This window comes from Enterobacter cloacae complex sp. S1 (assembly GCF_014930525.1).
Taxonomy (GTDB): domain Bacteria; phylum Pseudomonadota; class Gammaproteobacteria; order Enterobacterales; family Enterobacteriaceae; genus Enterobacter; species Enterobacter hormaechei_C.
In genome coordinates this window covers 56,227-113,897 of the sequence record NZ_JADBRE010000003.1, presented here as the reverse complement: position 1 = coordinate 113,897, position 57,671 = coordinate 56,227, and the positions used below count along the sequence as shown (strand labels likewise).

Sequence of the window (57,671 nt, the reverse complement as noted above, 5' to 3'; positions counted from 1 at the left end):
GCTTTAGCCCCTGTTGGTAACCTGGAATCTTACATCCGGGCTGCTAACACCTGGCCGATGTTAACGGCTGAGGAAGAAAAGGAGCTTGCTGAAAAGCTGCATTACCAGGGCGATCTGGAAGCAGCTAAAACGCTGATCCTGTCTCACCTGCGCTTTGTTGTTCACGTTGCTCGTAATTATGCGGGCTACGGCCTGCCGCAGGCGGACCTGATTCAGGAGGGTAACATTGGCCTGATGAAGGCGGTACGTCGCTTTAACCCGGAAGTGGGTGTGCGACTCGTCTCCTTCGCCGTGCACTGGATCAAAGCGGAAATTCACGAATACGTCCTGCGTAACTGGCGTATTGTGAAAGTCGCCACGACGAAAGCGCAGCGCAAACTGTTCTTCAACCTGCGTAAAACCAAGCAGCGTCTGGGCTGGTTCAATCAGGATGAAGTGGAAATGGTGGCGCGCGAGCTGGGCGTTTCCAGCAAAGACGTCCGCGAGATGGAATCCCGTATGGCCGCGCAGGACATGACGTTTGATATGTCTGCCGACGATGACGCGTCCGACAGCCAGCCGATGGCCCCGGTTCTGTATCTACAGGATAAAACCTCTAACTTTGCTGACGGCATTGAAGAGGATAACTGGGAAGACCAGGCGGCGAACAAGCTGACCTTCGCGATGGAAGGCCTCGACGAGCGTAGCCAGGATATCATCCGTGCCCGCTGGCTGGACGAAGATAACAAGTCCACGTTGCAGGAACTGGCCGACCGCTACGGCGTCTCCGCTGAACGTGTGCGTCAGCTTGAAAAGAACGCCATGAAAAAACTTCGCGCCGCTATCGAAGCGTAATTTCCGCGAAGTACACCTTTAGCCGAAATAGTTCAGGCTGCGGGAAGGCGGCAAACGAGTGAATCCCGATGAGCTTACATCAGTAAGTGATTCGGGTGAACGAGAGCAGCCAACGCACCTGCGGCTTGAAATATGAAGGATAAAAACCCTCGAATGCAAATTCGGGGGTTCTGTTTTTTTAGCGCCCGCTCTGGCGAATTTCTTCCCCCTGGCAAACACTTACTGATGCGCTAAGCAGGCGACTTTCAGAGGGTGACAGGGTGAAAAATAACGAACTGAACGACCGGCGTTTACAGGCGACGCCGCGCGGTATCGGCGTCATGTGTAACTTCTATGCCGATGAAGCCGAAAACGCCACGGTGTGGGACGTGGAAGGTAACGAGTATATTGATTTTGCCGCCGGGATCGCCGTGCTGAATACCGGGCATCGCCATCCTAAAGTTATCGCTGCCATCGAAAAACAGCTTCACGCCTTTACCCATACCGCTTATCAAATCGTCCCCTATGAAGGTTATGTGGCGCTTGCCGAGCGCATCAACCAGCGCGTACCCATAGAGGGGCCAGCCAAAACCGCCTTCTTCTCAACGGGGGCGGAAGCGGTCGAAAACGCGGTGAAAATCGCCCGCGCGTACACCAGACGTCCCGGCCTTATCACCTTCGGCGGCGCGTTCCACGGCCGTACCTTTATGACCATGGCGATGACCGGCAAAGTGGCGCCCTATAAGCTCGGCTTCGGCCCGTTCCCCGGCTCGGTGTACCACGCGCAATTCCCCAACAGCCTGCACGGGGTTAGTACCGCCGAAGCGCTAAAAAGCCTGGAGCGCATCTTCAAAGCCGATATCGCGCCCGATCAGGTGGCGGCAATCATTATTGAACCGGTTCAGGGCGAGGGCGGGTTCAACGTCGCGCCCGCTGATTTTATGCAGGCGCTGCGTGCCCTGTGCGATACCCACGGGATTTTACTGATTGCCGACGAAGTGCAAACCGGCTTCGCTCGTACCGGCAAGCTGTTCTCCATGGAAAACCACTGCGTGAAGCCCGATCTGATCACCATGGCGAAAAGCCTGGCGGGCGGGATGCCGCTCTCTGCCGTCTCTGGCCGGGCTGAGGTGATGGATGCGCCCGCCCCGGGCGGGCTGGGCGGAACCTACGCGGGTAACCCGCTGGCGATTGCGGCTGCCCATGCGGTGCTGGACGTGATTGACGAGGACGATCTCTGCACCCGCGCGGCGCATCTCGGGCATCATCTGGTCGAGGTGCTGAATAAAGCGAAGGATGGCTGTCCGTATATCGCCGATATCCGTGGGCAGGGCTCGATGGTGGCGGTGGAATTTACCGATCCGCAAACCGGACAGCCGTCACCGGAGTTCACCCGTGAAGTACAAGCGCGTGCATTGCAGGAAGGGCTGTTGCTGCTGAGCTGCGGCGTCTATGGCAACGTCATCCGCTTCCTGTATCCGCTCACCATCCCTGAGGTTCAGTTCCGCAAGGCACTGGACATTATCTCTGCGGCGCTGACTCGTTAAAGCCAGAAGCCCGACGGAAATCTCTGTCGGGCTTAGCATATATACATTTCAAATTAGCTATTCCAAAATCATAAAAATGGGGTATGTTTTAGCAGAGTATGCTGAAAAAGCGCGAACAGCACGCCTATAACTGAAATAAAGCGCTACACAACAACATCACAACAATCGTTATAACCATAATAATGGGGAATCTCAGGATGAACATGAAGGGTAAAGCGTTACTGGCAGGATGTATCGCGTTGGCATTCAGCACTATGGCGCAGGCCGATATTAAAGTGGCCGTGGTGGGCGCGATGTCCGGTCCGGTAGCACAGTACGGCGACCAGGAATTTACCGGCGCGGAACAGGCGGTTGCAGACATTAATGCCAAGGGCGGCATCAAGGGCGAAAAGCTGCAAATCGTAAAATATGACGATGCCTGTGACCCGAAACAGGCGGTCGCGGTGGCGAACAAAGTGGTAAACGACGGGATCAAATACGTTATTGGTCACCTGTGCTCCTCTTCCACCCAGCCCGCGTCTGACATCTACGAAGACGAAGGCATTCTGATGATCACGCCAGCCGCGACGGCGCCAGAGCTGACCGCGCGCGGCTATAAGCTGATCCTGCGTACCACCGGTCTGGACTCCGATCAGGGGCCAACCGCCGCGAAATACATCGTGGAAAAAGTGAAGCCGCAGCGCATCGCGATTGTTCATGACAAACAGCAGTACGGCGAAGGCCTGGCCCGTGCGGTGCAGGATAACCTGAAAAAAGCGAACGCCAACGTGGTGTTCTTTGACGGTATTACCGCCGGTGAGAAAGACTTCTCGACCCTGGTCGCGCGTCTGAAGAAAGAAAATATCGATTTCGTTTACTACGGCGGCTACCACCCGGAAATGGGGCAGATCCTGCGCCAGGCGCGTGCGGCGGGTCTGAAGACGCAGTTCATGGGGCCAGAAGGTGTCGCGAACGTTTCCCTGTCTAATATCGCGGGTGAATCCGCTGAAGGGCTGCTGGTGACCAAGCCGAAGAACTACGACCAGGTGCCTGCGAACAAACCTGTTGTCGATGCCATCAAGGCGAAGAAACAGGATCCAAGCGGTGCGTTCGTCTGGACCACCTACGCAGCGTTGCAGTCTCTGCAAGCGGGCCTGAACCAGTCAGCCGATCCGGCGGAGATTGCCACCTGGCTGAAAGCGAACTCGGTGGAAACCGTGATGGGGCCGCTGTCCTGGGATGAGAAGGGCGATTTGAAGGGCTTCGAGTTCGGCGTGTTTGACTGGCATGCCAACGGCACGGCGACTGACGCAAAATAAACGCAAAAAGGCAACGCAAGTTGCCTTTTTTAATGTTTTCTCCCTCTCCCCGTGGGAGAGGGCCGGGGTGAGGGCATCAGCCCGCTCAGCCCTCTTTTGCCCGGTGGCGCTTCGCTTACCGGGCCTACAATGAGCACCTCGCAGCCGCCCCCGGCTCTCTTTTAGCGCTTCTCCCATCCGTTCGCCTGCGCCGTAAACCCTAACGCCTGCATAAACGCCGCCATTACGCCGCGATCCTCCACGCCCACGTCGGCCATCCACCAGGAGGTTACGCTCGGGTTTTCGTGGATCACCTCTTCAATCAAATACTGCCCGACCCCGCGACGACGGGTCACGTCGCGCACGCGCAGGGAGTCCAGCGCCCCTTCCGTGCCGCTCAGCGTTACGCGGACGGCGGCCAGCAGACGTTCATTAAAACGCGCGGCATAGATGCGGTGGTTTTCATCGACGGCCAGCGATGAAGGGGAATATTCCGGCCAGATCTTGCCCAGGTCGATACGATCCTGGTCGCTAAAGGTCACCAGACGCACGATAGTCAGTTTCATTAGCTGCTTGTCCAAATCAAAAAGAGTAGGGCCAGTGTACTCAATTTATTTGCTCAGGCGCTTTCTCTTTTTCTTCCCATTTACCAGGTGATTAGTTTTTTGGCAGCGCAATGGGCAGTTTGAAAACACATGGATCGAAAAATAAGCAGAATTTTAACCTGAAGGGCAGTGATTTATTCGGCGCTTTGTACCGTTATTTTATGCTGCAAACCGCGCTTTTATTTGTTTATCTCCGCCTGATTTCAGAATATTATCTTTGCTTAATCGCCTGAAAAATAGAGATTTTAGTCTGGTTTTTGACAAAAAACTGCGCTAAACCATTAAAGGCACTGGTAAAAATAGCGTTGTTCATAAAAAGTACAGAATGCTTTTTAACCATAATAAAACAAAATATAAACATGACATCACGAATGGGGATTCAGAGATGAAAAGGAACGCGAAGACGTTAATCGCGGGGATGGTCGCACTGTCGATCTCGCATGCCGCTATGGCAGACGACATTAAAGTTGCGGTAGTGGGGGCGATGTCCGGCCCTGTTGCCCAGTGGGGTGACATGGAGTTCAACGGCGCGCGTCAGGCCATCAAAGATATCAACGCCAAAGGCGGCATCAAAGGCGACAAGCTGGTAGGCGTGGAGTATGACGACGCCTGCGATCCTAAACAGGCCGTCGCGGTCGCCAATAAAATCGTCAACGACGGTATCCAGTACGTCATCGGGCACCTGTGTTCTTCCTCCACGCAGCCTGCGTCTGATATCTACGAAGACGAAGGCATTCTGATGATCACCCCGGGTGCCACCAACCCGGAACTGACCCAGCGCGGCTACCAGCACATCATGCGTACCGCCGGTCTGGACTCCTCTCAGGGGCCAACCGCCGCCAAATATATCCTCGAAACCGTTAAGCCGCAGCGTATCGCCATCATCCATGACAAGCAGCAGTACGGCGAAGGCCTGGCGCGTTCCGTGCAGGATGGCCTGAAAAAAGGCGGCGCAAACATCGTCTTCTTCGACGGCATTACCGCTGGTGAGAAAGACTTCTCCGCGCTGATCGCCCGTCTGCAAAAAGAGAACATCGACTTCGTTTACTACGGCGGCTACTACCCGGAAATGGGGCAGATGCTGCGCCAGGCGCGCGCCACCGGCCTGAAAACCCAGTTTATGGGGCCAGAGGGCGTCGGTAATGCCTCCCTGTCCAACATCGCGGGCGATTCTGCCGAAGGCATGCTGGTGACGATGCCAAAACGCTATGACCAGGATCCGGCGAATAAGGCTATCGTGGATGCGCTCAAGGCGCAGAAGAAAGATCCGAGCGGTCCGTACGTCTGGATCACCTACGCGGCCGTGCAGTCTCTGGCCACCGCGCTGGACCGTACCGGCAGTAAAGAGCCGCTGGATCTGGTGAAAGATTTAAAAGCACACGGGGCGAACACCGTGATTGGGCCGCTGAACTGGGATGAGAAAGGCGATCTGAAGGGATTTGAGTTTGGTGTCTTTAAGTGGCACGCCGACGGGTCTTCCTCGGTCGCCAGATAATCATCCCACCGCCCGGCTCACCGGGCGCGTATAAAAAGGTTTTCTTATGTCCGAGCAGTTTCTCTACTTCTTGCAGCAGATGTTTAACGGCGTCACGCTGGGAAGCACCTACGCGCTGATCGCCATCGGCTACACGATGGTTTACGGCATTATCGGCATGATCAACTTCGCCCACGGCGAGGTGTACATGATCGGTAGCTACGTCTCCTTTATGATTATCGCCGCGCTGATGATGATGGGCATCGACAGCAGCTGGCTGCTGGTCGCCGCCGGGTTTGTCGGCGCGATTGTGATTGCCAGCGCCTACGGCTGGAGTATTGAACGGGTGGCCTACCGGCCGGTGCGCAGCTCCAAACGCCTGATCGCGCTGATCTCCGCCATCGGTATGTCCATTTTCCTGCAAAACTACGTCAGCCTGACCGAAGGTTCACGCGACGTGGCGCTGCCAAGCCTGTTTAACGGCCAGTGGATTGTGGGGGTCAGCGAAAACTTCTCTGCCACCATCACCACCATGCAGCTGGTTATCTGGGTTGTGACCTTTATTGCCATGCTGGCCCTGACCCTGTTCATCCGCTACTCACGCATGGGACGCGCCTGCCGCGCCTGCGCGGAAGACCTGAAGATGGCGAGCCTGCTCGGCATCAACACCGACCGCGTGATTGCCCTGACCTTCGTGATCGGCGCAGCGATGGCGGCGGTGGCTGGCGTGTTGCTCGGCCAGTTCTACGGCGTAATCAACCCGTACATCGGCTTTATGGCCGGGATGAAAGCCTTCACCGCGGCGGTACTGGGCGGCATCGGCAGCATTCCGGGCGCGATGATCGGCGGCCTGATCCTGGGCGTGGCCGAAGCGCTCTCCTCGGCGTACCTGAGCACAGAATATAAAGACGTGGTGTCGTTTGCCCTGCTGATTCTGGTTCTGCTGGTCATGCCTACCGGTATTCTGGGCCGTCCGGAGGTAGAGAAAGTATGAAACCGATGCATTTTGCAATGGCGCTGCTCTCTGCGGCCATGTTCTTCGTGCTGGCGGGCGTCTTTATGGGCGTCCAGTTAGGACTGGACGGCACTAAGCTGGTGGTGGATACCGCTCCCGACATCCGCTGGCAGTGGGTGTTTATCGGCACCGCTGTGGTGTTCCTGTTCCAGCTGTTGCGTCCGCTGTTCCAGAAGACGCTGAAAAACGTCTCCGGGCCGAAATTCGTCCTGCCGGCGATCGACGGTACAACGGTGAAACAGAAGCTGTTCCTTGTGGCGCTGCTGGTGGCTGCCGTGGCGTGGCCGTTCATGGTATCGCGTGGGACGGTGGATATTGCCACCCTGACCATGATCTACGTGATTCTGGGGCTCGGTCTGAACGTGGTGGTGGGGCTGTCTGGCCTGCTGGTGCTGGGCTACGGCGGGTTCTACGCCATCGGCGCGTACACCTTCGCGCTGCTGAACCACTATTACGGCCTCGGCTTCTGGACCTGTCTGCCGCTGGCGGGGCTGGTCTCTGCCGCGGCGGGCTTCCTGCTCGGCTTCCCGGTGCTGCGCCTGCGCGGTGACTATCTGGCGATTGTGACCTTAGGCTTCGGCGAAATCGTCCGTATCCTGCTGCTCAACAATACCGAAGTGACCGGCGGCCCGAACGGCATCAGCCAGATCCCGAAACCGACCTTCTTCGGCCTGGAGTTCAGCCGTACCGCCCGCGAAGGCGGTTGGGACACCTTCAGCAATTTCTTTGGCATCAAGTACGATCCGTCCGACCGCGTGATCTGGCTCTATCTGGTGGCGCTGCTGCTGGTGGTGATTACCCTGTTTGTGATCAACCGTCTGCTGCGCATGCCCCTCGGCCGCGCGTGGGAAGCGCTGCGCGAAGATGAAATTGCCTGCCGCTCGCTGGGCCTGAACCCGACCCGCATCAAGCTGACCGCGTTTACCATCAGCGCCGCGTTTGCCGGTTTCGCCGGAACGCTGTTTGCCGCACGTCAGGGCTTCGTCAGCCCGGAATCGTTCACCTTTGCCGAATCCGCCTTTGTGCTGGCGATTGTGGTGCTCGGCGGAATGGGCTCGCAGTTCGCCGTGATCCTCGCGGCTATCCTGCTGGTGGTCTCCCGCGAGCTGATGCGCGACTTTAACGAATACAGCATGTTAATGCTGGGTGGTTTGATGGTGCTGATGATGATCTGGCGTCCGCAGGGTCTGCTGCCGATGACCCGTCCACAGCTGAAGCTGAAACGCACACAGGCGAAAGGAGAGCAGGCATGAAGCCTTTATTATCCGTTAACGGCCTGATGATGCGCTTTGGCGGCCTGCTGGCGGTCAACAATGTGAATCTGGATCTGTACAAGAAAGAGATTGTCTCCCTGATTGGCCCGAACGGCGCGGGAAAAACCACGGTCTTTAACTGTTTGACCGGCTTCTACAAGCCGACGGGCGGCACCATCATGCTGCGCGACCAGCACCTTGAAGGGCTGCCGGGCCAGCAGATTGCCCGCATGGGCGTGGTGCGTACCTTCCAGCACGTGCGTCTGTTCCGCGAGATGACGGTGATTGAGAACCTGCTGGTGGCACAGCATCAGCAGCTGAAAACCGGCCTCTTCTCCGGCCTGCTGAAAACCCCGGCCTTTCGCCGCACGCAGGAGGAGGCGCTCGACCGCGCCGCGACCTGGCTCGACCGTATCGGCCTGCTCCAGCACGCCAACCGCCAGGCGAGCAACCTCGCTTACGGGGATCAGCGTCGCCTTGAGATCGTGCGCTGCATGGTGACCCAGCCGGAGATCCTGATGCTCGACGAACCAGCGGCAGGCCTTAACCCGAAAGAGACCAAAGAGCTGGACGAGCTGATTGCCGAGCTGCGCGACCATCACGACACCACCATCCTGCTGATTGAGCATGACATGAAGCTGGTGATGGGCATTTCGGACCGTATCTACGTGGTAAACCAGGGCACGCCGCTGGCGAACGGCACGCCGGAAGAGATCCGCAACAACCCGGACGTGATCCGCGCATACCTTGGTGAGGCATAAGATGGAAAAAGCGATGTTAACGTTCGACAAGGTCAACGCGCACTACGGCAAGATCCAGGCGCTGCATGACGTCAGCCTGCACATCAATCAGGGCGAAATCGTCACCCTGATTGGCGCCAACGGCGCGGGTAAAACCACGCTGCTCGGCACCCTGTGCGGCGACCCGCGCGCCACCAGCGGGCGGATTGTGTTTGACGGCAAAGATATTACCGACTGGCAGACGGCTAAGATCATGCGTGAAGCGGTGGCGATTGTCCCGGAAGGGCGCCGTGTATTCTCCCGCATGACGGTGGAAGAGAACCTGGCGATGGGCGGTTTCTTCGCCCATCGGGATGAATTCCAGACCCGCATCAAGTGGGTATACGAACTCTTCCCGCGCCTGTGGGAGCGTCGTATTCAGCGAGCGGGCACCATGTCCGGCGGCGAGCAGCAGATGCTGGCGATTGGCCGCGCGCTGATGAGCCAGCCGCGCCTGCTGCTGCTGGACGAGCCGTCGCTCGGCCTGGCGCCGATCATCATCCAGCAGATCTTCGATACCATCGAGCAGTTGCGCAAAGAGGGGATGACCATCTTCCTCGTCGAGCAGAACGCCAACCAGGCGCTGAAGCTCGCCGACCGTGGCTACGTGCTGGAGAACGGCCGCGTGGTGCTCTCCGATACCGGTGACGCGCTGCTGGCGAACGAGGCGGTGCGGAGTGCGTATTTAGGCGGTTAATCGCATTTCCCCCTCACCCTAACCCTCTCCCTCAAGGGAGAGGGAACCGATCGCTTCTCTCCCTCTCCCTGTGGGAGAGGGCCGGGGTGAGGGCACCAGACCGCACCCAACCCCTTCACACAACCATCATCCCCCTGACGCCTGGCTGTCACTTATCTGTAAACAAACAGTTATTTTTCTGTCATTCGAGCATGTCATGTTACCTCGCGAGCATAAAACGCGTGATATCGCGCATCCGGCACAATAAGAGAGATGACAATGACATCGTTACGACACACAGCTTTGGGTCTGGCACTGGGTCTGGCTTTTGCGACAAACGCAATGGCTGTGACCACCATTCCGTTCTGGCATTCCATGGAAGGGGAGTTGGGTAAAGAGGTTGACTCCCTGGCGCAGCGTTTCAACGACACCCACCCGGATTACAAAATTGTGCCGGTGTACAAAGGCAACTACGAGCAGAGCCTGAGCGCGGGCATCGCCGCCTTCCGTACCGGCAACGCGCCTGCCCTGTTACAGGTTTATGAAGTGGGTACCGCCACCATGATGGCCTCCAAAGCCATCAAGCCGGTCTACGAGGTGTTCAAAGATGCGGGCATCAACTTCGACGAATCACAGTTCGTGCCGACCGTAGCGGGTTACTACACCGATTCCAGAACCGGCCACCTGCTGTCCCAGCCGTTTAACAGCTCCACGCCGGTGCTGTACTACAACAAAGACGCTTTCAAGAAAGCCGGTTTAGATCCGGAGCAGCCACCAAAAACCTGGCAGGATCTGGCCGAGTACACCGCGAAGCTGAAAGCGGCGGGGATGAAGTGCGGATACGCCAGCGGCTGGCAGGGCTGGATCCAGATTGAAAACTTCAGCGCCTGGCACGGCCTGCCGGTTGCCACCCAAAATAACGGCTTCGACGGTACCGACGCGGTGCTGGAGTTCAACAAGCCGGAGCAGGTGAAGCACATCGCGCTGCTGGAAGCACTCAACAAGAAGGGCGACTTCAGCTACTTCGGGCGTAAAGACGAATCCACCGAGAAGTTCTACAACGGCGACTGTGCCATTACTACCGCCTCGTCCGGCTCGCTGGCGGATATAAGTCACTATGCCAAATTCAACTACGGCGTGGGCATGATGCCGTACGACGCTGACGTGAAGGGCGCGCCGCAAAACGCCATCATCGGCGGGGCGAGCCTGTGGGTGATGCAGGGTAAAGACAACGGCACCTACAAAGGCGTGGCCGAGTTCCTCGACTTCCTGGCGAAGCCGGAAAACGCCGCCGAGTGGCACCAGAAGACCGGCTATCTGCCGATCACCAAAGCCGCGTACGACCTGACCCGCGAGCAGGGCTTCTACAGCAAGAACCCGGGCGCAGACATCGCGACGCGCCAGATGCTGAACAAGCCGCCGTTGCCGTTCACCAAAGGCCTGCGTCTGGGCAACATGCCGCAGATCCGCACCATCGTCGATGAAGAGCTGGAAAGCGTGTGGACCGGGAAGAAAACGCCACAGCAGGCGCTGGACGCTGCGGTAGAGCGCGGGAATCAGCTGCTGCGCCGCTTTGAGCAGTCGACGAAATCGTAATTAAAACCTTACCCCTCACCCTAACCCTCTCCCAAAGGGAGAGGGAACGTATACCCCCTCTCCCTTTGGGAGAGGGCGGGGGTGAGGGGAAACCAACTTGAGCTAACCTATGTCCTCATCCCGTCCGGTGTTCCGTTCCCGCTGGCTGCCGTACCTGTTGGCCGCACCGCAGCTGGTTATCACCGTTATCTTCTTTATCTGGCCTGCGGGCGAAGCGCTGTGGTACTCGGTACAAAGCGTCGATCCGTTCGGGCTTTCCAGCCAGTTTGTCGGGCTGGACAACTTTACCGCGCTGTTCCACGACAGCTACTACCTGGACTCCTTCTGGACGACGATCAAATTCAGTGCGCTGGTCACCGTGAGCGGTCTTGTCGCGTCGCTGTTTTTCGCCGCGCTGGTGGACTACGTGGTGCGCGGCAGCCGTATTTATCAAACGCTGATGCTGCTGCCCTACGCCGTGGCTCCCGCCGTGGCCGCCGTGCTGTGGATCTTCCTGTTTAACCCAGGGCGCGGGCTGATTACCCACTTCCTGGGCGAATTTGGCTACGACTGGAACCACGCCCAGAACAGCGGGCAGGCGATGTTCCTGGTGGTGTTCGCCTCGGTGTGGAAGCAGATCAGCTATAACTTCCTGTTTTTCTTTGCCGCGCTACAGTCTATCCCGCGTTCGCTGGTGGAGGCCGCCGCCATCGACGGTGCAGGGCCGGTGCGCCGCTTCTTCCGGCTGTCGCTGCCGCTGATCGCCCCGGTGAGTTTTTTCCTGCTGGTGGTGAACCTCGTGTACGCCTTCTTCGACACCTTCCCGGTGATCGACGCCGCCACCGCGGGCGGTCCGGTGCAGGCGACCACCACGCTGATTTACAAGATCTACCGCGAAGGCTTTGCCGGGCTTGATCTCTCCGCCTCTGCCGCGCAGTCCGTGGTGCTGATGTTCCTCGTCATCATCCTCACGGTGGTGCAGTTCCGCTATGTCGAAAGTAAGGTGCGCTACCAATGATTGAGAACCGTCGCGGGCTGACGATTTTCAGCCATACCATGCTGATTTTAGGGATTATCGTCATCCTGTTCCCACTGTACGTGGCCTTCGTCGCCGCCACGCTGGACACCAAAGCGGTGTTCGACACCCCGATGACGCTGATCCCGGGCGGACACCTTTTCGAAAACATGAAGACCATCTGGACCCAGGGCGTGGGCGCCAACAGCGCGCCGTTCTGGCTGATGATGCTCAACAGCTTCATCATGGCATTTGGCATCACCGTCGGCAAAATTACGGTGTCGATGCTCTCAGCGTTCGCCATCGTCTGGTTCCGCTTTCCGCTGCGTAACCTGTTTTTCTGGATGATTTTCATCACCCTGATGCTGCCGGTAGAGGTGCGTATCTTCCCGACGGTGGAAGTGATCGCCAACCTGAAGATGCTCGACAGCTACGCGGGCTTAACCCTGCCGCTGATGGCCTCGGCGACCGCCACCTTCCTGTTCCGCCAGTTCTTTATGACCCTGCCGGATGAGTTGATTGAAGCCGCGCGCATCGACGGGGCCTCGCCGATGCGCTTCTTCCGCGACATCGTGCTGCCGCTGTCGAAAACCAACCTCGCGGCGCTGTTTGTGATCACCTTTATCTACGGCTGGAACCAGTACCTGTGGCCGCTGCTGATCGTTCAGGACGTCAACCTCGGCACCGCCGTGGCAGGCATCAAAGGCATGATCGCCACCGGCGAAGGCACCACCCTCTGGAACCAGGTGATGGCGGCGATGCTGCTCACCCTTATCCCACCCGTAGTCATTGTTTTAGCCATGCAGCGCGCGTTTGTCCGCGGCCTGGTCGATAGCGAGAAATAAGATGGCAGGTTTAAAATTACAGGCAGTTACCAAAAGCTGGGACGGTAAAACCCAGGTCATTCAGCCGCTGACGCTCGACGTGGCGGACGGGGAATTTATCGTGATGGTCGGCCCGTCCGGCTGCGGAAAATCCACCCTGCTGCGTATGGTGGCCGGGCTGGAGCGCGTAACGTCCGGGGATATCTGGATTGACCGCCAGCGCGTCACCGAGATGGAGCCCAAAGATCGCGGCATCGCGATGGTGTTCCAGAACTATGCCCTCTATCCGCATATGAGCGTGGAAGAGAACATGGCCTGGGGGCTGAAAATTCGCGGTATGGGCAAAGGTCATATCGACGAGCGCGTAAAAGAAGCCGCGCGCATTCTGGAACTTGACGGCCTGCTTAAGCGCCGCCCGCGAGAGCTCTCCGGTGGCCAGCGTCAGCGCGTGGCGATGGGGCGCGCCATCGTGCGCGATCCGGCGGTATTCCTGTTCGACGAGCCGCTCTCCAACCTCGACGCCAAGCTGCGCGTGCAGATGCGCCTTGAGCTTCAGCAGCTGCATCGGCGGCTGGGAACCACGTCCCTCTATGTGACCCACGATCAGGTTGAAGCCATGACCCTCGCCCAGCGCGTGATGGTGATGAACAAAGGCATCGCCGAGCAGATTGGCACCCCGGTGGAGGTCTACGAAAAACCGGCCAGCCGTTTTGTGGCGAGCTTTATCGGCAGCCCGGCGATGAACCTGCTGGACGGGCGGATCAATACGGCGGGAACCCACTTCGAGCTGGAAAGCGGGATGGCGTTGCCGATCAACTGGTACTATCGTGGCTACGCCGGGCGTAAGATGACGCTCGGTATCCGCCCGGAGCATATTGGTTTGACGTCTCAGGCGGACGGCGGCGTGCCGCTGGTGATGGACACGCTGGAGATGCTGGGCGCAGACAACCTGGCGCACGGACGCTGGGGCGAGCAAAAGCTGGTGGTGCGCCTGCCGCATCAGGAGCGCCCGAAGGCAGGCAGCACGCTATGGCTGCATATGCCGGAAAATCACCTGCACTTATTTGACGGTGAAACAGGACAACGAGTATGAGCAACTGGCCTTACCCCCACATCGTCGCCCACCGTGGCGGCGGTAAACTGGCGCCGGAAAACACCCTGGCGGCAATTGACGTTGGCGCGCGCTACGGCCACACGATGATCGAGTTCGACGCCAAGCTGTCGAAGGACGGCGAAATTTTCCTGCTGCACGACGACAACCTCGAACGCACCAGCAACGGCTGGGGCGTGGCGGGCGAACTGCCGTGGCGTGACCTGCTGAAGGTGGACGCCGGAAGCTGGTACAGCGGCGAATTTAAAGGCGAACCGCTGCCGCTGCTGGCGGAAGTGGCGGATCGCTGTCGCCAGCACGGCATGATGGCCAATATCGAAATCAAACCGACCACCGGCACCGGGCCGTTGACGGGCAAAGTGATTGCCCTTGCCGCGCGCGAGCTGTGGGAAGGGATGTCCGCGCCGCTGTTATCGTCGTTTGACATCGACGCGCTGGAAGCCGCACAGGCGGCCGTACCGGAGTTGCCGCGCGGGCTGCTGCTGGATGAGTGGCGAGAAGACTGGCGCGCGCTGACGACCGGCTTAGGCTGCGTGTCGATCCACCTCAACCATAAGCTGCTGGATGAAGCGCGCGTGACGCTGTTGAAGGAGGCCGGTCTGCATATCCTGGTGTATACCGTCAACAAACCCCAGCGTGCAGCCGAGCTGCTGCGCTGGGGCGTGGACAGCATCTGTACCGATGCGATTGACCAGATCGGGCCGAACTTTATTTATTAAGCATACTGCCGTTCTGCTGGGTCGGCAGCATGTGCTGCTGACCGCTGCTTTGTGACACCCCGCCTCCTAACATCCCACCGTTTGCATTGGGCAGCGGCTGCTCGCGCATCTGGCCCTGCTGCACGCGCTGGGTGTTGGTATTCATCTGGTTTTGCAGGTGCTGCTGCTGCACCTGGGTCTGCGTCTTTAACTGCTGATTGAGCATCCCTTTCTGCTGCTGTTGCTGGCTCATCATCTCCGTCTGCATACGCTGCTGGCTTGGAATAACATAGCCCGGCTGGTTCGGGTTGTTCAGGGTGTTGATTGGCTGTGCGAGCGCGGCGAACGGAAGCAGCGCGGTCAGGATCAGTAATCGTTTCATGGTTATCTCCTCCTTTGAGGCTTCTCTTAAGTTTACCCTGATTCCGGCATAACGATGATTTTTTAAGAGTTGTGAACCAGGCTTAAGCGGGGAATATGGGCCCCTTCACCTGGAGAACAATAATGATGAAACCAACCTTTTTGCGCTGGGTCGCCATCGCTGCGCTGATGGCAGGCGGCACATTTACCGTGGCGGCCAACCCGCCCGCCGCTCCTCCGGTCTCTTACGGCGTGGAGGAGGATGTTTTTCACCCCGTGCGGGCGACGCACGGCATGGTGGCCTCGGTTGACGCGCTGGCAACGCAGGTGGGCGTCGATATTCTTAAACAGGGCGGTAACGCGGTGGATGCGGCGGTCGCGGTGGGATATGCGCTGGCGGTGACGCATCCACAGGCGGGGAACCTGGGCGGCGGCGGGTTTATGATGCTGCGCACCAAAGACGGTAAAACCACGGCCATCGACTTCCGTGAGATGGCGCCGAACCAGGCCTCCCGCGATATGTTCCTCGACGATCAGGGCAATCCGGACAGTAAAAAATCTCTGACCTCGCACCTTGCCTCCGGCACGCCGGGCACCGTTGCGGGGTTCTCGCTGGCGCTGGAAAAATACGGCACGCTGCCGCTGAATAAAGTGGTGCAGCCTGCCATCAAGCTGGCGCGCGACGGCTTCGTCGTCAACGACGCGCTGGCGGACGACCTCAAAACCTACGGCAGCGAAGTTATTCCCAATCATGAGAACAGCAAGGCTATCTTCTGGAAAGACGGCGAGCCGCTGAAAAAGGGCGATAAGCTGGTGCAGAAGAACCTCGCAAAAAGTCTCGAACTGATTGCCGAAAACGGTCCGGACGCCTTCTATAAGGGGCCGATTGCCGATCAGATTGCCGATGAGATGCAGAAGAACGGCGGGCTGATCACCAAAGCGGATCTGGCGGAATATAAGGCGGTGGAGCGCGAGCCGATCAGCGGCACCTATCGCGGCTACGAGGTCTTCTCCATGCCGCCGCCGTCCTCCGGGGGCATTCACATCGTGCAGATCCTCAATATTCTGGAAAACTTCGATATGCACAAGTTCGGCTTCGGTAGCGCCGATGCCATGCAGGTGATGGCGGAGGCGGAGAAGCGCGCCTACGCTGACCGCTCGGAATACCTTGGCGATCCGGACTTCGTGAAGGTGCCGTGGCAGGCGCTGACCAACAAAGCCTATGCCAAATCGATTGCCGACGAGATCGACATCAATAAGGCTAAGCCGTCGAGCGAGATCCGCCCGGGCAAGCTGGCGCCGTATGAAAGTAACCAGACCACCCACTTCTCGGTGGTAGATAAAGACGGTAACGCGGTGGCGGTGACGTACACGCTTAACACCACTTTCGGCACCGGGATTGTGGCGGGCAACAGCGGTATTTTGCTGAACAACGAGATGGATGATTTTTCTGCCAAGCCGGGCGTGCCGAACGTCTACGGCCTGGTCGGCGGCGATGCGAATGCGGTCGGGCCGAAGAAGCGCCCGCTGTCGTCCATGTCGCCCACCATCGTGGTGAAAGACGGCAAAACCTGGCTGGTGACCGGCAGCCCTGGCGGGAGCCGGATTATCACAACCGTGCTGCAAATGGTGGTGAACAGTATCGACTTTGGGATGAACGTCGCCGAAGCGACCAATGCGCCGCGTTTCCACCACCAGTGGCTGCCGGACGAGCTGCGCGTGGAGAAGGGCTTTAGCCCGGACACCCTCAAGCTGCTTGAGCAGCGCGGCCAGAAGGTGGCGGTGAAGGAGGCGATGGGCAGCACCCAGAGCATTATGGTCGGGCCGGACGGCGCGCTGTTTGGCGCATCGGACCCGCGTTCGGTGGATGATTTAACGGCGGGGTATTGATTTTGTTGCCCGGTGGCGCTGCGCTTACCGGGCCTACAATGGCACGAACGTAGGCCCGGTAAGGCGAAGCCGCCACCCGGCAACTCACTACTTCATCCTCGCCATATAATACGCATCCACATACTCGCCGTTGCGCAGGGCGTAGCGCCTGCCGGTGCCTTCAATCTCAAACCCGTGCTTTTTGTACACCGCGATTGCCGGTTCGTTATCCACAAACACCGTTAACTCGATGCGGTCGACGCGCAGCCAGTTGTCGCACATATCGATCATGGTGCGAATCAGTGCGCTGGCCACGCCGCGGTTATGCCACTGCGCGCCAACGCAGATACCGAAATCGGCAACGTGGCTGCGGCGTGGTCGCTGGGCGACATCAATGGTGAGGTGGCCGGCCACGATATCATCAATGCAGGCAACCAGCTGTTTAATGCCCGGCTGCTCGCCTAGCCGCATTTGCCACATTTCCATTGAAGGATGAGGAACCTGTAGCGTGTTGTGGTACACCTCCGGCTGGGCGTGGATCTGACGAATGGCGTCGTAATCTTTCGGTTCAGCGTGGCGTATCACTATCTCACTCATTCCTTGTTCCTCAGTCAGTTAAAAGTCCCCTCCAACATCAGTGACTTTAAAAGTTGAGTCAATCGCTATTTTTTGCAAAAAGTGTTGGACAAGTGCGAATGAGAATGATTATTATTGCTCTGCATTCAGGAAGACCTCCTACGGGAACCTGAAAGCACGACATTGCTCACATTGCTTCCAGTATTACTTTAGCCAGCTTCTCGCTGGCTTTTTTTTTTGCCCTTTTTCTCCCTCTCCCTGTGGGAGAAGGCTGGGGTGAGGGCAAAACATGCGCTATGGTAAAACCCAGTAACCTTCCAAAAGGACTGAGCCATGACACTACATTGTGCATTTATTGGATTTGGCAAAAGCACCACGCGTTACCACCTTCCGTATGTTCTTAACCGAAAAGAGACCTGGCACGTGGCCCATATCTATCGCCGCCGCGCGAAGCCAGAAGAGCAGTCTCCGCAGTATTCCCATATTCATTTCACCAGCGATCTTGATGAGGTGCTTAACGACCCGCAGGTGAAGCTGGTGGTGGTCTGTACCCACGCCGACAGCCACTTTGACTACGCGAAACGCGCGCTGGAAGCAGGTAAAAACGTGCTGGTGGAAAAACCGTTCACCCCGACCATCGCCGAAGCGAAGGAGCTGTTCGCGCTGGCGAAAAGCAAAGGGCTGACCGTCACGCCGTACCAGAACCGTCGCTTTGACAGCTGCTTCCTGACGGCAAAAAAGGCAATTGAAAGCGGCAAACTCGGTGAGATCGTGGAAATCGAAAGTCACTTCGATTACTACCGCCCGGTGGCGGAAACCCAGCCCGGACTGCCGCAGGACGGATCTTTCTACGGTCTCGGCGTGCACACCATGGACCAGATCATCTCCCTGTTTGGCCGCCCGGACCACGTGGCGTATGACATCCGCAGCCTGCGCAATAAGGCCAACCCGGACGATACCTTTGAAGCGCAGCTGTTCTACGGCGACCTGAAAGCCATCGTAAAAACCAGCCATCTGGTGAAAATCGACTACCCGAAATTTATCGTTCACGGCAAGAAAGGCTCCTTTATCAAGTACGGTATTGACCAGCAGGAGACCAGCCTGAAGGCCAATATCATGCCGGGTGAACCGGGCTTTGCGGCAGATGATTCCGTGGGCGTGCTGGTGTACGTGAACGACGAGGGCCTGACGGTCAGGGAAGAGCTGAAGCCGGAAACGGGCGACTATGGACGCGTCTACGATGCACTGTATGACACCCTCGCCACCGTCGCGCCGAATTATGTCAAGGAATCTGACGTTCTGACCAATCTGGAAATCCTCGAACGGGCCTTCGAACAGGCCTCTCCTGCCACGGTAACCCTCGCCAGATAAGCAAAAATGGCTCCTCTGCGCTTGTTCTAAATTTTTGAACAGAGGAGTCAATTTTCACCCTCTATGATCCCAGGGCGTTTGCGTCCACACTTACTCCATCGAAACGAACTGAGGGTGAAAACAATGATCTACTTACGCAAAGCAAACGAACGTGGTCACGCGAATCATGGCTGGCTGGACTCATGGCATTCATTCTCGTTTGCCGACTACTACGACCCGAACTTTATGGGCTTCTCCGCACTGCGCGTGATTAACGACGACGTGATTGATGCAGGCCAGGGCTTCGGTACCCACCCGCACAAAGACATGGAAATCCTGACCTATGTGCTGGAAGGGGCGGTTGAGCACCAGGACAGCATGGGCAACAAAGAGCAGGTTCCGGCGGGCGAGTTCCAGATTATGAGTGCGGGTACCGGGGTGCGTCACTCTGAGTACAACCCGAGCAAAACGGAAAAACTGCACCTGTATCAAATCTGGATCATTCCAGAAGAGACCGGCATCACGCCACGCTACGAGCAGCGCCGCTTCGACGCGAAACAGGGCAAACAGCTGGTGCTCTCCCCGGATGCGCGTGAAGGTTCCCTGAAAGTGCATCAGGATATGGAGCTGTACCGCTGGGCGCTGGCGAAGGATGAACAGTCTGTACACCAGATTGCCGCTAACCGCCGCGTGTGGATCCAGGTGGTGAAAGGTGAAGTGTCCATCAACGGCACCAAAGCGACAACCGCCGATGGCCTGGCAGTCTGGGATGAGCAGGCGCTCTCCGTGCATGCCGACAGCGAAAGTGAAATTCTGCTGTTTGACCTGCCGCCGGTCTAAATAATTTCTCAACCTTCCCTTTAAACGGGGAAGGTTGAGCTTTGTCCGTGATAAACTGAGCAAATCTCTCACTTCAAGATTTCTCAGGACGATGAAAAAGAAACGCCCCGTACTTCAGGATGTCGCCGATCGCGTCGGTGTGACCAAAATGACGGTCAGCCGTTTTTTACGTAACCCGGAACAGGTTTCCGTGGCGTTGCGTGGCAAGATTGCCGCCGCCCTTGATGAACTGGGTTATATCCCCAACCGCGCGCCCGATATTCTCTCCAATGCAACCAGCCGTGCGGTGGGCGTCCTGCTTCCTTCCTTAACCAACCAGGTATTCGCCGAAGTGCTGCGTGGCATTGAAAGCGTCACCGATGCGTTTGGCTATCAGACCATGCTCGCCCACTACGGGTACAAGCCGGAACTGGAAGAGGAACGTCTTGAATCGATGCTTTCCTGGAACATCGACGGCCTGATTTTAACGGAACGTACTCACACCCCGCGCACGCTGAAAATGATTGAAGTGGCAGGCATTCCGGTGGTGGAACTGATGGACAGCCAGTCGCCGTGCCTCGACATCGCCGTGGGGTTCGATAACTTTGAAGCGGCGCGTCAGATGACGGCGGCGATCATCGCCCGCGGTCATCGCCATGTGGCCTATCTGGGTGCGCGTCTGGATGAACGTACTATCATCAAACAGAAGGGATACGAGCAGGCGATGCTCGACGCCGGTTTAACCCCGTACAGCGTGATGGTGGAGCAATCTTCTTCTTACACGTCGGGAATTGAGCTGATGCGTCAGGCGCGACGCGAGTATCCGCAACTGGACGGTATTTTCTGCACCAACGATGACCTTGCGGTCGGCGCCGCGTTTGAGTGCCAGCGTCTGGGTTTAAAAATCCCGGATGATATGGCGATTGCCGGCTTCCACGGCCACGACATTGGCCAGGTGATGGAGCCGCGTCTGGCGAGCGTCCTGACCCCGCGTGAACGCATGGGCCGCATTGGCGCAGAGCGCCTGCTGGCGCGCATTCGTGGTGAGTCAGTTACCCCGAAAATGTTAGATTTAGGTTTCACCTTGTCACCGGGTGGATCTATTTAATCCGACAAATTTGAAGTAGCTCACACTTATTCACTTCGCGCACGTTTGGATATTGCTTCTCTTATGCCCCGGCAGGACAATGTTACCGATAACTGTTACCCGTAACAATTGACTGAGGGACACCCTTTGAGCACGACTAATCACGATCACCACGTTTACGTCCTGATGGGCGTGTCCGGTAGCGGTAAATCTGCCGTGGCGAGCGAAGTGGCGCATCAACTCCAGGCTGCGTTTCTTGATGGTGACTTCCTCCATCCGCGCAGCAACATCATGAAAATGGCTTCCGGCGAGCCGCTGAACGACGACGACCGCAAACCATGGTTGCAGGCGCTGAATGATGCCGCGTTCGCGATGCAGCGCACCAATAAAGTCTCCCTGATCGTCTGTTCCGCACTGAAAAAAACCTATCGCGACCTGTTGCGCGACGGCAACCCGAACCTCTCTTTCATCTACCTGAAAGGTGATTTCGGGGTGATTGAAAGCCGCCTGAAGGCGCGTAAAGGCCACTTCTTCAAAACCCAGATGCTGGTAACGCAGTTCGAAGCGTTGCAGGAGCCGGGAGCTGACGAACAGGATGTCTTAGTGGTTGATATCGATCAGCCGCTGGAAGGTGTTGTTGCCAGCACCATCGAGGTTATTAATAAAAGGCAGTAAGTTTTGAGTACATTAACGCTAGTTTTGACAGCAGTGGGCTCCGTATTGCTGCTGCTGTTTTTAGTGATGAAGGCGCGTATGCACGCCTTTGTGGCTTTGATGGTGGTTTCTATTGGTGCCGGTCTCTTTTCCGGCATGCCGCTCGACAAAATCGCGGCGACGATGGAAAAAGGGATGGGCGGCACGCTCGGCTTCCTGGCCATTGTGGTGGCGCTGGGCGCGATGTTTGGCAAGATTTTGCACGAGACGGGCGCGGTCGATCAGATTGCGGTCAAGATGCTGAAATCCTTCGGGCACAGCCGTGCGCACTACGCGATTGGTCTGGCCGGTCTGATTTGCGCGCTGCCGCTGTTCTTTGAAGTGGCGGTGGTGCTGCTGATTAGCGTGGCGTTCTCCATGGCGCGGCATACTGGTACCAACCTCGTGAAGCTGGTCATTCCGCTGTTTGCGGGCGTGGCGGCTGCGGCGGCGTTCCTGCTGCCGGGGCCTGCGCCGATGCTGCTGGCCTCCCAGATGCATGCTGACTTTGGCTGGATGATCCTGATTGGCCTGTGCGCGGCAATTCCGGGGATGATTATCGCCGGTCCGCTGTGGGGCAACTTTATCAGCCGTTACGTTGAGCTGCACATTCCGGATGACATCTCCGAGCCGCACCTGGGCGAGGGCAAAATGCCGTCCTTCGGCTTCAGCCTGTCGCTGATCCTGCTCCCGCTGGTGCTGGTGGGCCTGAAAACCATCGCTGCGCGCTTTGTGCCGGTGGGGTCAACCGCTTACGAATGGTTCGAATTTATTGGTCATCCGTTCACCGCGATCCTGGTGGCGTGTCTGGTAGCAATTTACGGCCTGGCGATGCGTCAGGGCATGCCGAAAGACCGCGTGATGGAGATCTGTGGTGCCGCGCTGCAACCGGCGGGGATTATCCTGCTGGTGATCGGGGCGGGCGGCGTGTTCAAGCAGGTGCTGGTGGATTCCGGCGTTGGACCGGCGCTGGGTGAAGCGCTGACCGGGATGGGGCTGCCGATTGCAGTCACCTGTTTCGTGCTGGCCGCGGCGGTACGTATCATTCAGGGCTCCGCGACCGTAGCGTGCTTAACCGCCGTGGGTCTGGTGATGCCGGTGATTGAACAGCTGAACTACTCCGGTGCGCAGATGGCGGCGCTCTCTATCTGTATCGCGGGTGGCTCGATTGTGGTTTCTCACGTTAACGACGCGGGCTTCTGGCTGTTCGGTAAATTTACCGGCGCAACCGAAGCGCAAACCCTGAAAACCTGGACGCTGATGGAAACCATCCTCGGCACGACGGGTGCGGTTGTCGGGATGATTGCGTTTACGCTGCTGAGCTAATCCCGGTTTTCTCCCTCTCCCTGTGGGAGAGGGTTGGGGTGAGGGCATCAGGCCGCAGAGGGCGTATATTGTCGGGTGGCGGCTTCGCCTTACCCGACCTACAAAAAACTCAGGTCCCGTAGGCCGGGTAAGCGCAAGCGCCACCCGGCTTTTTTACATCTTCACCCTTTCATCCACGCCCGGATCCCGTCCAGGAACATCTGCGTTGCCATCATCACCAGAATCAGCCCCATCAGGCGCTCCAGGGCGTTTACCCCTTTCTCACCCAGCAGGCGCAGGAACAGCGACGACTGCAACAGGATAATAAACGTCCCGCCCCAGGCGATCAGCAGGGCAATCACCAGATGGCTCATCTGATTCGGATACTGATGCGACAGCAGCATCAGCGTCGCCAGAATCGTTGGCCCGGCGACCAGCGGAATTGCCAGCGGCACGATAAACGGCTCTTCACCCGCAGGCAGGCCGCTGCTGCTGCCCTCCGCGCTCGGGAAAATCATCTTAATAGCAATCAGGAACAAAATGATCCCGCCGGAAATGGAGACCGTTTCGGCGCGTAAGTTCAGGAAAGCGAGGATTTTTTCACCGGCGAACAGGAAGATAAACATCACCAGCAGGGCGATGAGCAGCTCGCGGATCATGATCGCCCGGCGGCGCTTCGGCTCGGTATGCTTCAGCACCGACATGAAGATCGGCAGGTTGCCCAGCGGATCCATTATCAGAATCAATAAAACCGCGGCGGAAATGATTTCACTCATGTAAATTATCCCTGAAACTCTCTATGGTTATTATGATGATTAGCTGTATTTCTGATTGCCGGGCAATCATCGATTAATTTCGCTTGCGACTTTGGCAGCATTTTGTAATGTGAAGCATATCCCAGTTCAATACTGGCTTGCACAAACAGCACACACCCTCAGCAGGAAAAAAATGCTATGAAAAACGTTGGTTTTATCGGCTGGCGCGGTATGGTCGGCTCTGTACTCATGCAACGCATGGTTGAAGAGCGCGATTTCGACGCTATCCGCCCGGTCTTCTTCTCCACTTCCCAGCTCGGCCAGGCTGCTCCGTCCTTTGGTGGTACCACAGGCACGTTGCAGGATGCGTACGATCTGGAAGCGCTGAAGGCACTCGACATTATTGTCACGTGCCAGGGCGGCGATTATACCAACGAAATCTATCCAAAGCTGCGTGAAAGCGGCTGGCAGGGCTACTGGATTGACGCGGCCTCTTCGCTGCGTATGAAAGACGATGCCATCATCATTCTCGACCCGGTTAACCAGGGCGTCATTACCGACGGCCTGAACAACGGCGTGAAAACCTTTGTCGGCGGCAACTGTACCGTCAGCCTGATGCTGATGTCGCTGGGCGGCCTGTTCGCGCAGGACCTGGTGGAGTGGGTCTCCGTGGCGACCTACCAGGCGGCGTCCGGCGGCGGCGCGCGTCATATGCGCGAGCTGCTGACCCAGATGGGCCAGCTGCACCAGAGCGTCGCGACCGAGCTGGCAAACCCGGCGTCCGCGATTCTGGATATCGAGCGTAAAGTCACTCAGCTGACCCGCAGCGGCGAGCTGCCGGTGGATAACTTTGGCGTACCGCTGGCCGGTGGTCTGATCCCGTGGATCGACAAACAGCTGGATAACGGCCAGACCCGCGAAGAGTGGAAGGGTCAGGCAGAGACCAACAAAATTCTCGCGACCGCGAACACCATTCCGGTTGACGGCCTGTGCGTGCGCATCGGCGCGCTGCGCTGCCACAGCCAGGCCTTCACCATTAAACTGAAAAAAGATGTGTCTATTCCGACCGTGGAAGAGCTGCTGGCCGCGCACAACCCGTGGGCGAAAGTGGTGCCAAACGATCGCGATATCACCATGCGCGAACTGACCCCGGCAGCCGTTACCGGCACGCTGACCACCCCGGTTGGCCGTCTGCGCAAGCTGAACATGGGGCCGGAGTACCTCTCCGCGTTCACCGTTGGCGATCAGCTACTGTGGGGTGCAGCCGAGCCTCTGCGCCGCATGCTGCGCCAGCTGGCGTAATAATTTGTTAAACACGGGGGGTGATTGTCACCCCCTTTTTTTGCGTACTACATGGAGTAAAACGCAGATGTCTTATTTTTTATCAGGAGGACCCACGACGTTGGCTATGCTTTAAGGAAGATTTATTTCTCACCTGAGGGTAGGGCGGAGCAGAGAGGATTAACTGCACCGTTTAGGTCACATTAAAAGTCGTCCCGGAGCGCGTAAAAAGGGCGACATAAAAAAACAGGATGAACACCATGTCCGATCGTATTTCGAGAGACGTGATTAATGCGCTTATTGCGGGTCACTTTGCCGACCCCTTTTCTGTGCTAGGGATGCACCGTACAGAGGCCGGACTGGAAGTTCGGGCGCTGTTACCGGATGCAACAGAAGTGTGGGTTATCGAACCCAAAACCGGCCGCAAGGTGGGTAATCTGGAATGCCTCGACTCGCGTGGCTTCTTCTCAGGCGTCATGCCCCGCCGTAAAAATCCTTTTCGTTATCAGCTTGCCGTTATCTGGCACGGTCAGCAAAACCTGATTGACGATCCCTATAGCTTCGGCCCGCTCTTAAAAGAGATTGACGCCTGGCTGCTGTCCGAAGGGACCCATTTACGCCCCTACGAAACGCTGGGTGCCCACGCGGATACCATGGACGGTATCACCGGCACGCGTTTTGCCGTATGGGCGCCAAACGCCCAGCGCGTCTCCGTCGTCGGGCAGTTCAACTACTGGGACGGTCGTCGTCACCCCATGCGTCTGCGCCGGGAAACCGGCATCTGGGAGCTGTTTATCCCCGGCGCGCACAACGGTCAGCTCTACAAATTCGAGATGATCGATGCCAACGGCAAGCTGCGCATTAAATCTGACCCGTACGCCTTTGAGGCAGAGCTACGCCCCAATACCGCCTCGCTGATTTGCGGCCTGCCGGAGAAGGTTGTCCAGAGCGAGGAGCGCAAGCAGGCCAACCGCTTTGATGCGCCAATCTCCGTCTATGAAGTGCATCTCGGCTCGTGGCGTCGCCACACCGATAACAACTTCTGGCTGAGCTATCGCGAGCTGGCGGACCAGCTGGTGCCGTACGCCAAATGGATGGGCTTTACCCATCTGGAGCTGCTGCCGATCAACGAACACCCATTTGACGGCAGCTGGGGCTATCAGCCAACCGGGCTGTATGCGCCCACGCGCCGCTTCGGCACGCGCGATGACTTCCGCTATTTCATCGATGCCGCGCACGCCGCCGGGCTGAACGTGATCCTCGACTGGGTGCCGGGCCACTTCCCGTCGGATGATTTTGCGCTGGCAGAGTTCGACGGCACAAAGCTGTACGAGCACAGCGACCCGCGCGAAGGCTATCACCAGGACTGGAACACGCTGATCTACAACTACGGTCGCCGTGAAGTATCGAACTACCTGGTCGGGAACGCGCTGTACTGGATCGAACGCTTCGGCATTGATGCCCTGCGCGTGGATGCGGTGGCGTCGATGATCTACCGCGACTACAGCCGCAAAGAGGGGGAGTGGATCCCGAACGAGTATGGTGGCCGTGAAAACCTGGAAGCGATTGAGTTTCTGCGCAACACCAACCGGATTATCGGCGAGCAGGTGGAAGGCGCCGTGACCATGGCGGAAGAGTCCACCGACTTCCCGGGCGTTTCCCGTCCACCGGCAATGGGTGGTCTGGGCTTCTGGTACAAATGGAACCTCGGCTGGATGCACGACACGCTCGACTACATGAAGCTCGACCCGGTTTATCGTCAGTATCACCACGATAAGCTCACCTTCGGGTTGCTCTATAACTACACCGAAAACTTCATGCTGCCGCTGTCGCACGATGAAGTGGTGCACGGCAAGAAATCCATTCTCGACCGCATGCCGGGCGACCCATGGCAGAAGTTTGCCAACCTGCGCGCTTACTACGGCTGGCTGTTTGCTTTCCCGGGTAAAAAGCTGCTGTTTATGGGCAACGAGTTCGCTCAGGGCCGCGAATGGAACCACGATAGCAGCCTTGACTGGCATCTGCTGGAAGGTGCGGACAACTGGCACCACGGCGTACAGCGTCTGGTCCGTGACCTGAACCTGACTTATCGCCACCACAAAGCGCTGCACGAGCTGGACTTCGATCCGTACGGCTTTGAGTGGCTGGTGGTGGACGACCACGAGCGCTCGGTGTTTGTCTTTGTGCGCCGCGACAAGGCGGGTAACGAGATCATCGTCGCCAGCAACTTCACGCCGGTGCCGCGCGAACACTACCGCTTCGGCATTAACCAGCCGGGCAAATGGCGCGAAATTCTCAATACCGACTCCATGCACTACCACGGCAGCAACGCCGGTAACGGTGGCCTGGTGCAGAGCGATGCCATTGAAAGCCACGGCCGTCCGAACTCCCTGAGCCTGACGCTGCCGCCGCTTGGCACAATCTGGCTGGTGCGGGAGGGTGAATGACGCAGCTTACGGCAGGTAAACCCGAACCGCTCGGGGCGAGTTTTGACGGAAAGGGGGTGAACTTCACGCTCTTTTCCGCCCATGCGGAGCGGGTGGAACTCTGTGTGTTTGACGGGGAAGGTAACGAGCACCGTTACGATTTACCGGCGCGCACGGGGGATACCTGGCATGGCTACCTGGCCGGAGGACGGCCGGGGATGCACTACGGTTTTCGCGTACACGGCCCCTGGGAGCCCTCTCAGGGGCACTGGTTTAACCCGGCGAAGCTGCTGATTGACCCGTGCGCGCACCGCGTGGACGGTGAGTTTAAAGATGACTCGCTGTTCCACGTTGGCTACGGCGAACCTGACCACCGCGACAGCGCGCCCGTCGCGCCCAAAAGCGTGGTGGTGCACGATCTCTACGACTGGGAAGACGATGCCCCGCCGCGCACGCCGTGGGGCAACACCGTTATTTATGAAGCCCACGTCAAAGGGCTGACGTATCTGCACCCGTCAATCCCTAAAGAGATGCGCGGCACCTACAAAGCGCTTGGGCATCCGACGATGGTCGCGTACCTGAAGCACTTAGGGATCACCGCGCTGGAGCTGTTGCCCGTGGCGCATTTCGCCAGCGAGCCGCGGCTACAGCGTCTTGGGTTAAGCAACTACTGGGGCTACAACCCGCTGGCGATGTTCGCCCTCGACCCGCGCTACGCGGTGCAGCCGGAGAAGGCACGGGATGAGTTTCGCGATGCGGTGAAGGCGCTTCACGCGGCGGGTATCGAGGTCATTCTGGACGTGGTGCTGAACCACAGTGCGGAAAGCGATCTTGACGGCCCGACGCTCTCACAGCGCGGAATCGATAACCGTAGCTATTATTGGATCAGGGACGACGGCGATTACGAGAACTGGACCGGGTGCGGTAACACCCTCAACCTCAGTCATCCGGCCGTTACGCATTACGCGTACGAGTGCCTGAAATACTGGGTTGAGACGTTCCACGTGGACGGTTTTCGCTTCGACCTGGCGCCGGTGATGGGGCGCACCCCGGCGTTCAGCCAGCAGGCGCCGCTGTTTGAGGCCATCAAAAAATGCCCGGTGCTCTCAAAGGTTAAGCTGATCGCGGAGCCCTGGGACATCGGCGAGGGCGGTTATCAGGTGGGGAATTTCCCGCCGCTGTTTGCCGAGTGGAACGACCACTTCCGCGATGCCATCCGCCGCTTCTGGCTGACGCGCGATCTGTCGTTGGGGGAATTCGCAGGACGCTTTGCCGGCTCCAGCGATCTCTTCAAGCGTGACGGCAAACGTCCGTCGGCCACCATTAACCTGCTGACGGCACACGACGGTTTTACGTTGCGCGACTGCGTTTGTTTCAATCAGAAACACAATGAGGCAAACGGCGAGGAGAATCGCGATGGGACTAACAATAACCATAGCTTCAACCATGGTATAGAAGGGTTAGGCGGAAGTCTGGATGTGATCGAGCGGCGACGCGCCAGCGTTCATGCGCTGCTGACGACGCTTTTGTTGTCGCAGGGCACGCCGATGCTGCTGGCGGGCGATGAGCACGGCCACAGCCAGCACGGCAACAACAACGCCTATTGCCAGGACAACACCCTGACCTGGCTCGACTGGGGAGAAGCGAATAGCGGGCTGACCCATTTCACCGCGGCGCTGATCCATCTTCGCCAGCGCATCCCCGCGCTCACCGCCGACCGCTGGTGGGAAGAGGGCGACGGAAACGTTCGCTGGCTGAATAAAGACGCGCAACCGTTAAGCGCGCAAGAGTGGCAACACGGCATACCCTGTCTGCAAATCCTGCTTTCGGATGCGTGGCTGGTGACGCTGAACGCGACGGATGACGTCGCAGAGATTGTTTTACCTGACGGGGAATGGCGAGCCATTCCTCCCTTTGCCGGAGCGGATAATCCGGTTGTTATGGCTGTCTGGCACGGGCCTGCGCACGGAGTGTGCGTATTCCAAAGATGATAAAAAAGGAGTTAGTCATGGTTAGATTAGAGAAGAACGATCCGTTAATGTTGGCGCGCCAGCTACCATTAAAAACAGTTGCCCTGATACTCGCGGGCGGGCGTGGTACCCGTCTGAAAGATTTGACCATCAAGCGCGCCAAACCGGCCGTTCACTTTGGTGGTAAGTTCCGTATTATCGATTTTGCACTTTCCAACTGCCTGAACTCAGGCATTCGCCGTATTGGCGTCATTACCCAGTATCAGTCGCACACGCTGGTGCAGCACATTCAGCGCGGCTGGTCATTCTTCAGCGAAGAGATGAACGAATTTGTCGATCTGCTCCCGGCGCAGCAGCGCGTTCATGGGGAGAACTGGTACCGCGGCACGGCGGATGCCGTGACCCAGAACCTCGACATCATTCGTCGCTACAGCGCGGAATACATCGTTATCCTCGCCGGGGACCACATCTACAAGCAAGATTACTCCCACATGCTGATCGATCACGTCGAAAAAGGGGCGCGCTGCACCGTGGCGTGTCTGCCGGTGCCTGTTGCGGAAGCAACCGCGTTTGGCGTGATGCATGTAGATGGCGATGACAAGATTATCGACTTTGTCGAAAAACCGGCGAACCCGCCAACCATGCCGGGCGACGACACCAAATCGCTCGCCAGCATGGGGATCTATGTCTTTGATGCCGATTATCTTTATGAACTGCTGGAAGAGGACGACAAAGACGAAAACTCCAGCCACGACTTCGGTAAAGACATTATCCCGAAAATCACCAAAGCTGGCATGGCGTATGCACATCCCTTCCCGCTGTCCTGCGTGCAGTCAGACCCGAATGCGGAACCTTACTGGCGCGACGTCGGTACGCTGGAAGCCTACTGGAAAGCCAACCTCGACCTGGCGTCCGTCACGCCTGAGCTGGATATGTACGACCAGAACTGGCCGATTCGCACGCATATGGAATCGTTGCCGCCGGCGAAGTTCGTTCAGGATCGCTCCGGCAGCCACGGCATGACGCTCAACTCGCTGGTCTCTGGCGGGTGCATTATCTCCGGTTCGGTGGTGGTGCAGTCCGTGCTGTTCCCGCGCGTGCGTATAAACTCATTCTGTAATATCGATTCGGCAGTTCTGCTGCCGGATGTCTGGGTAGGACGCTCATGTCGTCTGCGTCGCTGCGTTATCGATCGTGCCTGCATCATTCCCGAAGGGATGGTGATTGGGGAAAACGCGGAAGAAGATGCGCGTCGTTTCTACCGTTCGGAAGAGGGGATCGTGTTAGTAACACGGGAAATGTTGCGGAAGCTGCAAATCAAACAGGAGCGATGATGCAGGTTTTACACGTATGTTCTGAGATGTTCCCGTTGTTAAAAACGGGCGGCCTGGCGGATGTTCTTGGTGCATTACCAGCGGCGCAAATCGCCGGAGGGGTGGATACCCGCGTGTTGTTGCCCGCTTTTCCGGATATCCGGCGCGGTATTCCCGATGCAAAGGTTGTTACCCGTCGCGAGACCTTCGCGGGACGTATCACCCTGCTGTTTGGACATTACAATGGCGTAGGGATTTACCTGATTGATGCCCCGCATTTATACGATCGACCCGGCAGCCCGTATCATGATACCAACCTGTACGCCTATACCGATAACGTGATGCGCTTTGCCCTGCTCGGCTGGGTGGGGGCGGAAATGGCCGTCGGACTGGATCCGTTCTGGCGTCCGAACGTGGTGCACGCGCATGACTGGCATGCGGGGCTGGCTCCTGCGTATCTGGCGGCGAAGGGGCACCCGGCCAAATCGGTGTTTACGGTGCACAACCTGGCGTATCAGGGCATGTATTACGCGCATCATATGAATGACATCGATCTGCCATGGTCGTTCTTTAACATGCACGGACTGGAGTTTAACGGACAGATTTCGTTCCTGAAGGCGGGTCTGTACTACGCCGACCACATCACGGCGGTCAGCCCAACCTACGCGCGGGAAATTACCCAGCCGGAGTTCGGTTACGGTATGGAAGGGCTGCTGCAACAGCGCCACCGTGAAGGTCGCCTGTCGGGCATTCTGAACGGCGTGGATGAACAGATCTGGAATCCGGAAACGGACCTCCTGCTGGCGGCGCGCTATGGTCGCGACTCCGTGGAGGACAAAGCGGAGAACAAGCGCCAGCTACAGATTGCGATGGGGCTGAAGGTCAACGACAAGGTGCCGCTGTTTGCGGTGGTCAGCCGCCTGACCAGCCAGAAAGGGCTGGATCTGGTGCTGGAAGCGCTGCCGGGATTACTGGAGCAGGGCGGCCAGCTGGCGCTGCTCGGCGCGGGCGACCCGGTATTGCAGGAAGGTTTCCTCGCGGCCGCGGCGGAACATCCGGGGCAGGTGGGCGTGCAGATTGGCTATCACGAAGCGTTCTCGCACCGCATCATGGGCGGCGCGGACGTGATTCTGGTGCCGAGCCGCTTCGAGCCCTGCGGCCTGACGCAGCTCTATGGTCTGAAATACGGCACGTTGCCGCTGGTACGCCGCACGGGCGGGCTGGCGGATACGGTGTCTGACAGCTCCCTGGAAAACCTGGCGGACGGTATCGCCAGCGGGTTTGTTTTCGAGGACAGTAATGCCTGGTCGCTGCTTCGGGCGATCCGGCGTGCTTTCGTCTTGTGGTCCCGTCCATCCCTGTGGCGTTACGTACAACGTCAGGCGATGTCCATGGACTTTGGCTGGCACGTTGCGGCGCAGTCCTACCGCGACCTTTATCAACGCTTGATGTAACGAGGCGAAGTTACTGATATGAATGCTCCATTTAGCTACTCTTCCCCCACGCTCAGCGTTGAGGCGTTGAAACACTCCATCGCCTATAAGCTGATGTTTACCATTGGGAAAGATCCCGTTATTGCCAACAAACATGAGTGGCTGAACGCCACGCTGTTTGCGGTGCGTGACCGTATGGTCGAACGCTGGCTGCGCTCCAACCGCGCCCAGCTTTCGCAGGAGACGCGACAGGTGTATTACCTGTCGATGGAGTTTCTGATTGGTCGCACCCTCTCCAATGCGCTGTTATCGCTCGGGATTTATGACGACGTCAAAAACGCACTGGAAGAGATGGGGCTGGATTTAGAAGAGCTGATTGACGAAGAGAACGACCCGGGGCTGGGTAACGGTGGTCTCGGGCGTCTTGCCGCCTGTTTCCTCGATTCACTGGCGACGCTGGCGCTGCCGGGGCGCGGCTACGGTATTCGCTACGACTACGGTATGTTCAAGCAGAACATCGTGGATGGTCGTCAGAAAGAGTCTCCAGACTACTGGCTGGAGTACGGTAACCCGTGGGAGTTCAAGCGCCACAACACGCGCTACAAGGTGCGTTTTGGCGGGCGTATTCAGCAGGAAGGGAAAAAATCCCGCTGGGTGGAAACCGAGGAGATCCTCGCCGTGGCCTATGACCAGATCATCCCCGGCTACGACACCGATGCGACCAATACGCTGCGCCTGTGGAACGCGCAGGCCAGTAGCGAGATCAACCTGGGTAAATTCAACCAGGGTGACTACTTCGCGGCGGTGGAAGATAAAAACCACTCCGAGAATGTGTCACGCGTCCTGTATCCGGATGACTCGACCTACTCAGGCCGCGAGCTGCGCCTGCGTCAGGAGTATTTCCTCGTCTCGGCAACGATTCAGGATATCCTTAGCCGTCACTATCAGCTGCACAAAACCTATGCGAATCTGGCGGAAAAAACCGCCATTCACCTTAACGATACCCATCCGGTGCTGTCGATCCCTGAGCTGATGCGCCTGCTGATTGATGAGCATAAGTTCAGCTGGGATGACGCGTTTGAAGTAACCTGCCAGGTGTTCTCGTACACCAACCATACGCTGATGAGTGAAGCGCTGGAGACGTGGCCGGTGGATATGCTCGGCAAAATTCTGCCGCGCCATCTGCAAATCATCTTCGAGATCAACGACTACTTCCTCAAGACCTTGCAGGAGCAGTACCCGAACGATACCGGTCTGCTGAGCCGCGCCTCGATCATTGATGAATCCAACGGGCGTCGCGTACGCATGGCCTGGCTGGCGGTGGTGATCAGCCACAAGGTGAACGGCGTGTCAGAGCTGCACTCGAACCTGATGGTGCAGTCGCTGTTTGCGGACTTCGCGAAGATCTTCCCGACGCGTTTCTGCAACGTGACCAACGGCGTCACCCCGCGCCGCTGGCTGGCGCTGGCGAACCAGCCGCTCTCCGACGTTCTGGATGAGAACATTGGCCGCACCTGGCGCACCGATTTGAGCCAGCTGAGCGAGCTGGAGCAGCACATTGATTTCCCGACGGTGAATAAAGCGGTACGGGAAGCCAAGCTGCTGAACAAGAAGCGTCTGGCGGTCTGGCTGGCGATGCATCTGAACGTGGTGGCGAACCCGAAAGCGCTGTTTGACGTGCAGATCAAACGTATCCACGAGTACAAGCGTCAGCTGATGAATGTCCTGCACGTTATTACCCACTACAACCGCATTAAGGCTGACCCGACGGCGGAGTGGGTGCCGCGCGTGAAAATCTTTGCCGGTAAGGCGGCGTCCGCGTACTACATGGCGAAGCACATCATTCATCTCATCAACGATGTGGCGAAGGTGGTGAATCACGATCCGGACATTGGCGATAAGCTGAAGGTCGTGTTTATCCCGAACTACAGCGTAAGCCTGGCGCAGCTGATTATTCCGGCGGCGGATCTCTCTGAGCAGATTTCCACGGCGGGGACGGAAGCATCCGGCACCAGTAACATGAAGTTTGCCCTGAACGGCGCGCTGACTATCGGCACGCTGGACGGCGCAAATGTCGAAATGCTGGAGCATGTGGGCGCGGAGAATATCTTTATTTTCGGGAATACGGCGGAAGAGGTGGAGGCGCTGCGCAAGCAGGGCTACTCGCCACGTGAGTATTATGAAGAGGATGAAGAGTTACGCCAGGTGCTGACGCAAATCGCCACCGGCGTGTTTAACCCTGAGGAGCCCGGACGCTATCGCGATCTGGTGGACTCGCTGATTAACTTTGGCGATCACTATCAGGTGCTGGCGGATTACCGCAGCTACGTGGATTGTCAGGATAAGGTGGACGAACTGTACCGTCAGCAGGAGAAGTGGACCAGCGCCGCGATGCATAACATCGCCAACATGGGATACTTCTCGTCGGACAGGACCATCAAAGAGTATGCCGAGAATATCTGGCATATTGATCCGGTGCGGTTGTAAAAACAAAGCCCGGTGGCGCTGCGCTTACCGGGCCTACGGGATCGAGTAGGCCGGGTAAGGCGGAGCCGCCACCCGGCTTTTTTTCAATTACGACGCCAACGACAGTTCACGCTTTCCCGCATGCTGCTGCAACCATTGCGCCACGCGAGACTGCTGCTCGGCATTCAGCCACATCCCTTCTTTAGTACGACGCCAGATAGCATCGTCCAGACGGCGCACCCACTCGTGTTCCACCAGGTAGCGCAGTTCCGCTTCGTACAGCTCATGGCCAAAATGCTCGCCCAGATCGGCAATCTCTTTCGCCTCGCCGAGGAACAGTTCGGTGTTGCTGCCGTAGGTGCGGGCATAGTGGCGCGCCATTCCTTCGGTAATGAACGGGAAGCGGCGACGCAGCTTCGCGGCGTAATCGTCGCGGTTATCGCCGATATCGCCGCCAGGCAGCACGGCGCCTTTCGTCCACGCCGGGCCGATGCCTTTGTAATACGGCGCCAGTTTCTCCAGCGCGTGCTCCGCCAGTTTACGGTAGGTGGTGAGCTTACCGCCAAATACCGACAGCAGGGGCGCCTGACCGTCCACGTCATGAATATCAAGCGTATAGTCACGGGTGATGGCCTGCGGTGAGTCAGACTCGTCATCACACAGCGGACGCACGCCGGAGTAGGTCCAGACCACGTCATCGCGCGCCAGCTGTTTCTTAAAGTGCGCGTTGTACACTTTCAACAGGTAGCTGACTTCACTCTCGTCGATCTCAACGTTTTTCGGATCGCCTTTGTACTCTACGTCGGTGGTGCCGATGATGGAGAACTCGTCCATCCACGGGATCACAAACACAATGCGCTTGTCTTCATTTTGCAGGATATAAGCCTGTTTCTGGGTATGCACGCGCGGCACCACAATGTGGCTGCCCTTGATCAGGCGGATGCCGTACGGAGAAGGCAGGTGCATACCGTCATCGAAGAACTGTTTTACCCACGGGCCGGTGGCGTTCACCAGGCCGCGCGCTTTCCAGCTAAACTTCTCACCGGTATCCACGTCTTCCGCTTCCACAATCCACAGGCCGTTTTCGCGGCGTGCGGCGGTCGCGCGGGTACGGGTTTTCACCTCGCCGCCTTTCTTCTCGACCATCTGCGCGTTAGCCAGTACCAGACGCGCATCGTCCACCCAGCAGTCGGAATATTCGAAACCGCGCACGATTTCAGGCTTAAGGACCGACTCTGAGCCAAAACGCAAACCGGTCGAACCCGGCAGGCTGGTGCGTTTACCCAGATGATCGTACATAAACAGACCAATGCGGATCATCCACGCTGGACGCAGGTGCGGGCGATGAGGCAGGCGGAAGCGCATCGGGATCGCCAGATGCGGAGCCATTTTCAGCAGTACTTCGCGTTCGGCCAGCGCTTCGCTGACCAGGCGGAATTCGTAGTGTTCCAGGTAGCGCAGGCCACCGTGGATCAGCTTGGAGCTGGCGGACGACGTCGCGCAGGCGAGATCGTTAGCTTCCAGCATCAGCACGGATAAACCGCGTCCTGCGGCATCAACCGCAATACCGGCACCGTTGATGCCACCGCCTATCACAATCAGATCTTTGGTTTCCATAACACCCTCATGCACTTTCGTTAAAGCTCAAAAATGTTCGATATCGCTCATAATAGCAAAGGAACGCGCCTTTGGTAACATCAAAAAAACAATTTAGAGTGATATGGATAACATAATGGCGTTTACCCGCCGCCAGGACGTACACTACGCGGTAAAATAGTGCGGTCTGATGCCCTCACCCCAGCCCTCTCCCACGGGGAGAGGGTGATCCGTTTCCCTCTCCCTCCGGGAGAGGGTAGGGTGAGGGGAAAACCGCACCACACCTGAATATAAGATGAGAACACCATGGATCAGTTTGAATGTATTAACGTAGAAGAAGCCCATCAGAAGATGCACCAGGGACAAGCGGTGCTGGTGGATATCCGCGATCCGCAGAGCTTTGCGATGGGCCACACGCCGGGCGCGTTCCATCTCACCAACGACACGCTGGGCGCGTTTATGCGCGATAACGACTTCGATACCCCGGTGATGGTGATGTGCTATCACGGCAACAGTAGTAAAGGCGCGGCGCAGTATCTGCTCCAGCAGGGTTACGACGCGGTGTACAGCGTCGATGGCGGCTTCGATGCCTGGCATCGTCATTTCCCGGCAGAAGTTGAATACGCGTTTGAGCGCTGATCCCGCTATACTGTCCCCTTTTGTGTGGAAATAAGCGACCGCTGCCCATGTTGATGATCACCTCTTTTAGCAACCCGCGCGTCGCCCAGGCGTTTGTCGACTATATGGCGACGCAGGGCATTATCCTGACTATTCAGCAGCATACACAGACGGATGTCTGGCTGGCAGACGAAAGCCAGGCCGGCCGCGTGAATGACGAGCTGGCGCGTTTTCTGGAAAACCCGGGCGACCCGCGTTATCTGGCGGCAAGCTGGCAATCCGGCCAGACCGGCAGTGGCCTGCACTATCAACGTTTTCCGTTTCTCGCCACCCTCCGCGAGCGCGCAGGACCGTTTACGCTGCTTTTGATGGCAGCCTGCATCATCGTCTTCATTATTATGAGCGTGGTGGGCGATCAGAGCGTGATGATTGCCCTCGCATGGCCGTACGATCCCTCCCTGCAATTTGACGTCTGGCGCTACTTCACGCATGCGCTGATGCACTTCTCGGTGATGCATATCCTCTTTAACCTGCTGTGGTGGTGGTATCTCGGCGGGGCGGTGGAGAAGCGGCTCGGCAGCGGCAAGCTGATTGTGATCACCCTTATCAGCGCCCTGTTAAGCGGCTACGTGCAGCACAAATTCAGCGGTCCATGGTTTGGCGGGTTATCCGGCGTGGTGTACGCCCTGATGGGTTACGCCTGGCTCAGAGGCGAGCGCGACCCGGATAGCGGCATCTATTTACAACGTGGATTAATAACCTTTGCGTTAATATGGCTTATTGCCGGATGGTTTGATCTGTTTGGTATGTCTATCGCCAATGGTGCGCACGTTACCGGCCTGGCGGTTGGGCTGGCGATGGCGCTGGCCGATACGCTCCATGCGCGAAAACGAACATAATTCCCAGGGATATTTCATGAAACAAACACAACGTCATGACGCCATTATCGAACTGGTAAAAAAACAGGGATACGTCAGTACTGAAGAGCTGGTGGAGCAGTTTGCCGTCAGCCCGCAAACCATCCGTCGTGACCTCAACGACCTGGCCGATCAGAACCGTATTCTGCGTCACCACGGCGGCGCCGCGCTGCCGTCCAGCTCGGTGAACACCTCATGGCATGACCGTAAGGCGACGCAAACGGCAGAGAAAGAGCGTATCGCCCGTAAAGTGGCGAGCCAGATCCCGAACGGCGCGACGCTGTTTATTGATATCGGCACCACGCCGGAAGCGGTCGCCCATGCGCTGCTGAACCACGAGAACCTGCGCGTGGTGACCAACAACCTGAACGTGGCCAACACGTTGATGCAGAAAGACGATTTCCGCATCATCCTCGCGGGCGGCGAACTGCGCAGCCGCGACGGGGGCATTATCGGCGAAGCGACGCTCGATTTTATCTCTCAGTTCCGCCTCGACTTCGGCATTCTGGGGATCAGCGGCATCGACAGCGACGGCTCGCTGCTGGAGTTTGATTACCACGAGGTGCGCACCAAGCGCGCGATCATTGAAAACTCACGTCACGTGATGCTGGTGGTGGACCACTCCAAATTTGGCCGTAACGCGATGGTCAACATGGGCAGCATCAGCATGGTGGATGCGGTTTACACCGACGTAATGCCGCCGGCGGGCGTGATGCAGGTAATTAAGGATAACAATTTGCAGCTGGAATTGTGCTAGCAGTTGTGTCGGATGGCGCTGCGCTTACCCGACCTACAAAATTTTCTCCCTCTCCCTGTGGGAGAGGGCCGGGGTGAGGGCATCAGACCGCAGAGGAATTACACTCCATATCCCATCATCTTCAACAGCTGCTGTGCATGCTGCACCGCATCCTGTCGATGCGCTACGCCCAGCTTCTGATACAGATTGCGAATGTGCGTTTTGATGGTGGTCGCCGCCACCGCCAGCTCACCGGCAATCTGCTCGTTGCTGTAGCCGGAATAGATCAGCCCCAGCACCTGCCATTCACGCTGGGTGAGCGGGCTGGTGCGGATAAGCTCCGGCACTTCCGGATGATTCAGCAGACGTTCAACAAAGTTCTCATCGAAGTGCGCAAACTTGTGGCGGTGGTGCTGGTTAATCTCGCGCAGAATGCGCTGGGCGCGATGCTGATCGAGTTCTGGCAGTGTGTTGAGCTGAATCAGCTGGCGCAGCTGCTGGGCCATCACTTCACCCTCAATCACAAAATGGCTGATAAACCCGGTGCGGTTCGCCAGCTGCAACGCTTCCAGCAGTACGCGCTGGGCATCGTTTTTACGTCCCGCCTGCCAGTAAAGCTGGTTTAACAGCAGCAGGTTGCGGTTTAAATCGCTCATCAGGCGCAGGCTGCGGGCGTTTTCGTTTAACTCTTCCAGCACAATCTCGGCAGGCTCAAAGTCACCCAGCAGGATCTGCACGCGGGCGATGTTGCGCCACTGGCTTTGCAGGAAGTGGTTATTGGCAAATTCCGGTTTAGGCGTATGACGCAGCCAGTTGGCGGCGGACTTTTTATCGCCGGTCATCTGCCAGTAAATCACCCGCACCTTATCGGCGTTGGATACCCAGTCGCTATGGTACTGCCCGTTGCCGAGCAGGTTTTCCAGGCGGTTAAGATGGTTGCGGGCATTATCCAGGTCGCCGCGCGCCAGCGAGCACTGCACCAGCAGAGCCAGACACTGGAGCTGCTGCTGCGGCTGGAAGCTCGAAAGGACATTCAGACCCTGGCGGGCGCAGCTTTCTGCTTCATCCAGACGCGACCATGCCCACAGCAGCTGAGCGCGAATACGCAACAGGAACTCGTGCATCGGCAGCTGTTCCAGATGCTGTTCACGGATCAGCTGGAACGCTTTCTCCTGGTTTTCCCAGGCGGCTTGCAGGAACCCCTGAGCAAATAAAATCTCGCTTTGCTGGATCAGGCTCCAGAGGGCGTAATGCCAGACATCGTGGCGGCGCGCCATCTGTTCGGTTTGCTGCATGAGTGAAAGCGAACGCGTGAGATCGCCCTTACAGTGCAGCACTTCGCCGTGTACCGAGGTGGCCACAATACGGCTGTAAAAATTCGCCAGCGGCAGCTCATCCAGCGCGACCATCGCCAGCCGTTCTGCTTCCTCAGGGTCACCGTCGTTAATCGCCACCTGCGCACGCAGGGCGTTAAATTCGCCATGCAGGGTGGTATCCATCTCGCTTTCCATCTCCTGCTCGGCGCGCGCCAGCAGGGTGTTCACTTCGCTGTAGCGATGCTGGCTCTGCATCAGCCAGGCCTGGAGCAGCACCAGACGCGGATTCTCCAGCAGGCTTTCCCACGGCAGCGCTTTTAACGACTCTTCCAGCAGCGTCAGTTCGCTGTGGTTGAACAGTCCCCACGCGTGGTTGAGCAGAATATCGCGCAGCATACCGGCATCCCCGGCGGCCAGCGCATGGTGGATAGCCTCGCTCGGAAAACCTTGCGCCATCCAGCTTTCGGCGGCGGCGCGGTGAATGTCAGGCAGCTCTGCGGCCAGTTCCCACTGGCAACGCTGGCGCAGGAAGCTGCCAAACAGCGGATGGTAGCTAAACCATTCGCCGGGATCGTCCATGCGCGTCAGGAACAGACCCTGACGTTCAATCTCTTCGAGCTGAAGCTGCCCGTTTTCAATGCCGGTGACGCGCACAATCAGCGCATCGTTCATGGAACGCAGCAGGGAGCTTTTCAGCAGGAAATGGCGGGTGGAGAGGTCAACGCTGTCGAGTACCTCATCCACCAGATAATCCGACAGGTGGCTGGCGTTGATGCCCGCCAGGCGGCGTGCGGACTGATGCGTCGGGCTGTTGTTTTGCCGCGCGGAGAGGGCAATCAGCTGAAGCGCCGTGGCCCAGCCGGCAACGTCATCGCACAGGCGGCTGCTTTCCGACGCCTCAATCGGAGACGTCAGGCGGCAGTCAAAGAACTGCTTCGCTTCCTGATGGGTAAAGGCCAGCTGCTGACTGCCGATTTCCAGCAGCTGATCGCGCACGCGCAGGTTGGCAATGCCCAACTGCGGAAGGTTACGCGACAGGACAACCAGCGTCAGGTTTTCCGGCTGATGGCGCAGGAAGAAACGCATGGACTCGTGAATAACCGGGTTGGTGATCAGATGATAATCATCAATCACCACATACAGCGGGCGATGCCATTCGGCCAGCTCGATAAACAACTGGGAGAAAAGAGAGGACAGGCTGGCGTACTGGCGCTTTTGCACCATCACCTCGCTGGTGACGCAGTGTCCGTTGGTTGCCTGCTGAATCGCGGCAATTAAATAGCTGGCAAAACGCTCCTGCTGGTTATCCCCTTCATCCAGGGAGTACCAGCCAAGATCGCTTTTACCTGCCGCCCATTGCGAAATGAGCGTTGTTTTTCCATAACCCGCAGGACTCGTAACCAGCGCCAGTCGGAAATTATGCGCACCGGAAAGTTTAGCCAGCAGGCGCTCGCGGACCACAGTATGGTCAAGACGAACCGGGCGACTTAATTTGGACGGAATCAACATAGTTTTCACTTCACTGTGGGGAACGAGAGAATTTATTTTTTTTGCGCTTCGTAATTAATATCTATAAGTTCGGCCAATAGAGGAACTATTGCAAGTTATGTCTGGGTTTGGAGGCTCTGAATTTGCACTCTGTCACAAAACATTCTCATCACTGATGGAACTTTCCGTAAATGGCTGGATGCCGCGCTGCTTCTGGCTTGTGTGCATAAGTCGCGGTTGCGCTGAAACTGGTTTCAGAAAGAGATAATGACGCTGAAGTTAATTAACTTCGGGGAAAGTTGCATCGGCTTAATAGGGGTGCTGAATAATCGCGACGCGCGGAAATATTATTCTACGTAAGTAATCATTTCAGCGATGATTAATTCCTCCGAAACTGCATTTCATTTCTTTGACGCTCTTCCGGGATCGCTTTTTCAGCGAAGCGCACACTCACACAGTGGCCTCGATCACACTTTTATGCTCATCCCCGCTACTCCTCCCTGTCTAATCCCCGACAGGAGGAGGAAGAGGCGCAATGAGCCAGGCACACTAGCGCTAAATGTTTTTACTCTCTACAGGATGCCGATTCCCTATGTCACAGCCTACTTTCAACAAAGCTCAATTTCAGGCTGCCCTGACGCGTCAGTGGCAGCGTTTTGGCCTTCATGCTGCAAACGAAATGACGCCTCACCAGTGGTGGCAGGCGGTGAGCGGGGCGCTCGCAGAGCAGCTGGACGCTCAGCCTGTGACGAAGCCCGTGAAAGGCCAGCGTCACGTCAACTACATTTCAATGGAGTTCCTGATTGGCCGTCTGACGGGTAACAATCTGCTGAACCTTGGCTGGTATCAGGAGGTCGGTGACGTGCTGAAAGAACACGACATCAACCTGACCGATCTGCTGGAAGAAGAGATTGATCCGGCGCTGGGTAACGGCGGTCTGGGACGTCTGGCAGCCTGTTTCCTGGATTCCATGGCAACCGTGGGCCAGTCGGCGATTGGCTATGGCCTGAACTATCAGTACGGCCTGTTCCGTCAGTCATTTGCCGACGGCCATCAGATGGAAGCGCCGGATGACTGGCACCGCAATACCTATCCGTGGTTCCGCCACAACGCGCAGCTGGATGTGCAGGTCGGGATTGGCGGGAAAGTCACGAAGCAGGGACTCTGGGAACCGGCGTTCACCATTACCGGTGAAGCCTGGGACCTGCCGGTACTCGGCTACCGTAACGGCGTGGCGCAGCCGCTGCGCCTGTGGCAGGCGAAGCACGCGCATCCGTTTAACCTGACCAAATTCAACGACGGTGATTTCCTGCGCGCCGAGCAGCAGGGGATCGACGCCGAGAAGCTGACCAAAGTCCTCTACCCGAACGATAATCATCTGGCGGGTAAAAAGCTGCGTCTGATGCAGCAGTACTTCCAGTGCGCCTGCTCCGTGGCGGATATTCTGCGTCGCCACCACCTGGCGGGCCGCAAGCTGGCTCAGCTGCCGGACTTCGAAGTTATTCAGCTTAACGACACGCATCCGACCATTGCCATCCCGGAGCTGCTGCGCGTGCTGATCGACGAGCATCAGCTGAGCTGGGACGACGCCTGGGCCATCACCAGCCGCACCTTCGCCTACACCAACCACACCCTGATGCCGGAAGCGCTCGAGTGCTGGGATGAGAAGCTGGTGAAAACGCTGCTGCCGCGCCATATGCAGATCATCAACAAGATTAACGACCAGTTCAAAACGCTGGTGGAGAAAACCTGGCCGGGCGATAAGGCCGTCTGGGCGAAGCTGGCCGTTGTGCACGACAAGCAGGTGCGCATGGCGAACATGTGCGTGGTCAGCGGCTTTGCGGTGAACGGCGTTGCCGCGCTGCACTCGGATCTGGTGGTGAAAGATCTCTTCCCGGAATACCACCAGCTGTGGCCGACCAAATTCCATAACGTGACCAACGGCATCACGCCGCGTCGCTGGATTAAGCAGTGCAACCCGCTGCTGGCCGGCCTGCTGGACAAGTCCCTGAAGAAAGAGTGGGCCAACGACCTGGACCAGCTCATCAACCTGGAAAAACAGGCCGACAACGCGAAGTTCCGCGAGCAGTACCGCGCCATTAAGCTGGAGAACAAGGTTCGTCTGGCCGAGTTTGTGAAAATGCGCACCGGAATTGAGATCAACCCGAATGCGATTTTCGATATCCAGATCAAACGACTGCACGAGTACAAACGTCAGCACCTGAACCTGCTGCACATTCTGGCGCTGTACAAAGAGATCCGCGAGAACCCGCAGGCCGACCGCGTCCCGCGCGTGTTCCTGTTCGGTGCGAAAGCGGCGCCGGGCTACTACCTGGCGAAAAACATTATCCTTGCCATTAATAAAGTGGCGGCGGCGATCAACAGCGATCCGAAAGTGGGCGACAAGCTGAAGGTGGTGTTCCTGCCGGACTACTGCGTTTCTGCGGCTGAAATGCTGATCCCGGCGGCGGATATTTCCGAGCAGATCTCTACCGCCGGTAAAGAAGCGTCCGGTACCGGCAACATGAAGCTGGCCCTGAACGGCGCGCTGACCGTCGGCACGCTGGACGGTGCGAACGTCGAAATCGCCGAGAAGGTCGGCGAAGAGAACATCTTTATCTTCGGCCATACTGTTGAAGAAGTGAAAGCCATCAAAGCCAAAGGGTACGACCCGGTGAAATGGCGTAAAAAAGATAAAGTGCTGGATGCGGTGCTCAAAGAGCTGGAAAGCGGGAAGTACAGCGACGGCGACAAGCACGCGTTTGACCAGATGCTGCACAGCATGGACAAACAGGGCGGCGACCCGTACCTGGTGATGGCTGACTTCTCGGCTTACGTTGAAGCGCAGAAGCAGGTCGACGTGCTGTATCGCGACCAGGATGCCTGGACCCGCGCGTGTATCCTGAACACCGCGCGCTGCGGTATGTTCAGCTCTGACCGCTCAATCCGTGATTATCAGGCTCGTATCTGGCAGGCAAAACGCTAAGGAAGCGCGATGGAGAGTAAACGTCTGGACAGTGCCGCGCAGGCGGCGGGAATTAGCCTCAGTTACATCAATGCGCACGGCAAACCGCAGTCTATTGGTGCGGACACCAAAAGACGTTTGCTGGATGCCATGCACAAAACCGACGCGAAAGCGTCGGGTGCGCCGGTGCCGAACGTCAAGGTCTTTACCGCGGGCAAAAAGATGCCGCTGGCGGTGGAAGGGCGCGGCGAGTTCAGCTGGCTGCTCACTACCGAAGAGGGGCATCAGCACAAAGGCCATGCCACCGGCGGCAAAACCCTCAACCTTCCGGCGAAGCTGCCGGAGGGCTACCACACGCTTACGCTTACCCGGGACGACCAGCGTTTTCACTGTCGGGTGATTGTGGCGCCAAAGCGCTGCTATGAGCCGCAGGCGCTGCGTGAAGGCAAAAAGCTGTGGGGCGCCTGCGTGCAGCTCTATACCCTGCGTTCGGACAGCAACTGGGGCATTGGCGATTTTGGCGACCTGAAAAAGATGCTGGCATCTGTTGGTGAGCGCGGCGGCGCGTTCATCGGCCTCAACCCGATCCACGCCCTCTATCCGGCGAATCCGGAAAGCGCCAGCCCGTACAGCCCGTCTTCCCGTCGCTGGCTGAACGTGATTTACATCGACGTTAACGCGTTAGACGATTTCAAAAACAGCAAAGAGGCGCAGGCGTGGTGGAAGCTTGAGACCACGCAACAGCTGCTGAAACAGGCCCGCGATGCGGACTGGGTTGATTACGCCTCCGTTACCGCGCTGAAAATGGCGGCTCTGCGTCTGGCCTGGAAGGGCTTTGCGAAGCGTGACGACGAGCAGATGGCAGCCTTCCGCCAGTTTGTGATGCAGGAAGGTGAGAGCCTTTACTGGCAGGCAGCGTTTGATGCGCTGCATGCGTATCAGGTTCAGGAGGACGAGATGCGCTGGGGCTGGCCGGTGTGGCCGGAAGCCTATCAGTCCGTTGATACCCCGGAAGTGAAGGCATTCTGTGAGACGCATGCCGACGAGGTGGATTTCTATCTCTGGTTGCAGTGGCTGGCGTACAGCCAGTTTGCCGCCTGCTGGCAGGTGAGCCAGGGCTATAACATGCTGATCGGGTTGTATCGCGATCTGGCTGTCGGCGTGGCGGAAGGCGGGGCGGAAACCTGGTGTGACCGTGAACTTTACTGCCTGAAAGCTTCTGTGGGGGCGCCGCCGGATATTCTGGGCCCGCTCGGTCAGAACTGGGGCTTACCGCCGATGGATCCGCACGTGATGGCGGCGCGTGCCTACGAGCCGTTTATCGACCTGCTGCGCGCTAACATGCAGAACTGCGGTGCGTTGCGTATCGACCACGTGATGTCCGTGCTGCGCCTGTGGTGGATCCCGTACGGTGAAACGGCTGACCACGGGGCGTACGTGCAGTATCCGGTGGACGACCTGCTCTCAATCCTCGCGCTGGAGAGTAAACGTCATCAGTGCATGGTGATTGGCGAAGATCTCGGTACCGTGCCGGTGGAAATTGTCAGCAAGCTCCGCGACAGCGGGGTTTACTCCTACAAAGTGCTCTATTTTGAAAACGACCATGAGAAAACCTTCCGCGCGCCGAAAGCGTACCCTGAACAGTCAATGGCAGTCGCGACGACGCATGATCTTCCTACGCTCAGAGGCTACTGGGAAAGCGGCGACCTGACGCTCGGCAAAACGCTGGGTCTCTACCCGGATGAAGAGGTTCTGCGTGGGCTGTATCAGGATCGCGAGCTGGCGAAGCAGGGGTTGCTGGATGCGCTGCATAAGCATGGCTGTCTGCCGAAGCGCGCCGGGCATAAGGCGTCGCTGATGTCGATGACGCCAACGCTTAACCGTGGCTTACAGCGCTATATTGCCGACAGCAACAGCGCGTTGCTCGGTCTGCAACCGGAAGACTGGATTGATATGGCGGAGCCGGTAAACATCCCCGGCACCAGCTATCAGTACAAAAACTGGCGTCGCAAGCTGTCCACAACGCTTGAAGCGATGTTTGCCGATGACGGGGTGAACAGGTTGATTAAGGATTTGGATAAACGGCGAAAAGCGGTGGGTAAGAAGCGGTAGTTTCACCCTCACCCTAACCCTCTCCCAGAGGGAGAGGGAATAGAATGTAGGCCGGGTAAGCGTCAGCGCCACCCGGCTTTTTTACATCAAACCACCATATTCAACAGCAGCACCCCGACCAGACCGCACACCGAAATAATGGTTTCCAGCGCGGACCAGGACTTGATGGTTTCACCGATGGTCAGGTTGAAGTACTCCTTGAACAGCCAGAAGCCCGGATCGTTCACGTGGGAGAAAATCACGCTACCGGAACCAACCGCGATAACCATCAGCTCAGGGCTGATGCCCGTGGTCGCAATCAGCGGCGCAACGATACCGCCCGCGGTAATCGCCGCAACGGTCGCAGAGCCCAGCGCGATACGCAACACCGCGGCAATAGACCATGCCATCAGAAGAGGCGATACGTTGGTTTCATGCATCATGGCCGCGATGTATTTGTCCACGCCGCTGTCGACCAGCACCTGCTTGAACGCGCCGCCACCGCCGATGATCAGCAGCATCATGGCAATGATTTTGATGGAAGAGGTCAGCGTGTCGTTGATCTGATCCATGGAACGACCACGGTTAAGACCGAAGGTGAACATGGCGATCAGAACCGCAATCAGCGTTGCCATCACCGGGTCGCCCAGGAACTCCGCAACGGACAGGAACGCGTGACCTTTCGGCAGAACCATCTCTGCTATGGCACGCATCGCCATCAGGATCACCGGTACCAGTGAGGTCCAGACGCTGACGCCAAAGCCTGGCATCTCTTCTTCAGTAAAGGTTTTGGCGCTGTACAGCCCTTCCGGGATAGGCTTATCAATGCCTTTCAGGAAGCGCGCATACACCGGGCCTGCCAGAATCACCGTCGGGATCGCCAGAATCGTACCGAACAGCAGGGTTTTACCCATATCGGCATGGAAGATGGTGGCGATAGCCGTTGGGCCCGGGTGCGGCGGCAGGAAACCGTGGGTGACGGACAGCGCCGCAGCCATCGGCACACCCACGAACAGCAGCGGGATGTTGGCGGCAGCGGCGATGGTGAACACCAGCGGCAGCATCAGCACGAAGCCCACTTCATAGAACAGCGCGAAACCGACGGTAAAACCGGTTAACACCACCGCCCATTGAATGTTCTTCTTACCAAATTTGTCGATCAGCGTGGTGGCAATACGCTGTGCGCCACCGCAGTCCGCGAGCATTTTACCGAGCATGGCGCCGAAGCCCATGATCAGCGCCAGGCTGCCGAGCGTACCGCCGACACCGGCTTTAATGGAGCTGATAACTTTAACCAGCGGCATTCCCTGCATCAGACCGACTGCAAGTGCCACCAGAACCAGAGCGATAAATCCGTTCATTTTGAAGCGGATCATCAAGAGCAGTAATAACACAACACCGATAGCGACGATGACTAATGGCATGATTGACCTGGCCTTTGAATTGTTATGGGTAACGTCATTGTTTCAACGACAAATTCCGGTTGTCCCAACTGGGAACAGAGTGTTAACGGCACTCATACTGATGCCTGCGAAAACGTTAAGTTTAGTCGGCTGTTATAAGGGTGTTGAGTGCCCACGAGAATGATACGGGTAACATGCGGTGATTGAGAATCACCCAGGGAGGCAAAATTTGAATTATGAGACGCAGGTCAACATACAGAGGGGGAAGCAAGAAAAAGTAGGCCCGGTAAGCGCAGCGCCACCGGGCAATACAGACGGGGACTGAATCAGTAGTAAGAGTGCTCGCCGCGCTGGTGCTCGGTCAGATCGCGCACGCCTTTCAGTTCCGGGAATTCGTTCAGCAGCTGCTTCTCGATCCCTTCTTTCAGAGTAACATCAACCATGGAGCAGCCGTTACAGCCGCCGCCGAATTGCAGGATCGCCAGACCATCTTCGGTGATTTCCATCAGGGAAACACGTCCCCCGTGGCCGGCCAGCTGCGGGTTGATCTGCGATTGCAGCAGATATTCCACACGCTCCATCAGCGGGGCATCGTCAGAGACTTTACGCATCTTCGCGTTTGGCGCCTTCAGCGTCAGCTGAGAACCCAGCTGATCGGTGACGAAATCAATCTCCGCATCTTCAAGATACGGCGCGCTCAGCTCATCAACGTACGCGGTGAGCTGTTCAAATTTAAGGGCAGTGTCAGTTGCTTCCACAGCATCCGGAGGACAATAAGAGACACCACATTCTGCATTCGGAGTGCCTGGATTGATCACAAACACGCGGATCTGTGTCCCTTCTTCCTGATTTGCCAGCAGTTTGGCAAAGTGCGCTTGTGCAGAATCGGAAATACGGATCATAGCTTTGGCCTAATAGTTGACTAAATTACTTGGGTATAATCATACGCCCATTGAAGAAGGGCTACAAGGTACGGCACAGACACCATACCTGAACTGACGCGGCGCCGCTTTGCAAAAGCAGTCGGGAAAGTTCAGCCACGGTACTGCCCGTGGTGACGACATCATCCACAATCGCGATATGGAGGCCGTTGACCGGCAATTCAAGGCGAAAGGCGTTTTTCAGGTTCCTTTTGCGCGACCGGGCGTTGAGCCGGTGCTGAACGGCAGTGGCATGAGTACGTTTCAGCGCAGAGGCTGGGTACTGGCAACCCAGCCAGTGGGCGAGCGGACGGCACAGCAGGTCGCTCTGATTGTATCCCCGCCGCCAGTGCCGACGCTGAAACAGTGGCACGTTCACAAGCGTGTCGACCGGCGGCAGCCCGCGCGTTCTTCGCGCCTGTAATACCGCCAGTAACAACAGGCGTGCCAGGGGCTGCGCCAGTGCAGTCTGGCTGGAAAACTTAAACTGATGAACCAGACGACTCAGCGGCAAAACGTAATCATCCACCGCCACCAGCGCGCTCCACGGCGGCGCTTTTTTCAGGCATCGGCCGCAGGGGAGCGTCTGGCTTACGGCAGGCAAGCCGCATTGCGGACAGCCCTTCAGGTAACCCAGCGCTCGCGTGCAAACGGAACAGACGCCCCACGCGCTCATTGCAAGTGGCATTCGGCATAGCCAGCACAAGCCGGGCACTGTTAGCATACGCAACCTCCATATGAAAAAAGAGAACGTTAACTGATGAAGACGCTGTGGTGGCAGACCGTTGGGACGGGAAATTGTCATCTTGTGCTGCTGCACGGATGGGGACTGAACGCGGAAGTGTGGCGTTGCATAAGTGAGGAACTGGCCTCGCAATTCACGGTACACCTGGTGGATCTACCGGGCTATGGCCGCAGCCACGGCTACGGCGCGATGACGCTCGACGACATGGCGGAGCAGGTTCTGGAGGCGGCGCCGCAAAAAGCCGTCTGGCTCGGCTGGAGCCTGGGCGGGCTGGTGGCAAGCCAGATTGCGCTGCACCATCCTGCACGGGTCCAGGCGCTGATCACCGTTGCCTCATCACCCTGTTTCAGCGCCCGCGAGGCGTGGCCGGGCATCAAACCTGAGGTGCTGGCCGGGTTCCAGCATCAGCTGAGCGAAGACTTCCAGCGGACGGTGGAGCGTTTCCTGGCATTACAGACGATGGGAACAGAAACCGCCCGTCAGGATGCGCGGACGCTGAAGCAGACGGTGCTTTCTCTGCCGATGCCGGAGGTTGAGGTGCTGAACGGAGGGCTGGAAATCCTGAAAACGGCCGATCTGCGCGAGCCGCTGGCGTCGTTAACGGTGCCGCATCTGCGTATTTATGGCTATCTGGATGGACTGGTTCCGCGCAAGGTGGTTCCGCTGCTGGATGCGCTGTGGCCGGAGAGTAAATCAATGGTGGTTGCCAAAGCGGCACATGCGCCGTTCATCTCTCATCCTGCTGAGTTTTGTTCGGCGCTGTCCGCTTTTATCAGCGAAGCGTCCACCACTCCCTGAGACAGGCTTTACCTTCAGGACAACTCTTACAACTGCCGGACAGACAACCGTCCAGCTCTTCCTGGATGCGCACGGCTTTCCCCATGGCCTCCAGCCTTTCCAGCATGGCATCGATCATCGGCTGCGGCGTATGCAGGCTGAGGCTGAGCTGCTTCGCCTCCATTCGTCCCTGTAACGCCAGTAAGTCACGAACCTGAATCAACGATGCCATGTTTTTTTCCCTCAGTGACAGTCGCCCGCAGGGCTACTACAGCAGGTTGTCGGGGTTTTACGCGTCGCCAGCAGGTTAACGTCAACGCGGCTACGCGCCCGGCGCAGCAGGCCAATCACCATCACGTTAAACAGGATCACCGCGAGGATACAGACCAGGCTGTAGCGCGGATGCTGGCTATAATTGACGGCCTGATAAAACACGGTCGCCAGCGAGTAGGCAATGTTCAGCCCCCACAGAATGGAGAAGCCCATCCAGCCACGGCTGGACTCACGGGCAATGGCGCCCATGACCGAGATGCACGGAATATAGAGCAGGACGAAGATCAGGTAGCTGTAGGCCGCCGACGCGCTGCCAAATTTCTGGCCCATCACGCCCATTGCTCCGGTCGCCATTTCGCCGTCGCCTTTGCTGGCTTCAATCGGGTTCGCCAGTACGCTCAGGCTGAAGGTGTCTTTCAGGCTCTGCCAGGTTTCTTCCACCGCGCCAAGCAGTTCATCGCCGAGGTTGAACGCTGCCGGATTAAACTCCTCTTCCTGGATGTTTTCCGCGGTGTAAAGCGTGTTCAGGGTGCCGACAACCACCTCTTTTGCCATCGCGCCGGTGAACAGGCCCACGGTTGCCTGCCAGTTGTCTTTCTGAACGCCAATCGGTTTGAAGACCGGCGTAATGATCCGGCTGACGGAGGCCAGGGCAGAGTCATTAATGTTGTCCGCGGCCTGGCCGCTCAGAGTGAAGCTGTTCAGGGCGCTCAGGAAAATGCTGACCACCACAATCACCTTACCGGCGCGCAGAACGAAGCCCTTCAGGCGCTGCCATGTCTGAATAATCAGGCTTTTCAGATGCGGAACGTGATAAACCGGCAGTTCCATCACGAACGGCGACGCTTCGCCACGCATGATGGTGTGCTTCAGCATCAGGCCGGTGAGAATAGCCATCACGATACCCAGCACATACAGGGAGAAGACGGCCAGCGCTCCTTCCTGACCAAAGAACGCCGCGGCAAAGACCGCGAAGATCGCCAGCCGCGCGCCGCAGGACATGAACGGCGCCATCATGATGGTCATCAGGCGTTCGCGCGGGGCATCCAGCGTACGCGCGCCCATGACTGACGGCACGTTACAGCCAAAGCCGACAATCAGCGGCACGAAGGATTTGCCCGGCAGCCCCAGCGCCTGCATCAGGCGGTCCATCACGAAGGCGGCGCGCGCCATGTAACCGGAATCCTCAAGGAAGGAGAGGAACAGGTACATCATGCCGATCTGCGGCACCAGCGGCAGGACGGTATTGATCCCGCCGCCGATCCCCTGCGCAAGGAAGATGGTCAACCATTCCGGGAAGTGGAGGGTGTAGCCCAGCCACTGAATACCGTGCACGAAGATAGCGACAGAGCCGCCATCAAAGATAGGTTGTAATGCACCGCCGATGTTAATGGCGAGCAGGAACATCACATACATCACCAGTAAAAAGATCGGTAAACCGAGGAAGCGGTTGAGCACAATTTTATCCACGGCGGCGGTGAAGCGGCTGGGTTCAGCGGTTAATGCATTGCTGACCACGTCACAGATAGCGGCGATGGCCTGATAGCGCGCATCCGCAATGTGCAGGGCCGGGTCATCCAGCTCGTCGCTAAGGCGAGCCTGTGCGACATCCAGCTTATCCGCCGCATCGCCTGCGTAGGCGCGGCTGTAGATATCGCCTTCCAGCATTTGCAGGCCAAGCCACAGACGTTGTCTGGCGGGCATGCTGTTATCCATCTCCTGCGCCAGCTGCCCGGCTTCGCGCAGCAGCGGCTGGGCGTAGTGCACCAGTTCGACGTCGGCATTGCCCGTGTGGCGGTCAATCGCCAGCTTCAGGGCGTCAATGCCGCGAGCGCGGGTGGAAACCAGCGGAACCACCGGGCAGCCCAGACGGGCGGAGAGGGCATCGACGTCGATGCGCAGCTTTTGCTTCTCCGCGATGTCGAGCATGTTAAGCGCCACGATGCAGGGAATACCCAGCTCCAGCAGCTGTAACGTGAGATACAGATTTCGTTCGAGGTTAGAGGCATCCACCACGTTGATGAGCAGATCCGCGTCGCCGCTCAGAATATAGTGGCAGGCAATTTGCTCATCGAGAGAGGTCTGGGATGAAATCGTGGTGAGTGAATAGGTCCCCGGTAAATCAACCAGCGTGACCTGATTATCTGTTGTGGTGAACTGGCCTTCTTTGCGTTCAACCGTCACGCCTGCCCAATTTCCCACACGCTGGCGTGCGCCAGTTAACTGATTAAATAAGGTTGTCTTGCCGGAATTAGGATTGCCAATTAAGCCAATAGTTAATTTTTTCATTGTAGTAGACTCACTGAAACCGCTGGCTTGTTAACGGGATAAAGATTCAATTTCAATTAATGCGAGATCTTTTTTACGCAGAACCAGATTAACGCGTCGGGTTTCGATATGAACTGGATCGCCCAACGGCGCAACGCGCACAACCTGGAATGATGAGCCGGGTAGCATGCCCAGTGACAGGAGCTTCTGCCGATAGGCCGGGCTTATCTCACGGGTAAAACCGATAATTTTCCACGCACTGTCTGGAGTGAATTGCATAGCGCCTGATTCCACGATAGGTTAAATAATCTACACTGCGATGATAATGAGAATAGTTTTTATCAGCAATAATAAAAATGTGACGGGATGTTGTTAATCGTATTAATTTGCGGTCTGCTTGACCTTGCTCAATATTTTCGAAATTGAGGTGAAAATAAAAAGAGGGCTATTTGTTAATGAGGTGATAATTCGTGGTTTAAATATGGATACAACATATTTATTTTAATTCCCTGCGGCCTGCTTGCCGGGCGGCACTGCGTTTGCCCGGCCTACAAAACCGTAGGCCCGGTAAGCGTCGCGCCACCGGGCATTTACAGCATTAGCGTTTCTTACCCATCGCCGCTGCCAGCGCATCCATCATCGCGCTGTTGCCCGCCGGCTGTGCGTCACGTCCGCGTGGCTTCGCGGCTTTCGCTGCCGGACGCTGCTGTTCACGGCCACCGCCATTACCGCCACGGCGCGCGTTAGTGTCGCCCGGCTGCTCGTCCAGACGCATGGTCAGGGCAATACGCTTGCGCTGGAGATCCACTTCGAGCACTTTCACCTTCACGATGTCGCCCGCTTTGACCACGGTGTGCGGATCTTCAACGAACTTGTCGGCGAGGGAAGAGATATGCACCAGACCATCCTGATGCACGCCGATATCCACAAACGCGCCAAAGTTGGTGACGTTGGTTACCGCCCCCTCCAGCACCATGCCCGGCAGCAGGTCGTTCATGGTTTCTACGCCCTCAGCAAAGGTCGCGGTTTTAAACTCAGGGCGCGGATCGCGGCCCGGTTTTTCCAGCTCTTTGATGATGTCGGTGACCGTCGGCACGCCGAACTGTTCGTCGGTGAAATCCACCGCTTTCAGGTTACGCAGCGCGCTGCTGTCGCCCATCAGGTCTTTCAGCGCCTGCCGGGTGGCGGCCAGGATACGCTCGACAACCGGATAGGCTTCCGGGTGAACGGTAGAGGCATCCAGCGGGTTATCGCCGTGGTTGATGCGCAGGAAGCCCGCGCACTGCTCAAATGCTTTTGGCCCCAGACGGCTCACCTTCAGCAGCTGCTGGCGGTTCTGGAACTGACCGTTTTCATCACGCCAGGCGACGATATTCTGCGCCATCATACGGGTCAGGCCCGCCACGCGGGTCAGCAGGGGCACGGAAGCGGTGTTCAGGTCCACGCCAACGGCGTTAACACAGTCTTCCACTACCGCATCCAGCTTACGCGCCAGCTGCGTCTGGCTCACGTCGTGCTGATACTGGCCCACGCCGATGGATTTCGGGTCAATCTTCACCAGCTCCGCCAGCGGATCCTGCAAACGACGGGCGATAGAGACCGCGCCGCGCAGGGAAACGTCCAGATCCGGGAACTCCTGCGCTGCCAGTTCCGAGGCGGAATAGACAGATGCCCCCGCTTCACTGACGATCACTTTCTGCGCCGTCACTTTCGGGAACTGCTTCTGCACGTCGAGATAGAAACGTTCAGTTTCTCGGGACGCCGTACCGTTACCGATGGCAACCAGCTCAACGTTGTACTTCTCGCACAGCGCGGCGACGACGACAGCCGCTTTCGCTTCCTGACCGGTGTGCGGGTAAATGGTGTCGGTGGCAACCAGCTTGCCGGTGCCGTCAACCACGGCCACCTTCACGCCGGTACGCAGACCCGGATCGAGACCCATGGTGGCGCGCAGGCCAGCTGGCGCCGCCATCAGCAGGTCGTGCAGGTTACGGGCGAAGACGTTGATCGCTTCGTCTTCGGCGCGCTCGCGCACGGTGCCCATCAGCTCGGTTTCGAGGTGCATCAGCACCTTGATGCGCCAGGTCCAGCTCACCACGCCTTTGCGCCAGCTGTCCGCCGGGGCGTTGTTCAGGCGCAGGCCCAGATGGTCGATAATGATCTGCTCGCAGTGGCTCTCTTTTGGCGGCTCGTCAAACTGTGGATCGGCATTCAGGGAGAGTTGCAGCACGCCTTCGTTACGGCCGCGGAACATCGCCAGCGCGCGGTGAGACGGCGCGGTAGAAATGGGTTCGTGGTGATCGAAGTAGTCGCGGAATTTCGCGCCTTCTTCCTCTTTGCCGGACACCACGGTGGAGACGATATGCGCGTTCTTCCACAGGTAATCACGCACTTTGGCCAGCAGCGCCGCGTCTTCGGCGAAGCGCTCCATCAGAATATAGCGCGCGCCGTCCAGCGCGGCTTTGGTGTCCGCTACGCCTTTATCGGCGTCGATAAATTTGGCGGCTTCGGTTTCCGGATCGTGAGACGGCTCGTTCCACAGCAGATCGGCCAGTGGCTCAAGGCCGGCTTCGATCGCAATCTGCCCGCGCGTGCGGCGCTTCGGTTTGTACGGCAGATAGAGGTCTTCGAGCTCGGTTTTACTCAGGGTACCGTTAATGGCTTTTTCCAGGTCACTGGTCAGCTTGCCCTGCTCGCCGATAGATTTGAGGATCGCCTGACGTCGGTCTTCCAGCTCGCGAAGATAGCCCAGACGGGTCTCCAGGTTTCGCAGCTGCGTGTCATCCAGACCGCCGGTGACTTCCTTACGATAACGTGCAATAAACGGCACGGTGTTCCCTTCATCAAGCAGGCGAACGGCAGCTTCTACCTGTTCGGCTCTGGCCTGAAGTTCACCCGCAATAATGCGGCAGAGCGACTCTTTCATCATGGTCAGTTCATCTTGTGGATCGAAAATCAGGGGGATAGTTATACGGGCTGACACCAAAAAATGCCAGCCGGGGAGGGCGCTCTCGGACTATTTAACATACTCGATTTCGTTGACGTACCAGCTTGCTTCACCCGCAGGCGTCTGGACAACGGCTAAATCGCCTACCTCTTTTTTCAGCAGGGCGCGGGCCATGGGTGAGTCGATAGAAATGTAATCCTTACGACCGAAAATTTCATCGTAGCCGACGATACGAAAACGCAGGGTGTCGCCGCTGTCGTTTTCAATTTCGACCCACGCGCCGAAGAAGACTTTACCTTCCTGCTGCGGGGAGTAATCGACAATTTTGAGATTCTCGAGGCACTTCGTCAGGTAGCGTACCCGGCGATCGATTTCGCGCAGCCGCTTTTTATTGTACTGGTAGTCCGCATTCTCGCTGCGGTCGCCCAGGCTTGCTGCCCAGGTGACTTTTTTGGTCACTTCCGGACGCTCTTCGCGCCACAGGTAATCCATCTCTTTTTTGAGTTTCTCGTACCCTTCACGGGTGATCAGAGGCGTTTTCATGGTGCAGCCTTTAATGCCGGTTAACTGTCTTTGCGCACAATACGTAGCGCACAGTGTAACAGACAAGATTAATAATGATTTATGTGATGAAATGAACAGATAAGCTGCTGTTAAATATGCTTTGTAACAATTTCGTCTAGAATTTATACCAGAATTTGCTGGTCGAACCCGTGCACTTTTTTAGAATACGCTGTTCCAGGCTTATCCGAACCTTTGGGAGTACACACAATGCAAGAGAACTACAAAATTCTGGTCGTAGATGACGACATGCGCCTGCGTGCGCTGCTGGAACGTTATCTGACCGAGCAGGGCTTCCAGGTTCGTAGCGTCGCGAACGCGGAACAGATGGATCGTCTGCTGACGCGTGAATCTTTCCACCTGATGGTGTTGGACCTGATGCTGCCTGGCGAAGACGGGCTCTCTATTTGCCGCCGTCTGCGCAGCCAGAGCAACCCGATGCCGATCATCATGGTGACGGCGAAGGGTGAAGAAGTCGACCGCATTGTCGGCCTTGAGATTGGCGCTGATGACTACATTCCAAAGCCGTTCAACCCGCGTGAACTGCTGGCGCGTATTCGCGCCGTGCTGCGTCGTCAGGCGAACGAACTGCCGGGCGCGCCGTCTCAGGAAGAGGCCGTCATTGCATTCGGTAAGTTCAAGCTGAACCTCGGCACCCGTGAAATGTTCCGTGAAGATGAGCCAATGCCGCTCACCAGCGGTGAGTTCGCGGTGCTGAAAGCGCTGGTCAGTCACCCGCGTGAGCCGCTCTCCCGTGACAAGCTGATGAACCTGGCGCGTGGTCGTGAATACTCCGCGATGGAGCGTTCTATCGACGTGCAGATCTCTCGTCTGCGCCGCATGGTGGAAGAAGATCCGGCGCATCCTCGTTATATTCAGACCGTGTGGGGTCTGGGCTACGTGTTTGTTCCGGACGGCTCTAAAGCATGAGGCGAATGCGCTTCTCGCCGCGAAGTTCGTTTGCCCGCACGCTGTTATTGATCGTCACCCTGCTGTTTGTCAGCCTGGTGACGACTTACCTGGTGGTGCTGAACTTTGCAATCCTGCCGAGCCTTCAGCAGTTTAATAAGGTGCTGGCATACGAAGTGCGTATGCTGATGACCGACAAACTGCAACTGGAGGACGGCACGCAGTTGGTTGTTCCCCCGGCGTTCCGTCGGGAAATCTACCGTGAGCTGGGCATTTCTCTCTACTCGAACGAAGCGGCGGAAGATGCCGGCCTGCGCTGGGCGCAGCACTATGAATTCCTTAGCCAGCAGATGGCGCAGCAGCTTGGTGGCCCGACGGAAGTGCGCGTTGAGGTCAATAAAAGCTCGCCGGTTGTCTGGCTGAAAACCTGGCTGTCACCCAACATCTGGGTGCGCGTTCCGCTCACCGAGATTCATCAGGGCGACTTCTCGCCGCTGTTCCGATACACCCTGGCGATCATGCTGCTGGCCATCGGCGGCGCATGGCTGTTTATTCGTATCCAGAACCGACCGCTGGTCGACCTGGAGCATGCGGCATTGCAGGTCGGTAAAGGTATTATCCCTCCGCCGCTGCGTGAGTATGGCGCATCGGAAGTGCGCTCGGTAACGCGTGCGTTTAACCACATGGCGGCAGGCGTTAAACAGCTGGCGGACGACCGTACGCTGCTGATGGCGGGGGTCAGCCATGACCTTCGCACCCCGCTGACGCGTATCCGG

Annotated in this window: 47 protein-coding genes (2 of these 47 only partly in view); 33 read left to right on the top strand and 14 right to left on the bottom strand. The window is 57.6% G+C overall.

The window, feature by feature from the left end; all coding sequences use genetic code 11:
* The 3 genes from rpoH to livJ all read left to right on the top strand — a co-directional run.
* A protein-coding gene (gene rpoH, locus IM290_RS02395) for an RNA polymerase sigma factor RpoH (protein ID WP_000159624.1) crosses the window boundary here: on the top strand, nucleotides 1-834 show its 3' portion. The gene continues 24 nt to the left of window position 1, outside the view; only the last 834 of its 858 coding nucleotides appear in the window; its start codon lies off the left edge, out of view; it ends in the stop codon at nucleotides 832-834.
* A gap of 260 nt (nucleotides 835-1,094) precedes the next feature.
* Nucleotides 1,095-2,360, top strand: a complete 1,266-nt coding sequence (locus IM290_RS02390) for a 4-aminobutyrate--2-oxoglutarate transaminase (protein ID WP_193041583.1) — start codon at nucleotides 1,095-1,097, stop codon at nucleotides 2,358-2,360.
* 197 nt (nucleotides 2,361-2,557) lie between these two features.
* The gene (gene livJ, locus IM290_RS02385; protein WP_015571474.1) at nucleotides 2,558-3,658 is read left to right on the top strand and encodes a branched chain amino acid ABC transporter substrate-binding protein LivJ; all 1,101 of its coding nucleotides are present in this window, start codon (nucleotides 2,558-2,560) and stop codon (nucleotides 3,656-3,658) included.
* Between the two features lie 161 nt (nucleotides 3,659-3,819).
* On the opposite strand, the gene panM is transcribed toward livJ, so the two are convergent.
* Nucleotides 3,820-4,203, bottom strand: coding sequence for an aspartate 1-decarboxylase autocleavage activator PanM (panM, locus tag IM290_RS02380; RefSeq protein WP_133983284.1), 384 nt, complete (start codon nucleotides 4,201-4,203; stop codon nucleotides 3,820-3,822).
* A 424-nt stretch (nucleotides 4,204-4,627) separates the two neighbouring features.
* On the opposite strand from panM, the gene livK reads away from it, so the two are divergent.
* From livK to ugpQ, 10 genes are all read left to right on the top strand, one after another.
* Entirely contained in the window at nucleotides 4,628-5,737 is a 1,110-nt protein-coding gene (gene livK / locus IM290_RS02375; protein WP_047654382.1) for a high-affinity branched-chain amino acid ABC transporter substrate-binding protein LivK, read from the top strand.
* A gap of 46 nt (nucleotides 5,738-5,783) precedes the next feature.
* Nucleotides 5,784-6,710, top strand: coding sequence for a high-affinity branched-chain amino acid ABC transporter permease LivH (livH, locus tag IM290_RS02370; protein WP_193041584.1), 927 nt, complete (start codon nucleotides 5,784-5,786; stop codon nucleotides 6,708-6,710).
* Entirely contained in the window at nucleotides 6,707-7,984 is a 1,278-nt protein-coding gene (locus IM290_RS02365; protein WP_003861542.1) for a high-affinity branched-chain amino acid ABC transporter permease LivM, read from the top strand. Before livH ends, IM290_RS02365 begins: the two co-directional genes overlap by 4 nt.
* Entirely contained in the window at nucleotides 7,981-8,745 is a 765-nt protein-coding gene (gene livG, locus IM290_RS02360) for a high-affinity branched-chain amino acid ABC transporter ATP-binding protein LivG (protein WP_131492771.1), read from the top strand. Before IM290_RS02365 ends, livG begins: the two co-directional genes overlap by 4 nt.
* A 1-nt stretch (nucleotide 8,746) precedes the next feature.
* Nucleotides 8,747-9,460: a high-affinity branched-chain amino acid ABC transporter ATP-binding protein LivF gene (gene livF / locus IM290_RS02355; protein WP_015571469.1), complete on the top strand. Its 714-nt coding sequence runs from the start codon at nucleotides 8,747-8,749 to the stop codon at nucleotides 9,458-9,460.
* 258 nt (nucleotides 9,461-9,718) lie between these two features.
* Entirely contained in the window at nucleotides 9,719-11,035 is a 1,317-nt protein-coding gene (gene ugpB / locus IM290_RS02350; protein WP_193041585.1) for a sn-glycerol-3-phosphate ABC transporter substrate-binding protein UgpB, read from the top strand.
* A gap of 109 nt (nucleotides 11,036-11,144) precedes the next feature.
* Entirely contained in the window at nucleotides 11,145-12,032 is an 888-nt protein-coding gene (ugpA, locus tag IM290_RS02345; protein ID WP_193041586.1) for a sn-glycerol-3-phosphate ABC transporter permease UgpA, read from the top strand.
* Nucleotides 12,029-12,874, top strand: a complete 846-nt coding sequence (gene ugpE / locus IM290_RS02340; RefSeq protein WP_015571468.1) for a sn-glycerol-3-phosphate ABC transporter permease UgpE — start codon at nucleotides 12,029-12,031, stop codon at nucleotides 12,872-12,874. Before ugpA ends, ugpE begins: the two co-directional genes overlap by 4 nt.
* 1 nt (nucleotide 12,875) lies before the next feature.
* Nucleotides 12,876-13,946, top strand: a complete 1,071-nt coding sequence (locus IM290_RS02335; RefSeq protein ID WP_193041587.1) for a sn-glycerol-3-phosphate import ATP-binding protein UgpC — start codon at nucleotides 12,876-12,878, stop codon at nucleotides 13,944-13,946.
* Nucleotides 13,943-14,683 carry a glycerophosphodiester phosphodiesterase gene (ugpQ, locus tag IM290_RS02330; protein ID WP_193041588.1) on the top strand — a complete coding sequence of 247 codons (741 nt, stop codon included), beginning with the start codon at nucleotides 13,943-13,945 and terminating at the stop codon, nucleotides 14,681-14,683. Before IM290_RS02335 ends, ugpQ begins: the two co-directional genes overlap by 4 nt.
* On the opposite strand, the gene IM290_RS02325 is transcribed toward ugpQ, so the two are convergent.
* Complete coding sequence (locus tag IM290_RS02325) at nucleotides 14,673-15,044, bottom strand: DUF2756 family protein (protein WP_193041589.1); 372 nt, start codon at nucleotides 15,042-15,044, stop codon at nucleotides 14,673-14,675. The genes ugpQ and IM290_RS02325 overlap by 11 nt on opposite strands.
* Nucleotides 15,045-15,166: 122 nt before the next feature.
* Between IM290_RS02325 and ggt the strand changes: the two genes are divergently transcribed.
* On the top strand, nucleotides 15,167-16,912 hold the full coding sequence (gene ggt / locus IM290_RS02320; RefSeq protein WP_072134592.1) for a gamma-glutamyltransferase: 1,746 nt from the start codon (nucleotides 15,167-15,169) through the stop codon (nucleotides 16,910-16,912).
* 87 nt (nucleotides 16,913-16,999) lie between these two features.
* Here ggt and yhhY read toward each other — a convergent pair whose 3' ends face one another.
* Nucleotides 17,000-17,488, bottom strand: coding sequence for an N-acetyltransferase (yhhY, locus tag IM290_RS02315; RefSeq protein ID WP_193041590.1), 489 nt, complete (start codon nucleotides 17,486-17,488; stop codon nucleotides 17,000-17,002).
* Between the two features lie 312 nt (nucleotides 17,489-17,800).
* On the opposite strand from yhhY, the gene IM290_RS02310 reads away from it, so the two are divergent.
* The 5 genes from IM290_RS02310 (at nucleotide 17,801) to gntU (ending at nucleotide 22,742) form a co-directional block, all read left to right on the top strand.
* Complete coding sequence (locus IM290_RS02310) at nucleotides 17,801-18,838, top strand: oxidoreductase (RefSeq protein WP_193041591.1); 1,038 nt, start codon at nucleotides 17,801-17,803, stop codon at nucleotides 18,836-18,838.
* A 123-nt stretch (nucleotides 18,839-18,961) separates the two neighbouring features.
* Nucleotides 18,962-19,657: a pirin family protein gene (locus IM290_RS02305; RefSeq protein WP_003861565.1), complete on the top strand. Its 696-nt coding sequence runs from the start codon at nucleotides 18,962-18,964 to the stop codon at nucleotides 19,655-19,657.
* 91 nt (nucleotides 19,658-19,748) lie between these two features.
* A complete protein-coding gene (gene gntR, locus IM290_RS02300) occupies nucleotides 19,749-20,744 on the top strand; it encodes a gluconate operon transcriptional repressor GntR (RefSeq protein WP_032655371.1) in 996 nt (331 codons plus the stop codon).
* Nucleotides 20,745-20,870: 126 nt separating this feature from the next.
* The gene (gene gntK, locus IM290_RS02295; RefSeq protein ID WP_003861569.1) at nucleotides 20,871-21,398 is read left to right on the top strand and encodes a gluconokinase; all 528 of its coding nucleotides are present in this window, start codon (nucleotides 20,871-20,873) and stop codon (nucleotides 21,396-21,398) included.
* Between the two features lie 3 nt (nucleotides 21,399-21,401).
* The gene (gntU, locus tag IM290_RS02290; protein WP_017693851.1) at nucleotides 21,402-22,742 is read left to right on the top strand and encodes a gluconate transporter; all 1,341 of its coding nucleotides are present in this window, start codon (nucleotides 21,402-21,404) and stop codon (nucleotides 22,740-22,742) included.
* Between the two features lie 161 nt (nucleotides 22,743-22,903).
* On the opposite strand, the gene yhgN is transcribed toward gntU, so the two are convergent.
* Nucleotides 22,904-23,497, bottom strand: coding sequence for an NAAT family transporter YhgN (gene yhgN, locus IM290_RS02285; protein WP_003861574.1), 594 nt, complete (start codon nucleotides 23,495-23,497; stop codon nucleotides 22,904-22,906).
* A 177-nt stretch (nucleotides 23,498-23,674) separates the two neighbouring features.
* Between yhgN and asd the strand changes: the two genes are divergently transcribed.
* From asd to glgP, 6 genes are all read left to right on the top strand, one after another.
* Nucleotides 23,675-24,778: an aspartate-semialdehyde dehydrogenase gene (gene asd, locus IM290_RS02280; protein WP_033146834.1), complete on the top strand. Its 1,104-nt coding sequence runs from the start codon at nucleotides 23,675-23,677 to the stop codon at nucleotides 24,776-24,778.
* A gap of 239 nt (nucleotides 24,779-25,017) precedes the next feature.
* Entirely contained in the window at nucleotides 25,018-27,204 is a 2,187-nt protein-coding gene (gene glgB, locus IM290_RS02275; protein ID WP_193041592.1) for a 1,4-alpha-glucan branching enzyme, read from the top strand.
* Entirely contained in the window at nucleotides 27,201-29,174 is a 1,974-nt protein-coding gene (gene glgX, locus IM290_RS02270) for a glycogen debranching protein GlgX (protein ID WP_193041593.1), read from the top strand. Before glgB ends, glgX begins: the two co-directional genes overlap by 4 nt.
* Before the next feature lie 17 nt (nucleotides 29,175-29,191).
* Nucleotides 29,192-30,487 carry a glucose-1-phosphate adenylyltransferase gene (gene glgC, locus IM290_RS02265; protein ID WP_017384139.1) on the top strand — a complete coding sequence of 432 codons (1,296 nt, stop codon included), beginning with the start codon at nucleotides 29,192-29,194 and terminating at the stop codon, nucleotides 30,485-30,487.
* Nucleotides 30,487-31,920 carry a glycogen synthase GlgA gene (gene glgA, locus IM290_RS02260; RefSeq protein WP_017384140.1) on the top strand — a complete coding sequence of 478 codons (1,434 nt, stop codon included), beginning with the start codon at nucleotides 30,487-30,489 and terminating at the stop codon, nucleotides 31,918-31,920. Before glgC ends, glgA begins: the two co-directional genes overlap by 1 nt.
* A gap of 18 nt (nucleotides 31,921-31,938) precedes the next feature.
* Nucleotides 31,939-34,386 (top strand): glycogen phosphorylase, encoded by a 2,448-nt coding sequence (gene glgP / locus IM290_RS02255; protein ID WP_032103634.1) that lies wholly within the window; start codon nucleotides 31,939-31,941, stop codon nucleotides 34,384-34,386.
* Between the two features lie 87 nt (nucleotides 34,387-34,473).
* On the opposite strand, the gene glpD is transcribed toward glgP, so the two are convergent.
* The gene (glpD, locus tag IM290_RS02250) at nucleotides 34,474-35,982 is read right to left on the bottom strand and encodes a glycerol-3-phosphate dehydrogenase (protein ID WP_015571453.1); all 1,509 of its coding nucleotides are present in this window, start codon (nucleotides 35,980-35,982) and stop codon (nucleotides 34,474-34,476) included.
* Between the two features lie 285 nt (nucleotides 35,983-36,267).
* On the opposite strand from glpD, the gene glpE reads away from it, so the two are divergent.
* From glpE to IM290_RS02235, 3 genes are read left to right on the top strand one after another with little or no spacing between them, the layout of a single operon-like run.
* Entirely contained in the window at nucleotides 36,268-36,600 is a 333-nt protein-coding gene (glpE, locus tag IM290_RS02245; protein WP_015571452.1) for a thiosulfate sulfurtransferase GlpE, read from the top strand.
* A gap of 47 nt (nucleotides 36,601-36,647) precedes the next feature.
* Nucleotides 36,648-37,478: a rhomboid family intramembrane serine protease GlpG gene (gene glpG / locus IM290_RS02240; protein WP_015571451.1), complete on the top strand. Its 831-nt coding sequence runs from the start codon at nucleotides 36,648-36,650 to the stop codon at nucleotides 37,476-37,478.
* 16 nt (nucleotides 37,479-37,494) lie between these two features.
* Complete coding sequence (locus IM290_RS02235) at nucleotides 37,495-38,253, top strand: DeoR/GlpR family transcriptional regulator (RefSeq protein WP_017384141.1); 759 nt, start codon at nucleotides 37,495-37,497, stop codon at nucleotides 38,251-38,253.
* A gap of 98 nt (nucleotides 38,254-38,351) precedes the next feature.
* On the opposite strand, the gene malT is transcribed toward IM290_RS02235, so the two are convergent.
* On the bottom strand, nucleotides 38,352-41,057 hold the full coding sequence (gene malT, locus IM290_RS02230) for an HTH-type transcriptional regulator MalT (RefSeq protein WP_015571449.1): 2,706 nt from the start codon (nucleotides 41,055-41,057) through the stop codon (nucleotides 38,352-38,354).
* A gap of 571 nt (nucleotides 41,058-41,628) precedes the next feature.
* Between malT and malP the strand changes: the two genes are divergently transcribed.
* Entirely contained in the window at nucleotides 41,629-44,022 is a 2,394-nt protein-coding gene (malP, locus tag IM290_RS02225; RefSeq protein ID WP_033488065.1) for a maltodextrin phosphorylase, read from the top strand.
* Between the two features lie 9 nt (nucleotides 44,023-44,031).
* Entirely contained in the window at nucleotides 44,032-46,113 is a 2,082-nt protein-coding gene (malQ, locus tag IM290_RS02220) for a 4-alpha-glucanotransferase (protein WP_193041594.1), read from the top strand.
* An 86-nt stretch (nucleotides 46,114-46,199) separates the two neighbouring features.
* Here malQ and gntT read toward each other — a convergent pair whose 3' ends face one another.
* The 3 genes from gntT to gntX form a co-directional block, all read right to left on the bottom strand.
* Complete coding sequence (gntT, locus tag IM290_RS02215) at nucleotides 46,200-47,516, bottom strand: gluconate transporter (protein WP_032620990.1); 1,317 nt, start codon at nucleotides 47,514-47,516, stop codon at nucleotides 46,200-46,202.
* Nucleotides 47,517-47,821: 305 nt separating this feature from the next.
* A complete protein-coding gene (gene nfuA / locus IM290_RS02210; RefSeq protein ID WP_003861601.1) occupies nucleotides 47,822-48,397 on the bottom strand; it encodes a Fe-S biogenesis protein NfuA in 576 nt (191 codons plus the stop codon).
* 61 nt (nucleotides 48,398-48,458) lie between these two features.
* Nucleotides 48,459-49,139, bottom strand: coding sequence for a DNA utilization protein GntX (gntX, locus tag IM290_RS02205; protein WP_193041595.1), 681 nt, complete (start codon nucleotides 49,137-49,139; stop codon nucleotides 48,459-48,461).
* A gap of 36 nt (nucleotides 49,140-49,175) precedes the next feature.
* Between gntX and bioH the strand changes: the two genes are divergently transcribed.
* Nucleotides 49,176-49,958 carry a pimeloyl-ACP methyl ester esterase BioH gene (bioH, locus tag IM290_RS02200; RefSeq protein WP_193041596.1) on the top strand — a complete coding sequence of 261 codons (783 nt, stop codon included), beginning with the start codon at nucleotides 49,176-49,178 and terminating at the stop codon, nucleotides 49,956-49,958.
* On the opposite strand, the gene feoC is transcribed toward bioH, so the two are convergent.
* The 5 genes from feoC to greB form a co-directional block, all read right to left on the bottom strand.
* Nucleotides 49,933-50,169 (bottom strand): [Fe-S]-dependent transcriptional repressor FeoC, encoded by a 237-nt coding sequence (gene feoC / locus IM290_RS02195; protein ID WP_193041597.1) that lies wholly within the window; start codon nucleotides 50,167-50,169, stop codon nucleotides 49,933-49,935. The genes bioH and feoC overlap by 26 nt on opposite strands.
* Nucleotides 50,170-50,180: 11 nt before the next feature.
* Nucleotides 50,181-52,499, bottom strand: a complete 2,319-nt coding sequence (gene feoB / locus IM290_RS02190) for a Fe(2+) transporter permease subunit FeoB (RefSeq protein WP_193041598.1) — start codon at nucleotides 52,497-52,499, stop codon at nucleotides 50,181-50,183.
* Nucleotides 52,500-52,529: 30 nt separating this feature from the next.
* The gene (gene feoA, locus IM290_RS02185) at nucleotides 52,530-52,757 is read right to left on the bottom strand and encodes a ferrous iron transporter A (protein ID WP_015571441.1); all 228 of its coding nucleotides are present in this window, start codon (nucleotides 52,755-52,757) and stop codon (nucleotides 52,530-52,532) included.
* A 319-nt stretch (nucleotides 52,758-53,076) separates the two neighbouring features.
* Nucleotides 53,077-55,407 carry a Tex family protein gene (locus tag IM290_RS02180; RefSeq protein ID WP_193041617.1) on the bottom strand — a complete coding sequence of 777 codons (2,331 nt, stop codon included), beginning with the start codon at nucleotides 55,405-55,407 and terminating at the stop codon, nucleotides 53,077-53,079.
* Between the two features lie 87 nt (nucleotides 55,408-55,494).
* Nucleotides 55,495-55,968 carry a transcription elongation factor GreB gene (gene greB / locus IM290_RS02175; RefSeq protein WP_017384149.1) on the bottom strand — a complete coding sequence of 158 codons (474 nt, stop codon included), beginning with the start codon at nucleotides 55,966-55,968 and terminating at the stop codon, nucleotides 55,495-55,497.
* A gap of 228 nt (nucleotides 55,969-56,196) precedes the next feature.
* On the opposite strand from greB, the gene ompR reads away from it, so the two are divergent.
* On the top strand, nucleotides 56,197-56,916 hold the full coding sequence (gene ompR / locus IM290_RS02170) for a two-component system response regulator OmpR (protein WP_001157751.1): 720 nt from the start codon (nucleotides 56,197-56,199) through the stop codon (nucleotides 56,914-56,916).
* Nucleotides 56,913-57,671, top strand: partial view of a two-component system sensor histidine kinase EnvZ gene (envZ, locus tag IM290_RS02165; RefSeq protein ID WP_003861615.1) — the 5' portion only. 588 nt of this gene lie beyond the right edge of the window; 759 of the gene's 1,347 nt are visible here — the first part of the coding sequence; the start codon lies at nucleotides 56,913-56,915; its stop codon lies off the right edge, out of view. The genes ompR and envZ overlap by 4 nt, the downstream gene beginning before the upstream one ends.

Bases quoted from the DNA above. Each gene is read 5' to 3' on its own strand.
- livJ (WP_015571474.1), top strand. From the start codon at position 2,558: ATGAACATGAAGGGTAAAGCGTTACTGGCAGGATGTATCGCGTTGGCA.
- panM (WP_133983284.1), bottom strand. From the start codon at position 4,203: ATGAAACTGACTATCGTGCGTCTGGTGACCTTTAGCGACCAGGATCGT.
- livK (WP_047654382.1), top strand. From the start codon at position 4,628: ATGAAAAGGAACGCGAAGACGTTAATCGCGGGGATGGTCGCACTGTCG.
- livH (WP_193041584.1), top strand. From the start codon at position 5,784: ATGTCCGAGCAGTTTCTCTACTTCTTGCAGCAGATGTTTAACGGCGTC.
- IM290_RS02365 (WP_003861542.1), top strand. From the start codon at position 6,707: ATGAAACCGATGCATTTTGCAATGGCGCTGCTCTCTGCGGCCATGTTC.
- livG (WP_131492771.1), top strand. From the start codon at position 7,981: ATGAAGCCTTTATTATCCGTTAACGGCCTGATGATGCGCTTTGGCGGC.
- livF (WP_015571469.1), top strand. From the start codon at position 8,747: ATGGAAAAAGCGATGTTAACGTTCGACAAGGTCAACGCGCACTACGGC.
- ugpB (WP_193041585.1), top strand. From the start codon at position 9,719: ATGACATCGTTACGACACACAGCTTTGGGTCTGGCACTGGGTCTGGCT.
- ugpA (WP_193041586.1), top strand. From the start codon at position 11,145: ATGTCCTCATCCCGTCCGGTGTTCCGTTCCCGCTGGCTGCCGTACCTG.
- ugpE (WP_015571468.1), top strand. From the start codon at position 12,029: ATGATTGAGAACCGTCGCGGGCTGACGATTTTCAGCCATACCATGCTG.
- IM290_RS02335 (WP_193041587.1), top strand. From the start codon at position 12,876: ATGGCAGGTTTAAAATTACAGGCAGTTACCAAAAGCTGGGACGGTAAA.
- ugpQ (WP_193041588.1), top strand. From the start codon at position 13,943: ATGAGCAACTGGCCTTACCCCCACATCGTCGCCCACCGTGGCGGCGGT.
- IM290_RS02325 (WP_193041589.1), bottom strand. From the start codon at position 15,044: ATGAAACGATTACTGATCCTGACCGCGCTGCTTCCGTTCGCCGCGCTC.
- ggt (WP_072134592.1), top strand. From the start codon at position 15,167: ATGATGAAACCAACCTTTTTGCGCTGGGTCGCCATCGCTGCGCTGATG.
- yhhY (WP_193041590.1), bottom strand. From the start codon at position 17,488: ATGAGTGAGATAGTGATACGCCACGCTGAACCGAAAGATTACGACGCC.
- IM290_RS02310 (WP_193041591.1), top strand. From the start codon at position 17,801: ATGACACTACATTGTGCATTTATTGGATTTGGCAAAAGCACCACGCGT.
- IM290_RS02305 (WP_003861565.1), top strand. From the start codon at position 18,962: ATGATCTACTTACGCAAAGCAAACGAACGTGGTCACGCGAATCATGGC.
- gntR (WP_032655371.1), top strand. From the start codon at position 19,749: ATGAAAAAGAAACGCCCCGTACTTCAGGATGTCGCCGATCGCGTCGGT.
- yhgN (WP_003861574.1), bottom strand. From the start codon at position 23,497: ATGAGTGAAATCATTTCCGCCGCGGTTTTATTGATTCTGATAATGGAT.
- asd (WP_033146834.1), top strand. From the start codon at position 23,675: ATGAAAAACGTTGGTTTTATCGGCTGGCGCGGTATGGTCGGCTCTGTA.
- glgB (WP_193041592.1), top strand. From the start codon at position 25,018: ATGTCCGATCGTATTTCGAGAGACGTGATTAATGCGCTTATTGCGGGT.
- glgX (WP_193041593.1), top strand. From the start codon at position 27,201: ATGACGCAGCTTACGGCAGGTAAACCCGAACCGCTCGGGGCGAGTTTT.
- glgC (WP_017384139.1), top strand. From the start codon at position 29,192: ATGGTTAGATTAGAGAAGAACGATCCGTTAATGTTGGCGCGCCAGCTA.
- glgA (WP_017384140.1), top strand. From the start codon at position 30,487: ATGCAGGTTTTACACGTATGTTCTGAGATGTTCCCGTTGTTAAAAACG.
- glgP (WP_032103634.1), top strand. From the start codon at position 31,939: ATGAATGCTCCATTTAGCTACTCTTCCCCCACGCTCAGCGTTGAGGCG.
- glpD (WP_015571453.1), bottom strand. From the start codon at position 35,982: ATGGAAACCAAAGATCTGATTGTGATAGGCGGTGGCATCAACGGTGCC.
- glpE (WP_015571452.1), top strand. From the start codon at position 36,268: ATGGATCAGTTTGAATGTATTAACGTAGAAGAAGCCCATCAGAAGATG.
- glpG (WP_015571451.1), top strand. From the start codon at position 36,648: ATGTTGATGATCACCTCTTTTAGCAACCCGCGCGTCGCCCAGGCGTTT.
- IM290_RS02235 (WP_017384141.1), top strand. From the start codon at position 37,495: ATGAAACAAACACAACGTCATGACGCCATTATCGAACTGGTAAAAAAA.
- malT (WP_015571449.1), bottom strand. From the start codon at position 41,057: ATGTTGATTCCGTCCAAATTAAGTCGCCCGGTTCGTCTTGACCATACT.
- malP (WP_033488065.1), top strand. From the start codon at position 41,629: ATGTCACAGCCTACTTTCAACAAAGCTCAATTTCAGGCTGCCCTGACG.
- malQ (WP_193041594.1), top strand. From the start codon at position 44,032: ATGGAGAGTAAACGTCTGGACAGTGCCGCGCAGGCGGCGGGAATTAGC.
- gntT (WP_032620990.1), bottom strand. From the start codon at position 47,516: ATGCCATTAGTCATCGTCGCTATCGGTGTTGTGTTATTACTGCTCTTG.
- nfuA (WP_003861601.1), bottom strand. From the start codon at position 48,397: ATGATCCGTATTTCCGATTCTGCACAAGCGCACTTTGCCAAACTGCTG.
- gntX (WP_193041595.1), bottom strand. From the start codon at position 49,139: ATGCTAACAGTGCCCGGCTTGTGCTGGCTATGCCGAATGCCACTTGCA.
- bioH (WP_193041596.1), top strand. From the start codon at position 49,176: ATGAAGACGCTGTGGTGGCAGACCGTTGGGACGGGAAATTGTCATCTT.
- feoC (WP_193041597.1), bottom strand. From the start codon at position 50,169: ATGGCATCGTTGATTCAGGTTCGTGACTTACTGGCGTTACAGGGACGA.
- feoB (WP_193041598.1), bottom strand. From the start codon at position 52,499: ATGAAAAAATTAACTATTGGCTTAATTGGCAATCCTAATTCCGGCAAG.
- feoA (WP_015571441.1), bottom strand. From the start codon at position 52,757: ATGCAATTCACTCCAGACAGTGCGTGGAAAATTATCGGTTTTACCCGT.
- IM290_RS02180 (WP_193041617.1), bottom strand. From the start codon at position 55,407: ATGATGAAAGAGTCGCTCTGCCGCATTATTGCGGGTGAACTTCAGGCC.
- greB (WP_017384149.1), bottom strand. From the start codon at position 55,968: ATGAAAACGCCTCTGATCACCCGTGAAGGGTACGAGAAACTCAAAAAA.
- ompR (WP_001157751.1), top strand. From the start codon at position 56,197: ATGCAAGAGAACTACAAAATTCTGGTCGTAGATGACGACATGCGCCTG.